A 57,167-nucleotide genomic window follows, 5' to 3' on the forward strand; every position below is an offset into this window, starting at 1 on the left:
ACGGTCCTCGGCAACCCGCTGGCCGGTCCCCACCCGGAGGGCCTGGCCGTCGCCGACTTCGGCCTGGGCTGCTTCTGGGGCGCCGAGCGGAAGTTCTGGCAGGCCCCCGGGGTGTGGACCACCCTCGTCGGCTACCAGGGCGGGCACACCCCGAACCCGAGCTACGAAGAGGTCTGCAGCGGCCTGACCGGCCACACCGAGGCGGTCCGCGTGGTCTTCGACCCGTCCGTGACCTCCTACGGCGCCCTGCTGAAGGTCTTCTGGGAGGCCCACGACCCCACCCAGGGCTTCCGCCAGGGCAACGACGTCGGCACCCAGTACCGCTCCGCGGTCTACACCCACGGCCCCGATCACCAGCGCGAGGCGGAGGCGTCCCGCGCGGCCTACCAGACCGTCCTCCGACAGTCCGGCTACGGCGACATCACCACCGAGATCCTCCCCGCCGGCCCCTTCTACCCGGCCGAGCCCTACCACCAGCAGTACCTGGACAAGAACCCGGCGGGCTACTGCGGCATCGGCGGCACGGGCGTCTCCTGCCCGGTCGGCGTGGCCCGCGCGGGCGACGCGTGATCCGCTGGGCGGGCGACGCGTAGCGCGCGCCCCAGGCATCGAGGGCGGTCGCGACCCCGCGGCCGCCCTCTTGTTTTGCCAAACATTACGTAATTACGTAATCTCAAAGCATGGAGCTGGAGGAGCGGGTCGCCGCACTGGAGCGCCGGCTCGCGGCGCTGGAGGAGGCTACGGGCCGGGGCACCGGCGAGGACGGGGCCGGGCGGGCGCTGGAGGAGGCGGGGGACGCCGAGTTCTGGGCGCTGGAGGGCCTCAAGGCGCAGCTCGCGCGGGAGGGCCTGCGAAGCGGGGGTGTGCTGTTCACCGGCGCGGTCCGGCTGCCGCCGGGCGAGCGATACGAGTGGCAGTACGGGCTGCCGACCGAGGCGCTGCTGGAGGAGGACTGGTCGACGGCGGCCGAGTCCTTCGCGGCCCTGGGCCACGCGGTGCGGATGCGGCTGTTGCGCGAGATCCTGGGCGGGCGCCGCACCGTGGCCGAGCTGGCCGAGCTCGACGGGCTCGGGACCACCGGGCAGATCTACCACCACCTGCGCCAACTGACCGCCGCCGGCTGGCTGCACACCACGGGCCGCGGGCGGTACGAGGTGCCCGCCGGGCGGGTGGTGCCGCTGCTGGTGGCGCTGGCCGCGGCGCGCCCCTGACGCGGGCTCCGACGGACCGGCCCACGGCGCGTCCTCGACGGCGTCGCGGGCCCGGCGCCCGCGACGCTCCCTGAGCGGTCGAGACGACCACCCGACCGCCACGACGCCCTTTCACACATGACTTCTGGGGGAACTTCCATGCGCAAGGCATGCATGGTGCTGTACCGGTGCAGCTGGATCGTCTTCATCGGCTACTGCGCGGCGGGCTTCTTCTACGACCTCCCGTACCTCTGGGGCTGGCTCCCGCTCGGGCTGGCGCTCACCCTGGCCTCCGTGATGAACCGGCGCCCCGGCGAGGGCGCGAAGCCCGCGTCCGCGGCTGCCGGTGAGGCACGCGCGACGGGGACGGACCCGGCGCCCGGGACGGAGGGCGCCGTCCGCGCCGGGAAGCCGACTCCGGTCGAGGTCGACCCGCCCGTCAGCGGCCGCTGGTCGGCCCTGAACAGCCCGGCCGACTCGGTGCCCAGCCACGGCACCCACGCCTACGGACAGACGTACGCGATCGACATCGTGGCCGAGCCGGCGGACGGCGCCCGTCCGGGCTTCGGCTGGTGGCCCCTGGTCCGCCACAACCGCGCCTTCCCGGCCTTCGGGGCCCCGCTGCTCGCCGTGGCCGACGCGACCGTCGTCCGCGCCACCGACCGGCAGCGCGACCACCTCAGCCGCAACTCGTTCCCCGCCCTGCTCTACCTGCTCGTGGAGGGGATGTTCCGCGAGATGGGCGGCCCGAGCCGGATCACCGGCAACCACCTCGTCCTCGACCTGGGCGACGGCACCTACGCCATGTACGCGCACCTGCAGCGCGGTTCGCTGACCGTCCGCGCGGGGGATCGCGTCCGCGCGGGTCAGCGACTCGCCCGCTGCGGCAACTCCGGCAACTCCAGTGAGCCGCATGTGCACTTCCAGCTGATGGACCACCCGGACCTGGACGTGGCCCGTGGAATCCCCTTCACCTGGCGGGGAGTCGGCGTCCCGCGCGGAGGCGAGGTCTTCACGGTCGCCGAGCACGCGACCGTGTGAGAGCCCGCCGACCGACGGGGCGACCGCCGCGGCTACAGTCCCCCCATGGACTGGGCGGAGCGCATACGGAACCTGCGGCAGTGGTCGCAGAACGGACGGCGCGCCCCGCACAAGCCGCTGCTCATGCTCTACGCGCTGGCGCGGTTCCAGCGCGACCCCGACGCCGCCCTGCGCTTCACCGAGGTGGAGGCCGACCTCCAGCGGCTGTTGGAGGACTTCGGCCCCAACCACCGCACCTCGCCCGCCTATCCCTTCCATCATCTGACGAGCGACGGCGTCTGGGAGGTGCGAACCCACGCCGGCCCGGGCAGCCCCGGCACCACCCTCGGGCTGCTGCGGTCCAGCGGCGCGGCGGGACGGCTGGCGCCGGGCCTGCGCACCGAGCTGTCGCGGGACCCCGCCCTGCTGGGCCGGCTGGCCCACCTGCTGCTGGAACGGCACTTCCCGTCCTCGCTGCGCGCCGACATCGTGGACGCCGTCGGCCTGGACCTGGCCGCCGCCGACAGCGCGTGGGCGCCGGCGCCCCCGACCGCCGAGGCGCGGCGGCGCGACGCGGAGATGCGGCGGCGGGTGCTGGTCGCCTACGCGTACCGCTGCGCCTTCTGCGGCTTCGACGGGGCCCTCGGCCGCTCCCCGGTCGGGCTGGAGGCGGCACATGTGCGCTGGTGGGCGTATGCCGGGCCGGACGAGGTCTCCAACGGGCTGTGCCTGTGCTCGCTGCACCACAAGCTGTTCGACTCCGGCGTGCTGGGGCTCGACGGCGGCCACCGGATCATGGTCTCTCAGCGGTTCGTCGCCCGGAGCGAGACCGGCCGTACCCAGGTGCTGGACCTCGGCGGGCGTGAGCTCATCGGCCCGCGGCCCGGCAGCGAGCCGGTCGCGGCCGCGCACATCGCCTGGCACACCGAGCAGGTCTTCCGCGGTGACGCCCAGGTGCCGGCCTAGCCGGGCCACGCCGCCGGGACCATGCGAGGCCCGGCTCTACGACGCCCGGCTATGCGGCGGCCTCGGCGGCCAGGGCCTCGCGGAACACGGCGGCCTTCTGGGCCGGGTCGTAGTTCGGCCCGACGCCGTCCACGATGACGATGTCGCCGACCACATGGTCGGTGCGCAGCGGGAGGATCTCCTGGTAGGCGGGGGACGCGTACCAGGCCTCGGCCTCGGCGCGGCCCGGGAACTCGATCATCACCACGCTTCCCCGCCACTCCCCCTCGACGACGTCGGGCGCGCCGCCGTGGACGAGGAAGCGCCCCGCGTACGGGTCGAGGGTGGCCTGGATCCTCTCCACGTAGGCGATGAGGTCGACGTGCGGCCGGCTGTCGCGGAAGTGGGCGAGGGCGTAGGCGGTCATGGCTGCTCCTGGGGCGCGGTGGCGGAGGGACGGACGGGCTTCGGCGAGTGATCGCCGCCGGGGCGGTGGCCCCGGCCGTGGCCCCGGCTGGTGTCTCCACCCTGCCGCGCGCAGCGGGTGGGGTCGATTACCTCCGACGTAAGGGCGGGGGCTCCGGCCCGAGGGCGGGAGGCTTCCCCGGGCACCCGGAACTCCCCGGCGTGGGACGGCCGTCCGCGCCAGCGGCGTTGTCGGTGGGCTGCACTAGGCGGTTTCGTTTGGATCACCGAGCGGACCAGAGGAAGATGCCCGCGATGTGGAGTCCGGCCAGGTAGATGACCGCTGTCTTCTCGTAGCGGGTGGCGATCCCTCGCCACTGCTTCAGGCGGTTGATGCACCGCTCGACGGTATTGCGCTGCTTGTACGCGTCACGGTCGAAAGCGGGTGGCCTCCCACCGTGTCTGCCGCGACGCAGCCGGTGGCCGCGCTGATCCGCCCGGGTGGGGATCACTGCCCGGATGCCGCGCTGGCGTAGATGCTCGCGGATCGCACGTGAGGAGTACGCCTTGTCGGCCAGGACGACGTCCGGCCTGGTGCGAGGTCGTCCACGTCGGCGGGGAACGCGCAGACGGGCCATGACCTCGCCGAAGGCGGGTGCATCGCCGGCCTGGCCGGCCGTGAGGACGAAGGCCAGGGGCCGGCAGTCGCCGTCGGCCGCGAGGTGGATCTTCGTGGTCAGCCCGCCGCGGGACCGGCCGATGGCGTGGTCGGCCGGTTCTCCAGCCGGGGCCCCCTTTTGCGGGCCCCGGCAGCGTGCTGGTGTGCTCGCACGATCGTGGAGTCCACAGAGACGGCCCAGTTCAGGTCCTCGTCCGCGTCGGCCTGGGCTATGAGAGCGGTGAACACTCGCTCCCAGGTGCCGTCGACGGCCCACATACGCAGCCGGTTGTAGACGCCTCGCCAGTTGCCGTACTTCTCCGGAAGGTGCACCCACTGGGTTCCGGTCTGGAACTTGAAGGCGATCGCGTCGATCACCTCCCGATGGTCCCGCCACCGACCACCGCGCCTCGGCGTCCGGTCCGGGAGCAACGGCTCGATCCGCGCCCACTGCGCGTCAGTCAACGGCACACCCAGACCAACGACCGGCTGATCCAAACGAAACTGCCTAGTCTGCCTGGCATGGGATCAGCGCCTTCGGACTCACGCGCCGACCGCGCCGATGACGTGCTCGCCCTGGCCCGGCTCGCCGCGAAACCGCGGGCCGTGCGCGCCATCCTCGGCTGGCTGACGCGCCGTACGGGCGGCGTCGTCGCGCTGATCGGCACCGACGGCTCCGTGCTGGCCACGGCGCCGGACGGCCCCCCGCCCGACCCCGGGCACGGGGACGACCACGGGCATGGGGACGACCACGGGCACCGACACGGGCCCGCCGCCCGCGACGGCGCGGCGACCGAGCGTGCGCTGGGCGCCGCCGCGACCGCCGTCGTCGATCTGCACCGGCGCGGCACGCCCTCCGCCGTGTTGGCCGGCGGCGAGACCGGCGCGGCCGGGCCGCTGCACCTGGTCGCCCTCGGCCTGGAGGGCACGCCCGGCGAGGCTCCGTATCTGGCCGTCGTGGGTCCCACCGGCACGCCGCGGCAGCTCAGCGTGGTGCTCGCCGACGCCGCCCGGACGCTCGCGCTGTGCTGGCGGCTGGAGCAGGTCGAGCTCCACCGCCGACGGGTCGAGTTGGCCGAGGGGCACAGCCGCGAGGCCGTGCTGCACCTCCTGATGGTGGGCAGTGTGCCCGCCGCCCAGCGCATCGCCGGAGCGCTCGGTTCCGAGCTGCCCCCGCTCAACCGGGTGTACGTCATCGAGTGCCCGGGCTCGCGCAGGCGGGAGATCGCCCGGTGCATCACCCGCGCCACGCGCGGCCGGACGTGGATCGTCCCCTGTCCGGTGCGCCCCAACCATCTGATCGCGCTGGTCTCCACGGAGGCGGACGCGGAACCGACCCGCCGGCCGGAGACGACCCGCTGGCCGGACGCGAGCCAGCCGGCGGACGCGTCCCGGCCGACGGGCGCCCCCGGCGGCCGGGGCACCGACGGAGCGGGCGCCGCCGGCGCCGCCGAGTCGGGCGCGCCGGACGCGCCGGACGCGCCCCTCGACCGGCTGATCATCCAGCACATACCCGGCTGCCGGGTCGGGGTCAGCGCACCGGTCGCGCTGCGGGAGACACCGGTCGGCTACGAGCAGGCGTTCCACGCCCTGGCGGTGGCGCGCGGCGCACCCGAGGGGTGCGCGAGCTTCGGCCGGCACACCGACGTCAGCGCGCTGTCCACACCCGAGGGGCGGCTGTGGGCGGCTGAGTTCCTGGCTCCCTGTCTGCGCTACGAGCCGCCGCGCCGTGCCGACCCCGGGCCCCAGGAGCTGCTGGGCACCCTGGGCTCCTGGCTCAGCTTCGGCGGAGCGGCCAGCCGCCACCTCAAGATCCACCGCAATACGCTCGCCGCCCGGGTGCGCCAGCTCGACGAGTTGCTCGGCCGCGACGTCAGCCGGCGGCTCGCCGACCAGTCGGCCGCCTGGCTGGCGCTCCAGCTGCACGCCGGCGCGCACTGGCACCTCCCCGCCGGCCGCCCCGGACCGAGCACGCTGGACGCCGTGCTGACGACCCCGGCCGCCGCCCTGTGGGCCAAGGCCCAGCTACTCCCACTGGAGCAGTCAAAGGTCACCGCCGGGCCCGAGACGGTGGGCGCCTGGCTGCGCGCCGACGCCCGCCTCCCCGCCACCGCTGCCAGCCTCGGCATCTCACTGCCCGGCACCCGCAAGAGGCTGACCAGGGCGGAGGAGGCCCTGGGGCGCTCCCTGCTGCGCGCCCCGAGCGCCAAGTACGAGCTCTGGCTGGCGATGCGGGCGCTGCGGCGCGTCTGAGCCCGCCGCCGGCCGCCCGCCGCCACCTCCTGACCGAATGCCGCCGGGGACCCGGCCGATACGCCGCCGCGGCCCCGGCCGGGACGCCGCCACGACTCTCGACCGGAACGCCGCCGCGGTCCGCCACCGGCGCTTCGGTACGGGGCGGCCCCGGCCCCGTACGCCCCCGCACCCGCTCCCACGTCCGGTGACGGCGGCGTACCACACCGGTCCCGGCGATCACCGTTCGAATGACAACCGATGGCGGGTACCACTGTGCACAGTGTTCCTCGCGGTGCGGGGCCCGGCCGCCTAGCGTCCTGGGTACGCCCCGGCGGGCCGCCGCCCGAGTCGACCTCGCAACCTCCCTTGAGGGCCGTGCTGGATGCCCCCCATTCCGCGCGGCCACGACCAGCCGGCCCGCCGGGCGTTCTGTCCCCACCACCGGTGCCCAGCGCACCCGGCCCGTGGGTCATGGACGGCCGCGCGATCACGGGGGTATCGCGCGGCGGCTCTCCCTTCCGGCCCGCCCGCCCGCTGCCCGCACGACGGGCCGCGGGCGGCGGGCCGCGGCCACCGGCGGCCGCGCCCCCGCTCCCGCTACGAACCCACGATCGTGGTCAGGAACTCACCGGTCCACGCCAGCAGTTCGCGTCCCACCACCGGCTTGCCGCCCACGCGGGCGGTGGTCGGGCGCGGCACCAGGACCTGCTGGGTTGCGGGCTTGAGGACCGAGCGCGGGTGGAGCCGCTTCAGCCGCAGCTCCTGGGACTCGCGCAACTCCACCGGGCCGAAGCGGACGTTGGAGCCCTGGAGGGTGATGTCGGTGACGCCGCAGGCGCGGGCCAGCATCCGCAGCCCCGCCACCAGCAGCAGGTTCTCCACCGGTTCGGGCAGCTTGCCGTAGCGGTCGGTGAGCTCCTCGCGGACCGCCTTGATGTCCTCCTCACTGGTCGCCGAGGCGATGGCGCGGTAGGCATGGAGGCGGAGCTGCTCGCCGGGCGCGTAGTCGTGCGGGACGTGCGCGTCGACCGGAAGCTCGATCTTGACCTCCAGCGGGGCCTCCTCGGGCTCGCCGCCGGCCTCCAGGGAGGCGCGGTAGTCGGCGACGGCCTCGCCGACCATCCGCACGTACAGGTCGAAACCGACGCCCGCGATATGACCGGACTGCTCGCCGCCGAGCAGGTTGCCGGCGCCGCGGATCTCCAGGTCCTTCATCGCCACGTACATGCCCGCGCCCATCTCGGTGTGCTGGGCGATGGTCGCCAGCCGCTCGTGGGCGGTCTCGGTCAGCGGCTTCTCGGGCGGGTAGAGGAAGTAGGCGTAGCCGCGCTCCCGGCCACGGCCCACCCGGCCGCGCAACTGGTGGAGCTGGGAGAGGCCGAAGTTGTCGCCGCGCTCGACGATCAGGGTGTTGGCGTTGGAGATGTCGATGCCGGACTCGACGATGGTCGTCGACACCAGGACGTCGAACTTCTTCTCCCAGAAGTCGACGACGACCTGCTCCAGGGCGGTCTCCGACATCTGGCCGTGCGCGGTGGCGATCCGCGCCTCGGGCACCACCTCGCGCAGCCGGGCGGCCGCCCGGTCGATGGACTCGACGCGGTTGTGGATGTAGAAGACCTGGCCCTCGCGCAGCAGCTCGCGGCGGATGGCGGCGCCGATCTGCTTCTGCTCGTACGGGCCGACGAAGGTGAGCACCGGGTGGCGCTCCTCCGGCGGGGTGGTGATCGTCGACATCTCGCGGATGCCGGTGACCGCCATCTCCAGGGTGCGCGGGATGGGCGTGGCGGACATGGTCAGCACGTCGACGTTGGCGCGCAGCTTCTTCAGCTGCTCCTTGTGCTCGACGCCGAAGCGCTGCTCCTCGTCGACGATGACCAGGCCCAGGTCCTTGAATTTTGTCTCGGAGGAGAACAGCCGGTGGGTGCCGATGACGACGTCGACGGAGCCCTCGTGCAGCCCCTCCAGCACCGCCTTGGCCTCGGTGTCGGTCTGGAACCGGGAGAGCGCCTTCACCACGACCGGGAACTGGGAGTACCGCTCCGAGAAGGTGCCGAAGTGCTGCTGCACCAGCAGGGTCGTCGGCACCAGCACGGCGACCTGCTTGCCGTCCTGCACCGCCTTGAAGGCCGCGCGGACGGCGATCTCGGTCTTGCCGTAGCCGACGTCGCCGCAGATCAGCCGGTCCATCGGAACCGACTTCTCCATGTCCTCCTTGACCTCGGCGATGGTGGTGAGCTGGTCGGGCGTCTCCACGTACGGGAAGGCGTCCTCCAGCTCGCGCTGCCAGGGGGTGTCCGGGCCGAAGGTGTGGCCGGGGGCCGCCATCCGCGCGGAGTACAGCTTGATCAGGTCGGCGGCGATCTCCTTGACCGCCTTCTTGGCGCGCGCCTTGGTCTTGGTCCAGTCGGCGCCGCCGAGCCGGTGCAGGGTGGGCGCCTCGCCACCGACGTACTTGGTGACCTGCTCCAGCTGGTCGGTGGGGATGTAGAGCCGGTCGCCGGGCTGGCCGCGCTTGGCCGGGGCGTACTCGACCAGCAGATACTCGCGGGTGGCGCCCTGGACGGTGCGCTGCACCATCTCCAGGTAGCGGCCGACGCCGTGCTGCTCGTGGACGATGAAGTCGCCCGCCTGGAGGGTGAGCGGGTCGATGGTCTTGCGGCGCCGGGCCGGCATCCGCGCCGCGTCCTTGCCGGCGGCCTTCTGCCCGGACAGATCGGTCTCGGTGAGGACGGCGATCTTGCGGGCGGGGTCGACGAAGCCGTAGTCGATCGAGCCGCAGGCGACGTGGACGACCGCCTCGGTCAGGTCCTCGGCCCGGGCGACGTCCACGTCCAGCCGGGCCGGGACGCCCTCCCCGCCGAGCACCTCGACGGTGCGGGCCGCGGGGCCGTGGCCCTCGGTGACGTACATGACCCGCCAGCCGTCGGCGAGCCAGCCCTTGGTGTCGGCGACGGCGGCGGCGGTGTCGCCGCGGTAGGTGGTGGTCGGCTGCATGCCGAGCGTGAGGGTGTCCCCCGCCTCGTCAGCGGCCGACGTGAGCGTGAGCTCGGCGTCGGCGGCGAACGGCGAGATCGACCACCACATCATGTCCAGCTCGCGGGCCCGGTCCCGGACGTCGGCGATGCCCCACAGCGAGGCCGCGCCGAGGTCGATCGGGGCCTCGCCGCCGGAGGCCGAGGCCGCCCAGGACGCCTGGAGGAACTCCTGCGAGGTGGCGACGAGGTCGGCGGCGCGGGTGCGGACCCGCTCGGGGTCGCAGACGACGGCCATCGCGCCCTTGGGGAGCACGTCCAGCAGCAGCTCCATGTCGTCGACGAGGACGGGGGCGAGGGACTCCATACCCTCCACCGCGATGCCCTCGGCGATCTTCCCCAGCAGCTCGCCGAGCTCCGGGTGCGCCTCGGCGAGCTCAGCCGCCCGCGCCCGCACGTCCTCGGTCAGCAGCAGCTCACGGCAGGGCGGCGCCCACAGCCCGTGCTCGGCCACCTCCAGCGAGCGCTGGTCGGCGACCTTGAAGTAGCGGATCTCCTCGACGTCGTCGCCCCAGAACTCGACGCGGAGGGGGTGCTCCTCGGTGGGCGGGAAGACGTCGAGGATCCCGCCCCGGACGGCGAACTCGCCGCGCTTCTCGACCAGTTCCACCCGCGCGTACGCGGCGGCCGCGAGCCCGTCCACGACCTCTTCCAGGTCGGCCGTCTGCCCGGTCCGCAGGCTCACCGGCTCCAGCTCGCCCAACCCCTTGACCTGCGGCTGGAGCACGGAGCGCACGGGCGCGACCACCACCGAGACCGGCCCCGCCGTGGGGTCGTCCGGGCTGGGGTGGGCGAGCCGGCGCAGCACGGCCAGCCGCCGGCCCACAGTGTCCGAGCGCGGCGAGAGCCGCTCGTGCGGCAGCGTCTCCCACGCCGGATACTCCACCACCTCGTCGGCCGGCAGCAGCGAGCGCAGCGCCGCCGCCAGGTCCTCGGCCTCCCGCCCGGTCGCCGTCACGGCCAGCACCGGCCGTCCGGCCTCCCGCGCGAGCGCGGCCACCGCGAAGGGCCTCGCGGCCGGCGGGCCGACCAGGTCCACCTGCGTCCGATTGCCGTCTCCGGCGGCCCGCACCGCCTCGGCGAGCGCGGGATCCTTGATGACGGCGTCGAGCAGACCGTGCAGGCTCATGAGGCAGTTTCCGTCCCGGGGTGGACAACGCGAATCACCCGACACGTCACACGGGCCGGGGTCTCCCAGACTACGACGCCGAACCGATACCCGCGGCCGCAATCGCCCCTCCACAGAACAGCGAAGAAGTGTACACTTCTGTACATGAGTGACACGCTGTCGATGACCGAGGCCCGTGCCCACTTCGGCTCCCTGGTCCGCCGGGCCGCGCACGCGCGCGAGCGCATCACCATCACGGATCACGGCCAGCCCGCCGCGGTACTCATAAATCCCCAGGAACTGGCGGAACTGGAGGACGCGCTCGCGCTTGCCCGCTACCGCGAGCGCCAGTCCAGCGGGACGTCCGTCGCGGTCCCGCATGAAGAAGTCCGCACACGCCTCGGCCTGGGGCGTGGGTGAGCTACGAAATCGTTTGGGACGAGCACGCGATCGACGCCGCGACTCGCTTCCTCAAGGACGACCCTGACGGGCTGCAGCAGCTCTTCACCGCCATCGACCTCCTATCCGACAACCCACGCCCCGCCGGCTCCGCCGAATACGGCTCAGCCGACCTGCGCCGTATGCACGTCGGCCGATACCGGGTGTTATACGAGATCACCAACGCCTCCGTCACCATCGTGATCATCCACATCGGCCGCACCGGCTGAGTCGCACGGCACCGCACGTACTGCGTCCACGACTGCCGGATCATGGCATCGGGCCCGACACCTTCCCCGCGCGCCAGGCTCGACCTTCATACCTGCCACCAACGCCAACGCACCCGGCCCGGTGCGCTCCCCCGTGGGCGCACCGGGCCGGGCCTGTTTCTCCGGCCGGTCGGTCAGTGGTGGGTGGATCAGTCCGTGGCGATGGCCTTCAGGATGTTCATCCGGCCGGCCCGGAAGGCCGGGGCCAGGGCGGCGACCAGGCCGACCACGGCGGAGCCGAGGAAGACCGTGATGATCGTCGGCCACGGGATCTCGAGGGTCTTCAGACCCTCCAGGGCCAGCAGCTTCTGGGCGGTGGCGCCCCAGGCCATGCCCAGGCCGATGCCGAGCAGGGCACCGAAGAGGGCGATGACGACCGACTCCAGGCGGATCATGCGGCGCATCTGGCGGCGGGAGAGGCCGATGGCGCGCATCAGGCCGATCTCGCGGGTCCGCTCGACCACCGACAGGGCCAGGGTGTTCACCACACCCAGGATGGCGACGATGATCGCGAGGGCCAGCAGGCCGTAGACCAGGTTGAGCATCTGCCCGATCTGGTCCTCCATGAGCTTCTTGTAGTCGGTCTGGTCACGGACGTCGATCTGCGGGTTCGTCTTGAGCGCCTTCTTGAGCGAGGCGTACGCCGCCTCCTCCTGGCCGTCCTTGGCCTGGGCGAACATCATGATGCTGGTCGGGACCAGCTCGGCCGGCAGGTAGCGCTCGACGGTGGTGATGTTGGTGTAGAGCGCGCCCTTGTTGAACGAGGTGTCGTCGGAGGTGATGACGGTGACCTTGAGCTTGGCCGTCCTGCCGCCCTTGAAGGCGACGGTCAGGGTGTCGCCCTTCTTCACCTTGTGGTCCTCGGCGAAGCCCTCGTTGACCGACATGGCGTTCGGGCCGTAGGCGTCGGAGAGCGTGCCCTCGACGACGGGGGTGCGCAGGTCCTCGGCGAACGACGGGTTGGCGGCGGCCAGGTCCTTGGTGCTGGTCTTGCCGTCCGGCGTGGTGATCTTGGCCTTCTCGATCTCCTTCAGGTTGGTGACGCTTTTCAGACCCTTAGCCTGGCGCACCGCCTTCTCGACCGCCGGCGTGATCTGCTGATTGAAGTCGCTGTGCTGGATGATGAAGTCCGCCCCCACCGACTTGTCCAGCTCGTCGCTGGCCGAGGCGACCATCGAGGAGCCGACCACCGACAGGCACGCGACCAGCGCCAGGCCGATCATCAGGGCGGAGCCGGTGGCGCCGGTGCGGCGAGGGTTGCGCAGGGCGTTGCGCTCGGCCATGCGGCCGACCGGGCCGAAGGCGCGGAGCACCACCACGGAGACCGCGCGGACCACGACCCCGGCCAGCAGCGGGCCGATGACGATGAAGCCGACGAGGGTGAGCAGAATGCCCAGACCCAGGAACATCGAGCCGTCGGCGGCCTTGTCCGCGCCCGCGGCCATCGCCAGGGCGGCGGCGCCGGCGGCCGTGACCAGCAGACCGATCGCGCCGCGGATGCGGCCGGCCTTGGCGTCGACGGGCATGCCCGCCTCACGCAGCGCGGCCATCGGCGAGATCTTCCCGGCCCGGCGGGCGGGGATGTAGGCGGCGAACACCGTGACGACGATGCCGATGGTCAGGCCGACGATCGGGGTGGTGGCCTTCACGGTCAGCTCGTCGGTGTCCAGCTCCAGACCCGCGCCGGCCATGAGCTTCATCAGGCCGACGGCCAGGCCGACGCCGCCGAGGACGCCCAGGACGGAGCCGACGACGCCGAGCAGCAGCGCCTCGACGAGCACCGAGCGGTTGATCTGCTTGCGGCTGGAGCCGATGGCGCGCATCAGCCCGATCTCCCGGGTGCGCTGGGCGACCAGCATGGAGAAGGTGTTGACGATGAGGAAGATGCCGACGAGGACGGCGATCCCGGCGAAGCCGAGCATCGCGTACTTCATGATGTCGAGGAACTCGCCGACGTCCTCACGGTTCTCGTCGGCCGTCTCCGCCTTCGTCTGCACCTTGAGGCCGGTGCCGAACTCGGCGACGACGTTCTTCTTCAGCTGCTCGTTGCTGACGCCGGGGGCGGCGGTCAGGGAGATGCTGGTGTAGGCGTCCTTGACGCCGAGCACGCGCTCCTGCGCGGTCTTGTCGTCCAGGAGGACCAGGGTGGAGCCGGGGTTGGTCACCGTGAAGGTGACGATGCCGACGATCTTGGCCTTGAAGTCGCCCGGGACGGCGATGATGCGCAGCTCGTCGCCGATCTTCAGCTTCTTCTTGTCGGCGGTGTCGGAGTCCAGCAGCACCTCGGTCGGACCGCGCGGTGCGTGACCGGAGGTCAGCTCGACAGCCCGCTGCTCCTTCTCGTCCCAGTTGGCGACGATGGTGGGGGCGCCGGAGCTCGGGCCGATCTTCTCGTCGTTCTTGTCGACGACGGTGGCGGAGGTGCTGGTGGCCTCGCCGTGGGCGGACTTCACGCCCTTGACCCGCTGGAGCTCCGCCACCTTGGCGGCGGGCAGGGTCACCGGGACGCGGGTCCGCTGGACCTCGTCCCCGCTCGGCGCGTTCTTCGGGGAGACGGTGACGTCCGGCGAGGTGGCCGCGAACAGCTTGTCGAAGGTGGCGTTGGTGGTGTCGGTGAAGACGAGCGTGCCGCACACGAACGCCACCGACAGCAGGACGGCGATGGCGGAGAGCGCCATGCGGCCCTTGTGCGCGAGGAAGTTGCGCAGCGAGGTCTTGAGGACGGTCACGACACCCGCCCGCGCGCGTCGAAGCTCTTCATGCGGTCCAGGACCTGGTCGGCGGTCGGGTGGTGCATCTCGTCGACGATCTTCCCGTCGGCCAGGTACAGCACGCGGTTGGCGTACGAGGCCGCGACCGGGTCGTGGGTCACCATGACGATGGTCTGCCCGAGCTCGTCGACCGAGCGGCGCAGGAAGCCGAGGACCTCGGCGCCGGCGCGCGAGTCCAGGTTTCCGGTCGGCTCGTCACCGAAGATGATCTCGGGGCGGGCGGCCAGGGCACGGGCCACGGCGACACGCTGCTGCTGACCGCCGGAGAGCTGGTTGGGGCGGTGCTTGAGCCGGCCGCCGAGGCCGACGGTCTCCACCACCCGGTCCAGCCAGGCGCGGTCCGGCTTGCGACCGGCGATGTCCATCGGCAGCGTGATGTTCTCGATGGCGTTGAGCGTGGGCAGCAGGTTGAACGCCTGGAAGATGAAGCCGATGCGGTCCCGGCGCAGTTGGGTGAGCTTCTTGTCCTTGAGCCCGGTGATCTCGGTCTCGTCGATGTAGATGTGCCCCGAGGTGACGGTGTCCAGGCCGGCGAGGCAGTGCATGAGCGTGGACTTGCCGGAGCCGGAGGGGCCCATGATGGCGGTGAACTGACCGCGGGCTATGTCCACGTCCACGTGGTCGAGGGCGACGACCCGGGTCTCCCCGGAGCCGTAGGCCTTCACCACCTGGCGGGCCCGGGCGGCCACAGCCGTATGTCCTCCGCTGCCCCCGGTCTTGGGAATCGATACAGCCGTCGTCACGGTCCTTCTCCTCAGTAGGTTCTGTGGCGATCGTCCTGCCGTGACGATCACCTACATCAGCGTGCGGTACGGGGGGTCGGTGCCGCGATGGGGCTTGGCTCCGTATTCACGGTGGGGCTAGCCCCACCCCCCAGGTCGTGTCTTCCGTAAGCCCTCCGTAAAGACGCAGGACCACACTAAGGAGCCGGAACCCCCCTGATCGTCCTCCGCCGGGACGAACCGCGGGTAGGAGCTGAGCCGGTGGATCCCCTAGGGGGTTACGACTTACGGCGTACCTCCGCCTCGGGGTCGACCCTGCACCCTTCCGTAACGTCAGGCGCAAGTCACCGCGGCTCCACGGCGCCGGCCGCGGCGGACGCGCTTCCCTCCACGGACCCCCGCATGGAATCGTGAGCCCTACATCAATCAGTGAAGGGGGCAGGCTCGGTGGGTGGCATCGCAGGGCGTCGGACGGATGCGGACCCGGTACCTCCGATACCCGAGGCGACCGCCTTACCCCGCTCCTCCGACCCCCGCCGCCCCGTCGTCGCGGCCCTCATGCTGGCGATGGCGCTCGTCGCGCTCGACGCCACGATCATCTCGACCGCGGTCCCCCAGATCGTCGGCGACCTCGGCGGCTTCTCCGTCTTCTCCTGGCTGTTCTCCGGCTATCTGCTCGCCGTGACCGTCACACTCCCGGTGTACGGCAAGCTCTCCGACACCTTCGGCCGCAAGCCGGTGCTCGTCTTCGGCATCGCGCTCTTCCTCGTCGGCTCGCTGCTCTGCGCCGGCGCCTGGGACATGGCCTCCCTCATCGCCTTCCGCGTCGTCCAGGGGCTCGGCGGCGGCGCCATCCAGGGCACCGTGCAGACCATCGCCGGCGACCTCTACGGCCTCAAAGGACGCCCCAAGATCCAGGCCCGGCTCTCCACCGTGTGGGCGGTGTCCTCGGTGGCGGGCCCGGCCGTCGGCGGCGCGCTGGCCGGCTACACCAGCTGGCGCTGGATCTTCCTGATCAACCTCCCGGTCGGCGCCCTCGCGCTCTGGCTGATCATGCGTCATCTGCACGAACCCGCCCGGCCGACGCGCGAGCGCCCCCGCGTCGACTGGGCCGGCGCCCTCGCCATCTTCGCCACCGGCGGACTGCTGCTGACCGCGCTGGTCCAGGGCGGGGTCGCCTGGGACTGGCTGTCGGCCCCGTCGCTGGCGATGCTCGGCGGCGCCGCGGTGTGCGCGGCGGCGACCGTGCTGATCGAACGCCGCGCCGCCGAGCCGATCATCCCGGGCTGGGTCTGGCGCCGCCGCACGATCGTGGCGGCCAACCTCGCGCTCGGCGCGCTGGGACTGGTGATCATCGCACCGAGCGTCTTCCTGCCCACCTACGCCCAGTCCGTCCTCGGCCTCGGCCCCGTCGCGGCCGGCCTGGTGCTCTCCGTCATGACGCTGAGCTGGCCGATCTCCGCGGCGCTCAGCAACCGCGTCTACAACCGGATCGGCTTCCGACGCTGCGCCATCCTCGGCATCTCGGGCGCGGCGCTGACCCTCTTCGCCTTCCCGTTCCTCCCCTACCCCGGCGCCGCCTGGCAGCCCGCGCTGCTGATGCTGGTGCTCGGCGCGGCGCTCGGCCTGTTCCAACTGCCGCTGATCGTCGGCGTGCAGTCGTCCGTCGGCTGGGAGGAGCGCGGGACGGCGACCGCCTCCATCTTCTTCTGCCGCCAGGTCGGGCAGAGCGTCGGCGCGGCGCTCTTCGGCGCCATCGCCAACGCCACCCTCACCGACCGGCTCGCCGACGCGCCCGCCGAGATCCGCCCCGGCCTCCCGGACGACCTGGACTCCGTGTCCCACGCCCTGGAGCACCCGGAAGGGCTCACCGACCAGGCCGCGGAGTATCTGCGGCGCGCGGTGGACACCGCCGTCGACCACGTGTACGTGGGCTCCGCGGCCGCCGCCGCGGCGGCGGTGCTGGTGCTCTTCTTCGTGGCCCCACGGGTCTTCCCGATCCGGGAGGACGACGAAGAAGGCGGGACAGCGGAACGGGCGCGGGACGGCGAGGCCGAGTAACCCCACACGGCGCGCGTCGCCGCGCTCGCCGGCCGCCCGGCCGCCCGGCCGCCCGGCCGCCCGGCCGCCGACAGCGGCGGAGGGGTGCTCGACGTCGTGCGCCGCCTCGACGGCTCCGACCGGAGCCGGCCGGAGCCGACCGGAGCCGGCCGCCTCGGACGCGCCCGACCTCCGCGGCCGGCGCACCCGGACCGCGACGTCCCGCGCCACCTCAGCACCATCGGCGCCGAGCCCGACGCCGAACACGACGCCGACGCGTACGACATGACCGCGGACGAGGAGACCGCGGAGGTGCACGATCCGCAACCGACCGGGCGTCCGAGCTCGTCCCGGGAGGCGGCCCGGCGCCCCTGAGCGACCGGGCCGGGCTGAGTCGCCGCGCCGGACCCGGGCCTATTCGCCCGCCCGGCCCCGGGACTGTTCGTTCGGGCCGGCCCGGCCTATTCGCCGGACGGGCCCCCGGGCCTATTCGCCGGACGGGCCGCGCTTGGCCGGGCCCGGGACCCGGCCCGTCGGAGGCGGGGTGGGCCGTTCGACCACGACGGTCTCCTCGTTGTCGGGGTCGGGGACGGCGGCGAGCTCGGGATCGGGGGTGGGCGGTCGCCCGGTGAGGGAGGCCAGGCTGTTGCGCACGTGATCCAGATGGGACTTGAGCTCGTCGCGACGCGCGGTGTGCTCGCGCAGCGCCCGCTCCGTGTCGCGCTCCACCCGCTCCTGACGGATCCGCGCCTGGGCGATCAGCTCCGCCCCGCGCGCCTCGGCCTCCTCCTGCTGATAGCGCGCCGCGTCCCCGGCCGTCGCGTGCGCCCGCTCCGCGTCGGCCAGCCGCATCCGCGCGTACTCCTCCAGCTCCGCGATCCTGGCGTCCATCGCCGCCTCCTGCCCGGCGACCTCCCGGCTCACCGCCTCCCACCGCTCGTTCAACTCCCGCTCCTGCTCGGCGAGGACCGCCGCGGAGCGCTCCCGCGCCTGCCGCAGCTCCGCCAGCGCCGCGCCACGCCACTCCTTGGCGTCCTGACGCGAGGCCACCCGCAGCTGGTGCACGATCTCCTGCGCCGCCTCCAGGGCCTGCCGCTCCCACTCCTGGGCCTCGGCCCGGAGCCGGTCGGCCTCCTCCCGCGCGGCGTCCCGGATGGCGCGGGCGGCCGCCTCGGCCGACTCCCGCGTGCGGTCCGCCACCGCCCGCGCCTGGCCCCGCAGGTCGGCGGTCTCCTGCTCGACCGTCAGCAGGATCAGCCGGGCCCGGTCCCCCAACGTCTCGTACGTCTGCGGGCCGAGCTGCGCGACGACCTCACGCAGCCGCTCCGCCTCCGCGGTCATCTCGTTGACCAGGACGGTCAGCCGCGCGGCGCGCTCCCAGGCCGCGTCGCGCACCTCCGACACTGCGGTCACATAGCGGTCGACCTGCTCGGGACGGTAGCCACGGCCCCGTCCGACGGCAGAGAACCCATGAGGTGACACCGACGGACTCATCCTTCGACCCCTTTGGTACGGCCGGCACGGCGATAGGCGGTACGGCGATAGGCGGTACGGCAGCTACAGGTACAGCAGGTACGGCGCACATCTTGGTAGATCACAGCGAACCGCTCATAACGCGACACTCCGCTTATCTCTCCGGTGTCTCTCCTCCACTCCTCCGGTCAAGGATGCGTCATTTGATGTCAGAAGTCGGAATCGGAATCCGGACGACCGACAACTGACGACCGACGGCTGACGACCGACCACTAGCGACCGGCGACCGGCGACCGATCACCGACCACGGACCACCGACGAGAGACGACGGAGGCCGGAAACGGCGAGGCGCCCGGCCGAATCCATCGGCCGAGCGCCCCGCACCCTTCACATCCGTCACATCACCGCGTCAGAGCAGGCCGTCCCACATCTGCTCCAGCAGCACCGACCACCAGTTGTCCGGCGCGGACAGCGCCGCCGGGTCGAGCGCGGCGAGCTGCGCCTGGAAGTCGACGGTCCAACGGCCCGCCTGCTCCGGCGTCAACCCGTACCGCAGCCGCCACATCCGTCCGAGCAGCCCCATGCAGCGCACGAACTCCGGCAGACCGGTGTTCACGAACTGCGGCGGCACGGGCTGACCGCCCGGGCCCGCCTCCAGCGGCACCGCCACGATGTGCGCCGTGCCGTACTGCACGCACAGCTGACGGCCGAAATCGCTCCCCATCACCAGATACGAACCGGCGTCGACCGCGGGCTGCACGCCCCGCTCCGCCGCCAACTCCGCGAGCGTGGGCACCGGGCGGCCCGGCTGCGCCTGGGCCCAGAAGAACGGGCCGAAGTCCAGCGGGAGCCCCGCCCACACCAGCGTCTGCGCGACCACGTCCGGGACCCCCATCCGGGAGACCGCCCGCTGGTCGAAGCGGAACACGCCCTGCGGACCGAACGCCTGCATCAGCTCCTGCGCCAACGCCTCCGCCGGGGCGGGAGGCACCCGCTGCACCTGGTTGGGGTGCGGCAGCGGCACCCGGTTCGGCGCCGGCCGCGCCGGCCCGTCCGCGACCTGGTGCAGCTCGCCCTGGTGCTCGATGAGATGGCGCACGCCCTGCTGCCGGGTGGCGTGGTCGCGCCCGTACGCGGCGGTGTGGCTGATCCGCACCTGCGGCCAGGTCTCACGGATCATGCGCGCGCAGTAGCCGCCGGGCAGATCGCACGACTCCAACTCCGTGTGCAGCTCCAGCACCTGCTGCGGCGGGACGTTCATCGCGCGCAGCTCGTGCAGGATCTGCCACTCCGGGTGCGGCGTGCCGGGCGCCGAACGACGGATCACCTGCTGCTCCGAGCCGTCCTGCGCGCGGTAGCGCAGCACCGCCATGTAGCCCGGCCCCACGGTCGGCAGACCGGTCGGCGCCTGCGGGTGGCCGTACGGCGGCTGCCCCGCCCCGCCCCCGGGCGGCGGGGTGGCGCCGGGACCCGGCGGGGCCATGCCCGGTACGCCCGGTCCACCGGGCCCGCCGGGAGCACCCGGAACACCGGGAGCGGCGGGCGCGCCGGGCACCCCGGAGGCTCCCGCCAGCATCGTCGCGGCGGCATGCACGCCACCGGGCGCGCCGGGCGCGCCGGGCGGCAGCGGACCCGTCGGGCCCGGGGCACCGGGGACACCGGGGCCGGCGGCACCGGGAACGCCGGGCGGCAGCGGGCCGGACGGGGCCGGGGCACCGGGAGCACCGGGCACGCCAGGCTGGCCCGGGACCCCGGGCGCGGCAGGCACCCCCGGAGCGCCGGGGGCGGCCGGCACGCCGGGCGGGCCCGCGAGCATGGTGGCGGCCGCGTGGACGACCCCCGGCGCGCCGGGAGCGGCCGGCGCGGGAACGCCAGGGGCGGCGGGGACACCGGGACCGCCGGGGGCACCGGGCTGACCGGGCGGCAGCGGCCCCGGCTGACCGGGCACACCGGGCGGCGGGACGCCGGGGCCGGCGGCACCGGGCACGCCCGGGGCGCCCGGCGCACCGGGCTGGCCCGGGGCGCCGGGAGCGCCCGGACCACCGGCGCCCTCCGGGCCGAGCGCCGAGACGAGCTGCGTCGGCACATAACCGCCCCCGGGGGCACCCGGCGCACCCGGGCCCGACGGCGGGGGCACGGGCGCCGCCGACGGCCCCGGCACACCCGGCGGCGGGGGCGGGAGCGGAGGCGGGGTCGGCGCGCCCCCGACGGGCGCCGTACCGGCCGCGGAGCCGGCGAGGTCGCCGGCGCCCTGCAGCGACAGGTCGAGCGCGGGCGCGACGGTGGTGGGCGGCAGCGCGCTGCCGCTGGACATCAGCTCGGTCTTGGCTTCGGGCCGGACGCCCGGCGGCGGGGTGTCCTCGTCGTCGGAGCCCGCCAGCGGCGGCGCGAAGACCGTGGCCGGCGGCACCACCGAGAACGCGACGTCGTCCGCGACCGAGTTCGCCTGCGCCCACGGCATCCCGCCGGACGACGGCGCCGCGGCGGCCGCCCCCGGTGCGCCGCCCGGCGCGGACGGCCCGCCCGGCGCCTCGTACGGAGCCGGCGCGGGCGTGGCCCAGGGGCCACCCGCGGGCTGACCGGAGGCGGGCTGAGCGCTCGGGGACGGCGGGCCGGCCGGGCCGACGCCCGGCTGACCGGACCGTCCGTCGGTGCCCTGCGCGGGCGCCGCCCACACGTCGGCCCCCGCGGACTGACCGGTGCCGGCACCCGCGTCGGCGGGGACGGCGTCCGCCGGCGCCGCCACGGCACCGGACACCGGCCCCGAGCCCGCCGGAGCGGCCGAGCTCGCCCCGCCCGACGTGCTCCCCGACCGCCGGTCCGGAATGCCCATCGCGTCGGCCGCGTCCTGGAGCCACTGCGGCGGGGTCAGCAGGAAGGAGGTGGCGTTGAGGTCGACGCGCTGCGGCGGGGTCTCGGCGGGAGCCGGCTCGGCCTCGTCCGCCGTGCCGTACTCCTCCTCGTAGCGCCGGATGACCTCGCCCACCGGCAGCGCCGGCCACAGCGTGGTCTCACCGCTGTCGCGGGCGATGACCAACCGGACGCCGTCGGAACCGGAGTCGGAGACCGGCCCGCCCTCACGGTCCTCGGCCCAGGCGACGAAGCCCAGGTCGAACTCGCGGACCCGCACCTCACGTTGCTGGTAACCGGGCACCTCGCCGTTGATCCACAGCTCGGCGCGCTCCTGCGCCTGCGCGAACGTCACCATCGCGGTCACCCCTCCACCGGAACGGCGTACGCGAAGCCGCCGTCCACCATCAGATGCGCCACGGTCTCCAGCTCCGGCGGATTGCCGGCGAGCCGCAGCAGGAAGGCGTCGAAGTCGTCCCCGCAGGGCAGCAGCAGCCGCTCCACGCGGTCCTGCACCGTCCAGCCGTCCTGGTCACGCGCGTCGTCGTACGCGCAGAACCACACCGAGCCGATCGCGTCACCCTTCACCTTGACCGCGATCACCCCGCCCTGGACGAAGCAGACGCCCAGGAAGTCCTTGGTGAAGTGGTCGCGCAGACACTTGTTGACGTAGACCAGGTCGTTGACGGCCGCCTCGTCGCGGACGGTGAAGAACGGCTGGTCCACCAGCAGCCCCAACTCGGGGTCGAGCGCGGCGCCGACGGGCGCGCAGCCGCCGGCCGCCTTGAGGAAGGCGCGATAGGGCGCGGGCAGCCGGTAGCCGAGGTCCTCCTCGACGCCCAGCACCTGCTCCTCGGTGACCGACAACCCGCGCTTGGGCAGCCCGAAGTGGACCGGGCGGGTCTCCTGGAGCGGGCGGGTGCCCCGCTTGTCCTGGTCCACGGTGGCGGTCGCGAGCCCGCCATGGTGCCGCAGCAGCGCCTTGATCTCGACCGGAACCAGCTCCAGCCGGCGGGTGCCGGCGACGTGGTGCCAGGTCCAGCCGTGCGGGGTGGCCACGGAGGACAGCCCGTCCCAGAGTTCGTGGCCGGCGGCGTGCAGCGCGGCGTTGGCCGAGACGAAGTCGGTCAGCCGCAACTCGTCGACGCCGAACCCCTCGGGCGGTTCGGCGATTTCGGCCGCTGCCCGAGCATAGGGCGAGAAGTCCGGAAAGCCGTTTTCGTCCACCCGGACCCCTCTGGGGTGACGGGCGGCCCGCACCGGGTCCGGGAAGTGCACGACCTGCCCGGCGTAGGCCGTGTTCGGTGGCGCGGCATGCTGCCCGAGCCGACCTGTCGTCATGGCGGTTGCCCCCTGCTGCTGCTGGCTACTACGGACAGACTATGCGGTGCCGTCCACGGGGAGCCCGGGCCGGTCACCGGCCCGCGCCGCCCGCACACCGCCGCTGAGCACCGGGCACCCACCCTCACCACGCCCCGCGCGAAGACGCGCACGAGACCCACCCGACTTCCACACCGCCCGTCCCATTTGGCAGTCTGACCCCCTCAACAGGGGGATTGCGCGTGGATCGCGTGGATCGCGCGGGGAGGGAACACAACAGCATGGGCATCACGGAGGGTCGCGGCACCGAGGCCGTACCCACGGCGGCCGTCGAGACGGCCCCGGGGGCCGCGCCGGGCCGGGGCGGCACCCCGGTCAGACGGACCGCCACCACGGGACCCGCACGGCCCGTCCCTCCGGGGCGCACGCCCACACCCGCCGCACCGCCACCGGCCACCGCGCCACCCGCCCCCGGATCCGGCGACCCCCGGCTCGCCTGGGGCGGCGGAACCGACCTCGTCACCGGAGTCCCACCCCTGCGGCACCGCCGCGACGGCATCCTGCCCGCCGTCGGCGCCGCACTCTCCGTCCGCGGCGAGACCCTCACCTGCACCGCCGGCAAGTCCGACCAGCCACCCACCCTGCACCCGCTCGTCCAGGACTTCTTCGACACCCTGCCGACCGGGCAGCGCGAGCGCTTCACCGGACGCTGCCCCGAGGCGATCCTGCTCTCCCGCCACCTGACGACGGCCGAGGGCTCCCGCAGTAAACGCGCCTCCCGAAAACCGCTCTCCCCCAACGAGGCGCGCCGCTCGCTCAAACACGCGAAGATCACCGCCCGCCACATCCGCGAGGACGGCGACCCCAGGCACGGCAGCTACGCTCCCCCTTGCCGCTCCTGCACGGCGCTGCTGGCCCACTTCGGTGTCCGCGTCATCGCCGGTCCGGCCGCCGCGTCCGACCACGGCAGCGGCGACGGCAACGGCACGGACAGGGGCTGATCCATGCGAGCGTTCGACCGTACGGCGGCCACCCGCTTCCCCGCCCCCGTCGACGCCGCCCTGCGCGAGGCGGGCTGGCAACCGGGACGCTGGGACATACGACAGGCCGAGGTGTGGGCCGACGCACTCCGCGCGCACACCTCACCGGCCGGACACCGACACACCGTCTTCCCTGCGGCCGTCGAGGCCTGGGCGGAGTTCGGGGCCCTGCGCGTCCAGCCACCGACCGGCGGCCGACAGATCGCGCCCACCCCCTTCCTGATCGACCCCCTCACCGGCCTGCACCTCGCCCGCACCCTCAGCGACCTGGGGCGGGCCCTGGGCACCGAGATGTGCCCCCTGGGCGAGGAAGCGGACGGACAGGCCCTGCTCGCCATCGACGCCGAAGGCCGCGTCTACAGCCTCGACCACAGCGGCGACTGGTTCCTGGGCCCGGACCTCGACACCGCCCTGGCGACCCTGATCACCGGCGTCCAGCCACCCCGACTGCCCCGCGGATAACCCCCGCGCGGGACCGGGCACGCCCCGGCGCCCCCACCCGACCACCGGCCCCGCACCCCACCCGCACCACCGGAGACCGGCCGCGCCCCTCCCGACACCGCGCGCCCCGACACAGGCACACCAGGGTGACCGCCGGCCCGGAAAGGCCGGCCGGCGGTACGGCCCCGCGCCGACCGACCGCGCCGCACCGGACTCCGCCGCATCACCGACACACCGCCCAGCGCGGCGACGACGCGGGAACGCGCGGCCAATCGCACCGTCGACACACCGTTCGGCGCCCCGGCGGGGAGACGGCGAGGACGCGACCCGGCGACGGCGCGACCCGGCGAGGACGCGACCCGGCGAGGACGCCAGGACGCGACGGCGCGGGCGACAGCCCGGCCGTCGCACCGTGCCCGCGCTACACCGACCTCGCCTCGTCCGGCTCCGCCACCCGCTCCGCGGACGGGGCACGCTCCGCGCGGGCCGCACGGTCGGGAATCACGGCCGAGACCCGGAAGCCGCCGGCGTCCGTGGGGCCGGAGACGAAGCCACCACCCAGCGTGGTGACACGTTCCTTCATGCCGACCAGCCCATTGCCGCCGCTGGGGAGACCCGCGTCGGCGGCCGCGCGGTCCGAGGGACCGTTCTCGACCAGGACGGCGACCTCCGAGACCCGACGGGCGAGCCGCACCCGCGCCTCGGCGCCCGGAGCGTGCTTGTGCACGTTGGTGAGCGCCTCCTGAACCACCCGGTAGGCCGTCTGCTCGACCCGCGGCGCGTACTGCCGCTCATCGCCCTCCAGAGACAGCTCGACGACCATCCCCGCCATCCGGGACTGCCCGACCAACGCCTCCACCCCGTCCAACCGGGGCCCGCCAGCAGCCTCCTCGGCGGCGGCCGAGGCGGCCGCCGCCACCGAGGCCAGCGGGGCCGGCTCGTCCCGGCGAGCGGCCGAGGACTCGGCCGGCCCCTCGTCGGCACGCAGCACCCCGAGCATCGTGCGCAGCTCCGTGAGGGCCTGCCGACCCATGTCGCCGACGAGCGCGGCGTTCCTCGACGCCTTCTCGGGATCCTTGAGGGCCACCGCCTGGAGGGCCGCGGCGTGCACCACCATCAGGCTGACCCGGTGCGCCACCACGTCGTGCATCTCACGCGCGATGCGGGTGCGCTCCTCCTTGCGGGCCCACTCCGCGCGCTCCGCCGCGCGGTCCGCCAGCAGCGACAGCTCGCGCTCCAGGCCGTCGGCCCGCTCCCGCAGGCTCTCCACCAGCCGGCGCCGGGCGCCCACGTACAGGCCCAGCAGCACCGGTGGGGCGGTCAGGCCCACCGCCATGAGGACGGAGACCAGCGGGGGCACCCACATCGGCGGGGCGTAGTCCTCGCGCGCCATGTCCCGCTGGAAGCCGACCATCGTGATGATCAGCGTGCCCGTCACGGACATACCGGCCAGCACCGCCGTGATCTTGCGCGGCACCTCCGAGGCGGCCAGCGTGTACAGGCCCACCACCCCGAGGACGAAGCCCATCTCCACGGGGGTGATGGCGATGGAGATCAGCACGATCGCTATCGGCCAGCGCCGGCGCAGCACCAACGTCGAGCCGATGACCAGACCGAGCAGGGCGCCCAGCGCGGCCGGCAGCCGGACCTCGTCCGCGAAGGAGGCGCCTTCGATGGCGCACTCGACCGCCGATATCAGGGCCAACGCGACATCGAGGACCACGCTCCGCCGCCGCGACCACCACCACAATCCCCCGGGCGCGCCCCGCGCGTCCGACTCGACGGTTTCCCCCGTTGCGCTCATAGCCACCAGCGTACGGGGGGTCGCCACCGGTTTTCCGGTGCGCGCGCCCGGGTGTGACGGGTGCCGACGCGAGCGAAACCCGAGCCTTCACTCGAACTGGTGAATGGGTCAGGTTTTCGAGAGGGGCACACACCCGGACGACCAGACTGCCGTCATGGTTCAGGCCAAAACAGAGATGCGCGCCCGCGCCCGGGAGCTGCGACGGGCGGGCAGGACCTACGACGAGATCGTCGCGGAGCTGGGCGTGGCGAAGAGCTCGGTGTCGCTGTGGGTGCGCGACCTGCCGAAGCCGCAGAAGACCGCGGAGCAGATGCACACCATGCGCGAGGCCCGCTGGGCACCGCACCGACGAACCCAGGCGATCAAGCGCGCCCGGACGAAGCTGTCGGCGGCGAACGAGATCGGCGCGATGACGGACCGGGAGCTGTTCCTGGTCGGGGTGGGGCTCTACTGGTCGGAGGGCGGGAAGAGCAAGCCGTACCGGACGACGGAATGCGTCGCCTTCGTCAACAGCGATCCGAGCATGATCCAGGTGTACCTGGCCTGGCTCGCACTGCTCGACGTCGGATGTGAACGCCTGCGCTTCCGAGTGATGATCCACGAGTCGGCCGATGTCGCCGCCGCGGAGCGCTATTGGGCGGATCTGGTCGGCATCAAGGTCTCCGCCCTCGACAAGACGACCCTCAAGAGGCACAACCCGAAAACGGTCCGGAAGAACGTCGGGGAGGGCTACCACGGCTGTCTGGTGGTGCGGGTTCTCGGCAGCGCGGACCTGTACCGTCGCATCGAAGGCTGGTGGTACGGCATAGTGGTGGGAGCTCAGTCGACTACCTGATCAGGTGTCCGGTTTGGGCTACTTTGCAATCCGCCGTGGTGTAATAGGCAGCACTGGGTCTTTTGGTGTCCTCAGTCCGGGTTCGAGTCCTGGCGGCGGAGCTCAAAGTTCGAATGCACGGGTCCTGACCACCCAGGTCAGGACCCGCCCGCGTTCCCTCTTCGATACCTGTCGGTATCCTGCGGGTGTCCACCCCCGAAGCCGAAGGGCACACCCGTGAGCGCCAACCGCCCGGCAGCCGTCGTCGTCCTCGCAGCGGGTGAGGGCACCCGCATGAAGTCGTCGACCCCCAAGGTCCTGCACGCCATCTGCGGCCGGTCTCTCGTCGGTCATGTGGTCGCCGCCGCCCGGGCGCTCGACCCCGAGCACCTCGTCGTGGTCGTCGGTCACGCCCGCGAGCAGGTCGCCGGCCACCTCGCCGAGACCGAGGCGGATGTGCGCACCGCCGTCCAGCACGAGCAGAACGGCACCGGTCACGCGGTCCGTATGGGCCTGGAGGAGCTGGGTCGGGACGGCGTCGCCCTCGACGGCACCGTGATCGTCGTCTGCGGCGACACCCCGCTGCTGACCGGCGAGACCCTCACCGCCCTGGCCGCCACGCACGCCACCGACGGCAACGCCGTGACCGTGCTGACCGCCGAGGTCCCCGACGCCACCGGCTACGGGCGCATCGTCCGGGCCGCCGACGGCGCGGTCACCGCGATCGTGGAGCACAAGGACGCCACCGACGCGCAGCGCGCCATCCGTGAGATCAACTCCGGGGTCTTCGCCTTCGACGGCCAGCTGCTGGTCGACGCCCTCGGCAAGGTGCGCACCGACAACAGCCAGGGTGAGGAGTACCTCACCGATGTGCTGGGCATCCTGCGTGAGGCCGGGCACCGGGTGGGTGCCTCGGTCGCCGCGGACCACCGCGAGATCGCCGGTATCAACAACCGGGTGCAGCTGGCCGAGGCCCGTCGGATGCTGAACGAGCGGCTGCTGCGGCGGGCCATGCTCGACGGCGTGACCGTGGTGGATCCGGCGACCACCTGGGTGGATGTCACCGTCACCTTCGAGCCGGACGCGCTGATCCAGCCGGGCACCCAGCTGCTGGGGGCCACCCATGTCGCCGCTCGTGCCGAGGTGGGCCCGAACTCCCGGCTGACCGACACGACGGTCGGCGAGGGGGCCACGGTCGGTTTCTCGGTCACCGACGGGGCCGAGGTGGGCCCGGGCGCGAGTGTCGGTCCGTACGCCTATCTGCGGCCCGGGACGAGGCTCGGCAGCAAGTCCAAGGCCGGCACCTTCGTGGAGATGAAGAAGGCCGATCTCGGCGCCGGCTCCAAGGTGCCGCACCTGTCGTATGTGGGTGACGCGACCATCGGCGAGCAGAGCAACATCGGTGCCGCCAGCGTCTTCGTGAACTACGACGGGGTGGCCAAGCACCACACCACCATCGGCAGTCACTGCCGTACCGGCTCGGACAACATGTTTGTGGCTCCGGTCACGATCGGGGATGGCGCCTACACCGCCGCCGGCTCGGTCATCACCAAGGACGTGCCCCCGGGTTCGCTCGCTGTCGCCCGCGGCCAGCAGCGGAATATCGAGGGCTGGGTGGCTCGCAAGCGTCCCGGCAGCGCCGCCGCCGAGGCCGCTCAGGCCGCCCTTCAGGAGGACGAAGGCGACAAGTGACATGTGCGCGGACACTCCGAGCGGGGCGTACCGTTAAGAGGCGCGTCAAGCACGCATCGATAGCACATGCAGTGAAATCCAAGGAGACTGTGCTGTGACCGGGATCAAGACGACCGGCGAGAAGAAGCTGATGCTCTTCTCCGGCCGCGCCCACCCCGAGCTGGCCGAGGAGGTCGCGCACGAGTTGGGCGTCCACCTGGTCCCGACCAAGGTGTTCGACTTCGCCAACGGCGAGATCTACGTCCGTTACCAGGAGTCGGCGCGTGGCGCGGACTGCTTCCTGATCCAGAGCCACACCACTCCGATCAACAAGTGGATCATGGAGCAGCTGATCATGATCGATGCTCTGAAGCGGGCCTCGGCCCGGAGCATCACCGTGGTCATCCCCTCCTATGGCTACGCCCGTCAGGACAAGAAGCACCGTGGCCGTGAGCCGATCTCGGCGCGTCTGATCGCCGATCTCCTGAAGACCGCGGGTGCGGACCGGATCGTCACCGTCGATCTGCACACCGACCAGATCCAGGGCTTCTTCGACGGTCCGGTGGACCACCTGTTCGCGCTGCCGGTGCTGGCCGACTACGTGGGTTCGAAGGTCGACCGCTCCAAGCTCACCGTGGTGTCTCCGGACGCGGGCCGGGTGCGGGTCGCCGACCGCTGGTGCGACCGTCTGGACGCTCCGCTGGCGATCGTGCACAAGCGTCGCGACAAGGACGTGGCCAACCAGGTGACCGTCCACGAGGTGGTCGGTGACGTGAAGGGCCGCGTCTGCGTCCTGGTCGACGACATGATCGACACCGGTGGCACCATCTGCGCCGCCGCCGAGGCGCTGTTCGAGAACGGTGCCGCGGATGTGATCGTGACCGCCACGCACGGCATCCTCTCCGGGCCGGCCGCGGACCGGCTGAAGAACTCCAAGGTGAGCGAGTTCGTGTTCACCAACACCCTGCCGACGCCGGGTGAGCTGGAGCTGGACAAGATCACCGTGCTGTCGATCGCGCCGACCATCGCCCGCGCGGTGCGCGAGGTCTTCGAGGACGGCTCGGTCACCAGCCTGTTCGACGACTGAGGTCGCCCGCGTGTCCGGTTTACGGATCGCCGCTCGTCTCCCGCTGAGGCCACCCCGGACACGGGGTGGCCTCAGCCGTTTTCGGTGGAGGGGCGGCCTTCGGGGGCTCGAATTGGTCCTTCTCCGGTTGGACGGTAGAATCGCTGAGTTGCTCGGCGAGGGAGGCCGTGGCGGTTGATCCGCTCGGCTGGTCCGTTATCGACGCGCTCTTCGTAGAGGTAGTGGTCTGTCGGGGTCGGGTGACGGCCACTGTTCCAGCTACTACGAGGAGTGCATCATGGCCGAGGTCAAGATCTCCGCTGAGCTGCGCAAGGAGTTCGGCAAGGGCGCTGCCCGCCGCATCCGTCGCGCCAACAACATCCCGGGTGTCATCTACGGTCACGGCTCCGAGCCGATCCACGTGACGATGCCGGGCCACGCGCTGTTCCTGGCGCTGAAGACCCCGAACGTTCTCATCGGCCTCGACATCGAGGGCAAGAACGAGCTCGTCATCCCCAAGGCCGTGCAGCGCGACCCGCTGAAGGGCTTCATCGAGCACGTTGACCTGCTGCTGGTCAAGCGCGGCGAGAAGGTCACCGTCGAGGTTCCGGTGCAGACCGAGGGCGAGCTGGCCCCGGGCGGCAACCTGCTGGAGCACGTCCTCAACGCGCTGCCGGTCGAGGCCGAGGCCACCCACATCCCGGAGTCGGTCACCGTCTCCATCGCGGGTCTGGACGCCGGTCACTCGATCCTCGCCAAGGACGTCGAGCTGCCGAACGGCACCGTCCTGGCCATCGAGGAGGACGCTGTCGTGCTGCAGGTCGTCGCCGCGCAGGCCGAGGCCCCGGTTGAGGGTGCCGCCGAGGCCGAGGGCGCCGAGGGCTGATCCCTCCCCTTGTGACACCGCTGGCTGCCGCCCCGCTCCGTTGGAGTGGGGCGGCAGTCGTGTATGCCTGGTAAAAACCCCCATCGAGAGGCAAGAGATGGACGACGCAGCGAGCCCCTGGCTCATCGTGGGACTCGGCAACCCGGGTCCCGAGTACGCCGGGAACCGGCACAACGTGGGCTTCATGGTGGCCGATCTGCTCGCCGAGCGCATGGGCGGCCGCTTCAAGGCGCACAAGTCGCGTGCGCAGGTGGTGGAGGGGCGGGTGGGTCCGCCGGGTCCGGCGGGCTGTCGGGTGGTGGTCGCCAAGCCGATGTCCTTCATGAACCTCTCGGGTGGGCCGACCACGGCGCTGCGCGACTTCTACAAGGTGCCGGTGGAGCGGGTGGTCGCGGTCCATGACGAGTTGGATGTCGACTACGGGGCGTTGCGGTTGAAGCTGGGTGGTGGCGACAACGGTCACAACGGTCTGAAGTCGATCACCAAGTCGATGGGGCGGGAGTACTACCGGGTGCGCTTCGGTATCGGGCGTCCGCCGGGGCGGATGGATGTGGCGGCGTTCGTGTTGAAGGACTTCTCCGCCGCGGAGCGGAAGGAGTTGGACTACCTGGTGGATCGGGCCGCGGACGCGGTGGAGGCGCTGGTGTTGGAGGGGCTGGAGCGGGCGCAGGGCACGTACAACTCCTGACGGACGTCGAGCAGACGGCAAAACTAGAACACCAGCATGGGAAGCTCACATTCACCGGATCGTTACCGCCGGTAATTGGGACGCTGTCTCCCTTTCTGGGGCACATGGGGCGCAAAGACCGTTGACGGTCTGCCGGGGGCACAGGAAAGTGGGCTGGCCCACCCCCCGACTTCCCCACGAGTCAATCCGGAGCTGGTATCCCATGCAGATCATCATCGCCGTCGCCGCCGCCATCGTCCTGGTGGGCGGCATCCTCATCGTCCGTCGGATGTCCCGCGGCTGAGACCGGCTCCCCCACGGCACTCCGCGTCGCCGGAAAAAACCCGTCCCCCGGCGGAGCCGCTCCCTGAGCGCGGCTCCGCCGGGGGACGTCGTGCGTCACCGGCCGCGGGTCAGCCGGTGTTGCGCAGCCCGGCCGCCACACCGTTGACGGTGAGCAGCAGCGCCCGGCCCAGCAGCGGGTCCGCCTCCTCGCCGCGCTCGCGGGCGACGCGCTGGCGGTGCAGCAGGGCGACCTGGAGGTAGGAGATGGGGTCCAGGTAGGCGTCGCGGACGTGGAAGGTCTGCTGGAGCACCGGGCTGGCGTCCAGCAGCTCGGCCTCGCCGGTGACCCGCAGCACCTCGCGCACGGTGAGCTCGTGCTCGGCCCGGATGGTGTCGAAGACGTGCTTCAGCTCGTCCGGCACCAGGGTGTCCACGTAGTGCTGGGCGATCCGCAGGTCCGTCTTGGCGAGCGTCATCTCGACGTTGGACAGGAAGTTGCGGAAGAAGTGCCAGTGCTGGTGCATCTCGTCCAGGACGGTGTCCAGGCCGGCCTCGCGGGCCGCCTTGAGCCCGGAGCCGACGCCGAACCAGCCGGGCACGATCTGCCGCGACTGGGTCCAGCCGAAGACCCAGGGGATGGCGCGGAGCCCGTCCAGCCCGGCGCCGGAGTCCGGGCGGCGGGAGGGCCGGGAGCCCAGGTGCAGGTCGGCGAGCTGGTCGACCGGGGTCGAGGCGAAGAAGTAGGCCGGCAGGTCGGGGTCGTCCACCAGTCGCCGGTACGCCGCGTGGGCGGCGTCCGAGACGGTGTCCATGGCCGCGTCCCAGCGGGCCAGGGCCTCCACGGACTGGCGCGGGGCGGTGTGCAGGGCCGAGGCCTGGAGGGTGGCGGCGACCGTCAGCTCCAGGTTCTCCCGGGCCAGCGAGGGCACCAGGTACTTGTCGGAGATGACCTCACCCTGCTCGGTCACCTTGATCTCGCCCTCCAGGGTGCCCCAGGGCTGGGCGAGGATCGCGTCGTGGGTGGGGCCGCCGCCGCGGCCGACGGTGCCGCCGCGGCCGTGGAAGAGCCGCAGCCGCACGCCGTGCCGGTGGGCGACGTCGCGCAGCAGCCGCTGGGCGCGGTGGATCTCCCACTGGCTGGTGGTGATGCCGCCGAACTTGGAGGAGTCGGAGTAGCCGAGCATGACCTCCTGGACGTCGCCGCGGAGGGCGACCAGCCGGCGGTAGGAGGGGTCGGAGAGCATCTCGTCGAGCAGCTGGTCGGCGATCCGCAGCTCGTCGGTGGTCTCCAGCAGCGGCACGATGCCGATCTTCGCCCAGCCGGCGTGCAGGTCGATCAGCCCGGCCTCGCGGGCCAGCACCGCGGCGGCGAAGACGTCGTCCGAGCCCTGGCACATGGAGATGATGTACGACTCCATGACCTCGGGGCCGAAGCGTTCGAACGCCTCGCGGATGGTGTGGAACACGCCGAGGGTCTTGGCGCCGGCGGCGTCCAGCGGGGCCGGGGTGGGGGCCAGCGGCCGGCGGGAGCGCAGTTCCTTGGCGAGCAGCTTGGCGCGGTACTCGCGGGGCATGTCCGCGTACCGCCAGGACTCCTCGCCGAGGCGGTCGAAGAGCTGGCCGAGGGCGTGGTGGTGGGCGTCGGCGTGCTCGCGCACGTCCATGGTGGCGAGCTGGAGGCCGAAGGTGCCCAGGGTGCGGATGGTGCGCTCCAGCTGTCCGTCGGCGATCAGCTGGCCGCGGTGGGCGCGCAGCGACTCCTGGATGAGCTGGAGGTCGGTGACGAGCTCGGCGGTGCCGAGGTAGTCGCGGCCCTCCTGGTGGGGGGTGCCGGCGGCGAGCCGCTCCCGGGTGTTGAGGAGCTTCTGCCGGACGCAGGTGGCCTTGAGGCGGTAGGGCTCTTCGGCGTTGAGGCGCTTGTAGCGGGGGCTGATCTCGGGCAGCAGTTCCAGGTCGCGCTGGAGGGAGGCGAGGAGCTCCTCGGTGGCGCCGCTGTTGCGGATGGAGTTGGAGAGCGCCTTGCGCAGGTCGTCGACGGCGTCGAGGGCGTCGGTGATGCCGTGCTCGTGCTGGAGGATCAGCACCTCCCAGGTCACCTCGGGGGTGACGTTGGGGTTGCCGTCGCGGTCGCCGCCGATCCAGGTGCCGAAGGTGAGGGGGCGGGTGCCGGTGGGGAGCGGGGCGCCGACCCGGTCCAGTTCGGCGATCAGGTCTTCGAGGACGTCGCCGACGGCGCCGGCGTGCAGCTCGTCCAGGTAGTAGATGGCGTTGCGCGCCTCGTCGGCGGGCTCGGGGCGGGCCACCCGCAGCTCGTCGGTCTGCCACAGCAGGTCGATGTTCTCGGCCAGGCGCAGTGCGGTGCGGCGGGTGTCGCCGTTTCCGGCGTGGGCGTCGAGCAGCTCGGCGACGCGGCGCAGCTTGTTCAGCACGCTGCGGCGGGCGGCCTCGGTGGGGTGGGCGGTGAAGACCGGGCGGACGTTGAGGCGCTCGACGGTCTGCCGCAGGTGCTCGGGGTCGGCTTCCTTGAGCTGGTCGGCGGTGCGGGCGAGGATCGAGCCCTCGGCGTCCCGCTTGGCGCGCAGCTCGCGGCCGCGGTGCACCTGCTCGGTGACGTTGGCCAGGTGGAAGTAGGTGGAGAAGGCCCGTACCAGCTTGGCGGCGGTGGGCAGGTCGGTGGAGCGCAGCAGTTCGGCCGCGGCTTCGCCGTCGCTGCGGGTCAGCGCGCGGACGCGCTCGACCAGTTCGAGGAGTTCGGGGCCCTCCTGGCGGACCAGCGTCTCTCCGAGAAGGTCTCCGAGACGGCGGATGTCGGCACGCAGGGCGGCATTGGTGTGGTCGGCACTGCTCACAGGTGTCGGCTCCTTGCGATGAATGAGCACGTCTGGCGGGGTGCGGACCGCGCTGTCCGACGCCACCCAGGATAGGCGGCGGACGGCGCGCTGGGTCTCCAGCCCTGTTGCCGCGCTTCCGCGCCCTGCCATACTTACGAAGCCGTAGGTTACGGATCCGTAGCCTCGGCCCGCAGAACCCCCGTCCCCCGAACCCCCGCGAGGGAACTCCATGACTGCAAGCCCCGACGTGGTCGAAGACGCGCCGAAGGCCCAGGAAACCCCGCTGTCCTCCGCCACCCTGGGCGGGGACAGCAAGCGGTCCATCGAGCAGATCACCCTGCTGCTCTTCATCACCGTGCCCTTCGTGGCCCTGCTCGCGGCGATCCCGCTGGCCTGGGGCTGGGGCGTCAGCTGGCTCGACCTCGGTCTGATGGTGGCGATGTACTACATCGGCTGCCATGGCATCACGATCGGCTTCCACCGCTACTTCACGCACGGTTCCTTCAAGGCCAAGCGCCCGTTGCGGATCGCGTTGGCGATCGCCGGTTCGCTGGCGGTGGAGGGGCCGCTGGTGCGGTGGGTCGCCGACCATCGCAAGCACCACAAGTTCTCCGACGCCGAGGGGGACCCGCACTCCCCGTGGCGGTACGGGGAGACGGTGCCGGCGCTGATGAAGGGCCTGTGGTGGGCGCACATCGGCTGGATGTTCGACCAGGAGCAGACTCCGCAGCAGAAGTACGCGCCGGATCTGGTCAAGGACGACGTCGTCCGGACGATCTCCCGCCAGTTCGTGCTGTGGACCACGGTCTCGCTGCTGATCCCGCCGCTGGTCGGCGGCCTGGTGACCTGGTCCTGGCAGGGCGCGCTGACCGCGTTCTTCTGGGGATCGCTCGTCCGGGTCGCGCTGCTGCACCATGTGACCTGGTCGATCAACTCGATCTGCCACGCGGTCGGCAAGCGCCCGTTCAAGTCGCGGGACCGCTCCGGCAACGTGTGGTGGCTGGCGGTGCTGTCCTGCGGCGAGTCCTGGCACAACCTGCACCACGCCGACCCGACCTCCGCCCGGCACGGGGTGCTCCGGGGCCAGCTGGACTCCAGCGCCCGGATCATCCGCTGGTTCGAGAAGGCCGGCTGGGCGTATGACGTGCGCTGGCCGAGCGAGTCGCGGATCGACGCCCGCCGCACGGAAGGTGCCCGAGGCAAGGAAGGCTCCGCGAAGGCGGCATGATTGACGACGTGGCGATCGACAGCAACACCAGCAACAACAAGAACCGGCCCACGGGCTCGGGCCGGCGCGCCCGCCGCGTCCGGATGACCGGCAAGGAGCGCCGGGAGCAGCTGCTGGACATCGGTCGCACGCTCTTCGCGCAGCGCGGCTTCGAGGGCACCTCGGTGGAGGAGATCGCGGCCAAGGCCGGGGTCTCCAAGCCGGTGGTGTACGAGCACTTCGGCGGTAAGGAGGGGCTGTACGCGGTGGTGGTCGACCGCGAGATGCGCCAGCTGCTGGACATGGTGACGGGCGCGCTGACCGCGGGCCATCCGCGTGAGCTGCTGGAGCAGGCCGCCTTCGCGCTGCTGGACTACATCGACCAGTACACCGACGGCTTCCGGATCCTGGTGCGGGACTCTCCGGTGGCCCAGTCCACGGGCACGTTCGCCTCGCTGATCAGCGATATCGCCACTCAGGTGGAGGACATCCTGGGCCTGGAGTTCAAGGCCCGGGGCTTCGACCCGAAGCTGGCCCCGCTGTACGCGCAGGCGCTGGTGGGCATGGTGGCGCTGACCGGTCAGTGGTGGCTGGACGTGCGCAAGCCCAAGAAGGCCGAGGTGGCGGCGCATCTGGTGAATCTGGCCTGGCACGGGCTGGACGGCCTGGAGCCGAAGCCGCGGCTGATAGGTCACCGCAAGAACTGACGGGAAGCAGCCGCCTGGCTGGGGCCCGCCCCGGGCGCGGGGCGGGCCCCAGCGCGTATGCCGGTCATCCCGCGTCCGCGGGGCTGTCGTACGCGCTCAGCCTGCGGGCGTTGACGAAGATCCGCCGGTGGGGGAACGGCGTCCCGTAGGGCCCGGGCGGATAGGCCTTGCGCAGCAGGTCCCGGTACTGGGCGAGGAACTCCTCGGATGCCTCCGGGTCGTCGTGCAGTTCGGTCAGCACGGGCCGCAGGGCCGTGCCCTTGACCCATTCGAGCACCGGGTCCGGGCCGTCCAGCATCGGCACGTAGACGGTCTCCCAGGCGTCCACGGCGCAGCCGAGGCCGGTGAGCCGCTCCAGGTAGTCGACCGGGTCCAGGATGTGGATGAAGCGGCGTCCGAAGCCCTCCAGGCGCTCTCGCCACTGCGGGGCGTCGCAGAGCTCGCCCAGCAGGGCGTGGCTGGGCGAGGTGAAGTTGCCGGGCACCTGGAAGGCGAGGGTGCCGCCCGGGGCGAGGGAGTCGACCCAGCGTTCGAAGGAGCGGGCGTGGTTGGGCACCCACTGGAGTGCCGCGCTGGAGACGATCAGGTCGTAGGTCTCGCCGGGCTCCCAGTCGGCGGCGTCGGCGGACCGGAAGTCGAGGTGGCCGCCGCCGGGGGTCTCGCCGGCGTGGCGCCGGGCCTCCGCGAGCATCTCGGCGGAGTTGTCGTAGCCGGTGATGTGCGCGGTCGGCCAGCGGTCGGCGAGCAGCGCGGTGACGTTTCCGGGGCCGCACCCGAGGTCGGCGATCCGGATGGGGCGCCCCGAGGCGGCCGGCGGCTCCGCGATGCGGGCGAGCAGGTCGAGGAAGGGACGCGTCCTCAGGCTGGCGTGCCGGAGGTACTGCCGCGGATCCCAGGTTGGAGCGACGTGCATGTTCGAGCCCCCTAGCAGGAACGGATGACGCTGAAGCGGAACGGTCCGCTTACCCGCCATTCGATGCCCAGCCGCCCCGCAGAGTATCTCTTGACGTCAAGAGACTTCATGTCGACAGACCAACTACACTGATCGCCATGGAGGACGAGGTCGATCGGCTGGTCGCGGCGTGGCGCCGGGAGCGCCCTGACCTCGACGTGGAACCGTTGGAGGTGCTCAGCCGGGTGAGCAGGCTGGCCCGCCACCTCGACCGGGCGCGCCGGCTGGCCTTCGCCGAGCACCAGCTGGAGCCGTGGGAGTTCGACGTCCTGACCTCGCTGCGCCGGGCGGGCGCCCCGTACCAGCTCTCACCTGGGCAGTTGCTCACGCAGACGCTGGTGACCTCGGGGACCATGACCAATCGCATCGACAGATTGGCCAAGAAGGGCCTTGTCGAGCGGCTGCCCGACCCCAGCGATCGTCGCGGGGTGCTGGTGCGGCTCACCCGGGAGGGGCGGGACCGGGCGGACCAGGCCCTGGCCGGGCTGCTCGCCCAGGAGCGGGCGATCCTCGCCGAGCTCTCCCGTCAGCAGCGGGGCGAACTGGCCGGGCTGCTACGCCAGCTGACCGCCCCGTTCGACAACATCCCCAGCTAGGTCGACGGGGCCCACGCCCGCCCGGCGGGCCAGCGCGACGGCCGCCAGGGTGGAGTGCACCCCGAGCTTGCCCAGCACGTTCTGCATGTGCGTGCGGACGGTGTGCGGGGAGAGGAAGAGCCGCTCGGCGACCGCCTTGCGGCCCAGCCCCGCCACCATGCAGCGCAGCACCTCGCGCTCGCGCGGGGTCAGCGACTCCACCAGCCGCTCGCTCTCGGTGCGGTGTTTGCGGGCGGCGGTCAGCTCCCGGAGCACGCCGGTGAGCAGCGCCGGCGGCAGATGCGTCTCGTCCCGCAGCACTCCGCGGATGACCGCGAGCAGCCGGGACAGCGAGCAGTCCTTGGCGACCCAGCCGGAGGACCCGGCCTGCAGCGCCGCGGCCGCGCGGCGCGGGTCGTCGCGCTCGGCGAGCACCACGGTGCGGACGGCGGGGTGCGCGGTGCGCACGGCGCCGACCAGGGAGATCCCGTCCACGCCCGGCCGGCCGCCGACCGCCCGGCCGTTGGTCCCCGCCGGGCCGGCGTCGCCCGCCATGGACGCGGCCGCGTACGCGGGCTGCGCGAGGTCGGCGGTCGCGGTGCCCAGGTCGGAGTCGACCAGCATCACGTCGAAGCGGCGCCCCTCGGTCGCCCCGCGCTCCAGGCAGCGCAGCGCCGCCGGCCCGCTGCCCGCCGCCGCCACGTCCACGTCCTGCTCCGCGGCCAGGGCAGCGGCCAGCGACTCGGCGAAGATTCGGTGATCGTCCACTACGAGAACCCGGATGCGTGCCACAGCCCCACCCCCCATGTCGCCGGATGCGATGAGCCAGTGCGGGTACGGCGCCCGGTGCCGGATCGCTCGACCACACGGCCGCCGCCGTGCGGTGATCGCCACCCCACCCCGGGCGTCGTACCTGCCTGTCTCGCCCCCTGATGAGCGTCGGCCCCCACCGACGCCTAGCTCAGCGTACGGCTGGGATCCGACATCGGAGGCGAAACCGCAAAACTGCCTGGCGCCCCCGTTCACGATGGGGTGAGTGTTCCGCAAAGTGGCGGAAGTCAACCGCCAATGACGAAAAATGATCGCCCCAATGCGAGCTCGCCGCCGGCCACCGCAGGCGCATCGCAGATCATCACCCCGCCCCGCGGCGGTCTCGCTCAGGCCAACCGTCGCGCCCCCGGCGAGGGCAGCGTCGGGAAGACTCGCGGGGCCCGGTAGCCGGCGGCGGCGAAGGCGTCCCGCACCACCTGGCCGATCCGCTCCGCGTCCGCCTCCGTGACCAGCACGATCGCCGAACCGCCGAAGCCGGCTCCGGTCATCCGGGCGCCCAGCGCGCCCGCCGCGTTGGCCGACTCGACCACCAGGTCCAGCTCCGGGCAGGAGACCTCGAAGTCGTCGCGGCAGGAGGCGTGGCCCGCGGTCAGCAGCGGGCCGACGGCGCGGACCTCGCCAACGTCCAGCAGCGCGACCGCCTCCTCCACCCGTCGGTTCTCGGTCACCACATGGCGGACACGGCGCCGCAGTCTGTCGTCCTCGCCCAGGTCCGCGAGGGCCGATTTCAGTTGCACGTAGGGGATGTCACGCAGGGCACGCACCCCGAGCGCCCGCGCGGCCGTCTCACAGGAGGCGCGCCGATTCGCGTACGCGCCGTCTGCCAGCTCGTGTCTGACCCGGGTGTCGACCACCAGAAGACGCAGTCCCTGGGCCGCCAAATCGAACGGTACTTGCCGCCGGGTCAGCAAGCGGGTGTCCAGGAAGAGCGCGTGCCCCTCGGTGCAGCAGGCGGACGCGGTCTGGTCCATGATCCCGCAGGGGACGCCCACGAACGCGTTCTCCGCCCGCTGGCACAGCCGGGCCAGGCGCTGCGGCGCGAGCCCCAGCTCGTACAGGTCGTTGAGCGCGGCCGCGGTCGCCACCTCCAGCGCGGCCGACGAGGACAGCCCCGCCCCCGTCGGCACCGTGCTGTCGAGGTGCAGGTCCGCGCCGCCCACGGCCAGGCCGGCCTCCCGCATCGCCCAGGCCACCCCCGCCGGGTAGGTCGCCCAACGGGCCGCCGCCCCGCGCGGCGCGGCGGTCGGCGCCAGCTCCGCGATCCGCAGCTCGATCACGCCGGCCTCGGGCACGCCCCCGGAGTGCAGCCGCAGGCGCCCGTCGGCGCGCGGCGCGGCCGCGGCCAGCGTGGTGTGCGGCAGCGCCAGCGGCATCACGAAGCCGTCGTTGTAGTCGGTGTGTTCGCCGATCAGGTTGACCCGGCCCGGCGCCGCCCACACCCCGGCCGGCGGGCCGCCGTAGACCGCCGCGAAGGCCGCGGCCGTGCGCTCCGGACCGTGGCCGGCGCCGTACGGATCGCTCATGCGCTCTCACCGCGCCGGGCGAACTCCCAGGCGTCCGCGACGATGCCGGCGAGGTCCGCGCGGCGCGGGCGCCAGCCGAGGCGGTCCCGGGCGCGCTCGGCGGAGGCGACCAGGACGGCCGGGTCGCCGCCGCGGCGGGGCGCGACGACCTCGGGGACGGGGTGGCCGGTGACCCGGCGCACGGTCTCGACGACCTCGCGCACCGAGAAGCCGTTGCCGTTGCCGAGGTTGCAGATCAGGTGCTCGCCGGGGCTCACCCGGCGGTCCGCGGCGCCCTCGCGGGCCGCGTCCAGCGCCAGCAGATGGGCGTCGGCGAGGTCGGCGACGTGGATGTAGTCGCGGACGCAGGTGCCGTCGGGGGTCGGGTAGTCGTCGCCGAAGACGGAGATCGCCTCCCGGCGGCCCTGGGCCACCTGGAGGACGAGCGGGATCAGGTGCGACTCCGGGTCGTGACGCTCGCCGTAGACGACGCCGTCGGCCGCGCGGTAGGCACCGGCCACGTTGAAGTAGCGCAGCGACACCGCGGCCAGGCCGTGGGCCGCGCACTCGCCGCTGATCATGTGGTCGACGGCGAGCTTGGTGGCGCCGTACGGGTTGGTCGGCGCGGTCGCGGCGTCCTCGGTGATGGGGGTGGTGGCGGGCTCGCCGTAGGTCGCGGCCGTGGAGGAGAAGACCAGGGTGCGCACGTCCGCGTCACGCATCGCGGCGAGCAGCGCGGCGGTGCCGCCGACGTTGTTGAGCCAGTACTTCTCGGGGTCCACGACCGACTCCCCGACCTGGGAGAAGGCGGCGAAGTGCAGCACCGCGGCGTAGGAGCGGTCCAGCCACTTGGCGACGTCCTGGACGCGCCCCTCGACGAACTCGGCGCCCGCGGGCACGCCGGCCCGGTGTCCGGTGGAGAGGTCGTCGACCACGGTGACCTGGTGGCCCGCCTCCAGCAGATGCGCGGCGACGACGCTGCCCACATAGCCCGCGCCGCCCGTCACCAGGTACTTGTTGGTCATGTGCTCGCTACCTCTCGCAGTCGCTGCGCCGCGGCCTCCGGCGGCACGTCGTTGATGAACACACTCATGCCGGATTCGGAACCAGCGAGGAACTTGAGCTTGCCGGCAGTGCGGCGAACGGTGAAGAGCTCGAGGTGGAGCGCGAACCGGTCGCGGTCGGCCGCCCGGAACGGCGCCTGGTGCCAGCCGGCGACGTACGGCGTAGGGGGCTCGGCGTCGCCGAAGATCCGGTCGAACCGCCTGAGGAGTTCCAGGTACACCGCCGGGAACTCCGCGCGGGCCGCCTCGTCCAGCGCCCGCAGGTCCGGCACCCGGCTCTTCGGGTAGAGATGCACCTCGTACGGCCAGTGCGCGGCATACGGCACGAAGGCCAGCCAGTGCTCGCCGTCGAGGACGATCCGTCGGCCGTCCGCCCGCTCGTCGGCCAGCACGTCGTCGAAGAGGTTGCGCCCGCCGGTGCGCTCGCGGTGCGCGGCGAGTGAGCGCAGCATCGCCTCGGTGCGGGGGGTGGCGAAGGGATAGCCGTAGATCTGGCCGTGCGGATGGCCGAGGGTCACGCCGATCTCCGCGCCCCGGTTCTCGAAGCAGAAGACCTGCTCGATCGCCGGGAGTTGGGCCAGTTCGGCGGTGCGGTCGGTCCAGGCCGCGAGCACCAGCGCGGCCTGGCGCGGGGTGAGGTCGGCGAAGGAGGCGTCGTGCTCGGCGGTGAAGCAGACCACCTCGCACCGCCCGCCGTCGCCGACCAGCGACGGGAAGCGGTTCTCGAAGACGACGACCTCGTAGTCGGCGGCCGGGATCTCGCTGGGGCGGCCCGGGCGGGACGGGCACAGCGGGCACTGGTCGGCGGGCGGGTGGTAGGTGCGGCCCTGGCGGTGCGAGGCGATCGCCACCCGGTCGCCGAGCAGCGGGTCGAGGCGGATCTCGGAGGTGGTCGCGGTGGGTTCGAGCGGCCGCCGGTCGACGGCGTCGCGCACCGCGTCGCGGCGTGAGTCGTAGTAGATCAACTCACGCCCGTCCGCCAGCCGGACCGCCGTCTTCTGCACCGGGGCTCCTCGCCACTCCCTCAACTACTCAACACAAACAAACACAATGAACCACGACTCAACAGCGGCGTCAATGCGCCCTCGATTCCCGGACATACCGAGATGATTCGGCTACGTTCATCACGATCCAACAAAGAGACTCAACATAACTGTTCAGAAACTGAACAGAGAAGCGTACGTTCCTGTGCGTTCCCGTGCTGGCAGCGGACTCGAAAAGAGTGATTCGATGCAGTACTTGGCTGACGGGCTGCGACTCCCCACCAACGGGCTCGACTACACGATCCTGGGCATCTACTTCGTCGTCGTCCTGGGCATCGGCTACTTCGCCCGGCGCAGCGTCAAGACCAGCCTGGACTTCTTCCTCTCCGGGAGGTCGCTGCCGGCCTGGGTCACCGGCCTGGCCTTCGTCGCCGCCAATCTCGGCGCCACCGAGATCCTCGGCATGGCCGCCAACGGCGCGCAGTACGGCGCCTACACCGTGCACTGGTACTGGATCGGCGCCATCCCCGCCATGGTCTTCCTGGGCCTGGTGATGATGCCCTTCTACTACGGCTCCAAGGTCAGGTCCGTCCCCGAGTTCCTGCTGCACCGCTTCGGGCCGTCCTCGCACCTGCTCAGCTCCCTGATCTTCGCCGTCTCCTCGGTGCTGATCGCCGGCGTCAACCTCTACGCGATGGCGATCGTGCTGGAGGCGCTGATCGGCTGGCCCCAGTGGGTCGCGATCGTGGTCGCCGGCTTCTTCGTGCTCGCCTACATCACGCTCGGCGGCCTGTCCTCCGCCATCTACAACGAGGTACTGCAGTTCTTCGTCATCCTCGCCGCGCTGATCCCGCTGACCGTCGTCGGTCTCAAGCGGGTCGGCGGCTGGGACGGACTGTCGGACACCCTCACCGGCAGCCACGGCGACGACTTCCTGTCCGCCTGGGGCGGCACCGGCATCGGCGAACCCAACCCGCTGGGCGCCAACTGGCTGACCATCGTGCTCGGCCTCGGCTTCGTGATGAGCTTCGGCTACTGGACCACCAACTTCGCCGAGGTGCAGCGCGCCCTGTCGGCGCGCAACCTGTCGGCCGCCCAGCGCACCCCGCTGATCGCCGCCTACCCCAAGATCCTCATCCCCATGGTGGTGGTCGTCCCCGGGCTGATCGCCCTGGCCATGGAGCCGACGCTGGGCAAGGAGGGCAGCGACCTCCAGTACAACGACGCCATTCCGCTGCTCATGCGCGACCTGCTCCCCAACGGCGTCCTGGGCATCGCGGTCACCGGCCTGCTCGCCGCGTTCATGGCCGGCATGGCGGCCAACGTCTCGTCCTTCAACACCGTCTTCACCAACGACATCTGGGCCGCGTACGTGGTCAAGGGGCGGGAGGACCGCTACTACCTGGCGACCGGCCGGGTGGTGACCGCGATCGGCGTGCTGATGGGCATGGGCACGGCCTTCATCGCCTCGTCCTTCAGCAACATCATGAACTATCTGCAGACGCTGTTCTCGTTCTTCAACGTGCCGCTGTTCTGCGTCTTCATCATCGGCATGTTCTGGAAGCGGTCGACGGCCGCGGCCGGCTTCTGGGGGCTGCTGTCCGGCACGGTCGCCGCGATGGTCAACTACTTCTGGTTCTACAAGCAGGGCGTCGTGGACATCCCCAGCGACCAGGGCGCCAACTTCGTCTCCTCGATCGTGGCCTTCGTGGTCGGCGGCGTGGTGATGGTGGCGGTCTCGGCGTTCACCCGACCCAAGCCGATCGAGCAGCTGGCGGGCCTGGTCTACGGCACCCGCTCCCCCGGCATGGCCGAGCCGCCGGCCGCCGGCGACGACGCCTGGTACCGCAAGCCGGCGCTGCTGGGCTGGGGCGCGATCGTCCTGGCGGCCGCCTGCTACATCCCGTTCTCCATCTGACGCTTCTCCCCCGGACGCCGAGGTGTACCCATCATGAGCGAGTACGAGTACCAGCACGACGTCGAGGAACTGGAGCGCAAGTCGGCCACCGCGGCCCGCCTCTTCGACATCCGCCGCATCATCGGCGGTCTCTTCGTCGTCTACGGCATCATCGTCACCATCGCCGGCCTCACCGCCTCCGACGCGGACCTGAAGAAGGCCCAGGACATCAACATCAACCTCTGGACGGGCATCGGCATGCTCGCCCTCGGCACGTTCTTCCTGGTCTGGGCGTGGCTCCGGCCGGTCGTCCACGCCCCGCCCCTCCCGGAGCCGGAGGAGACCCCGGACACCCCCGCGGAGTGATCAGGGGCACCTCTCCCGCCGCGACGGCGCGGACCCCCGACGACCGGCGCGGCGGCGCCGAACCCACCGCCACCGCCGGAACACACGCCGCGGCCGAGGCCGACCGGAGGGGGAACGCCTACCGCACCGCGCGCCCCGCACCCGAGGTGCCGCCCACGCCTCCGGCCCGGTCGAGGAGTCCCGTGCGGGCCGCCAGCGCGGCGGCCTCCAGTCGGGAGCCGACGCCGAGCTTCATCAGAACGCGCTGGACATGGGTGCGGGCGGTGCTGGGCGCGATGCCCATGCCGGCGGCGATGAGGCGGGTGTCCTCGCCCTCGGCGACCCGCACCAGCACCTCGACCTCGCGCGGCGTGAGCATCTGGAGCAGCCGGGCGCCCTCGTCGTCCGGCTGCGCGGCCGGATTGAGCAGCTCCGTGAAGGCGCCCTGGAGCAGTTGCGGGGCCACCGCCGCCTCGCCCGCCCTCGCCTTGACCATGGCCCGCTCCACGCCGTCGATGCGCTCGTCGTGCCGCACATAGCCGGAGGCGCCGGCGGCGAAGGCGGCGGCGATACCGCGCGGGCTCGGGACCGGCCCGAGCACCACCACCGCGACCTGCGGCCGCTCCCGTTTGATCCGCACCACCGGTTCGAAGGCACCGGGTTCGGCCGGTGTCGACGTGCCCAGCAGGCACACCTCCGGCGCCCGGCTGACCACCAGTTCGGCGGCCCCGGCGCTCGGCGCCGCCGCCGCGAGCACCCGGTGCCCGCGCAGCTTCAGCGCCGAGGCGAGCGCCTCAGCGAGCAGCCGGTGGTCGTCGACCACCATGAGTCGCACACCCATGAGCTCCCCCCCATTCGCCCAGGGAGACGAGTCCCCGGGCCCTTGTGGCCCCCTTGCTCTGCCGTTCGCGCTAACGATAACGACCCCGCATCGTCACAGCCCGTGAGCCCTTTGTTCCGGGAAGCTACACGGTTGTTCGACCTCGCGCGCCCCTTACCGGGAAGAAGCCCCCCGGAATGCCGAAATCCCGGCCAATGGCGCCTACTTGACATCACGTCAGCGTCCGAAAGGGATCGTTCCGCTACCGTCGAGCGACCCCTTTATACGGCAGCGGCCCCGCCGGCACAGCAGTGCGGGCGGGGCCACGGCGATCACGGCCGGCGGCGCGAGATCAGCTGGAGGCGCCGAAGACCATGGCGAGCGGGTCGTCCTTGTCGTACTTGCTGGACGGCTTGTCCGCGTAGACGGCCCCCAGATACAGACGACCGTTCCCGTAGACCACCCATTCGTGGTTCGGGGCGAAGTCACCCTCCAGCTCGGCGCTGGCATCGGGGTTGCGCAGCAGCTGCGTCTTCTCGTACTTCGTCGGGTGGATCCGCCAGACGCCGCCGCCCTTGGAGTAGCTGCTCTCCTGGTAGACGATGACGTAGCCGTCCTTGTCCAGGCCCAGCGGCACCAGGGTGGCCTCCGCGACGCCGTCGGCCTTGCCGACCGCCTTGCCCGTCTTCAGGCTGAAGGCGACGATCTCGTTCTGCGCCCCGGAGTTGGAGCTGGGGCGCTCCTCCGTGGCCATGAACAGCGCGTCGGCCTCCTTGCTGACGGCGAGCTGGCCGCAGCCCTCCACGTTGACCGACTCGCACTGGGCGGTGTACTGGCCGTTCAGCGTGGCGATCTTGCTGCGCAGCTTGCCGGCCTTCGCGCTGTCGTCGATGACGAGGAAGTCGGAGACCGCCGCGCCCGTGGAGTCACCGGCGTCGAAGCCGATGATCAGCGGGTCGGTGGAGGCGACGTGGACGTACTCGATGCCCGACGGCACCGTGTAGGAGGACTTCACCGAACCGGAGGTCGGGTCGACGGTCTGCACCTCGATGCGCGGGTTGCTGTACTCGCCGCACTGGTGGACCGCGACCAGCTTGTCACTGCCGCCGGCGTAGCCCTGGTCGGCGCAGTCGTCGCCCTCCGTGGGCTTCCACAGCTCCTTGCCGGCCAGCGACCAGGCGGCGCCACCGCGGGATCCGCCCGCGGCGACGGTGCCGCCGCCGATGGTCACCTCGTCGAAGCGGACGCGGTCACCGCTCTCGGCGATGTGCTTCTGCCACACCATCTTGCCGGCGTCGAGGTCGATGAGGCCGACCTCGGAGCAGCTCGCGTAGTCGTCCTTGTTCTTGGGCTTGTGGTCCTCGAAGAGCACGGCGGTCTTGCCGTCCTCGGTGACATGGGCCGAGGACCAGCAGATCTCGCCGTCCAGCGGGATCTTCCACTTGCTGCTGCGGCCGTCCGGCGAGAAGCCGAGGATCTCGTTGACGCCGGCCTTGGCGAAGACCTTGTCGGTCGCCCAGACGCCGGGGACGTTGAACAGGTCCTTGACCTTGGGCATGGGCACCTTGGCGAGCAGCTCGGCGTCGACCGTCTCCCCGGCGGGGACGTCCTTGAAGGGGTCCTTGCCGCCGTTCTGGCCGCCCTCGCCGCCCTCGGTCCCACCCTCGCTGCCGCTCGCGGTGGGGCCGGGCTTGGGCTTGGGCTCGGGGTCGTCCTTGGTGGCGAAGAATATGCCGACGCCGGCGGCGAGCGCGACCGCGACCACCGCGCTGACGATGACCATCATCCGCTGCTTGGACTTGCCGCTCCCGCCCGGGGTGCCGGGCACCGCGGGATAGCCGCCGGAGGGGTACGCGCCCGGGGGCGCGGCCTGCGGCGGATAGCCGTACTGCTGCTGTCCACCGGTGGCGAACGGGGAGGGCATGCCCACCTGGGTGGGCTGTGCGTGCACCGGCTGGCCCGGGATGCCCGGCGGCGGCGTCTGCGGCGCCGACGCGGGCGCCTGCGGGTAGCCGTAACCACCGGCGTTCTGCGGCGGCGTCTGGGGCGGCTGCCCCGGGAAGCCGCCCGGCGGCGGGGTCTGCGGCGCCGACGGGGGAGCCAGCGGGTAGCCGTAGCCGCCCGCGTTCTGCGGCGGCGTCTGCGGCGGCTGACCCGGCGCCTGAGCGGGGGCCTGCGGCGGATAGCCGTAACCGCCCGCGTTCTGCGGCGGGGTCTGCGGCGGCTGACCCGGCGCCTGGCCGGGGGCCTGCGGCGGGTACCCGTAGCCGCCCGCGTTCTGCGGGGGCTGGCCGGGCGGAGGGGTCTGCGGTGCGCCGAAGCCGCCCCCGGGCGAGCCAGGGGGAGGCTGGTTGGGCGGCTGGGGCGGCTGTGACATCGGGTATTTCCTTCTCGCGCGGGCTCAGCGGCCGATCGGTCTCCCCCGCGATCCCGAGGGGCACCTCCCGGCGACAGCTGGGAGAGGATCAAAACCCCTCGGGAAGGAGCGAATCGGACATGAAACCCGCCAGTCAACGGCTGGCAAGCGGGAGTTCTTTGTATCACCCGACCCGTGCGCCCCACGGGCTGGTCTCACCGGGACCGCCGGCCGAGACCCGCCCGTGATGAGGTTGTTGCAGGTGCGGCACCGCACCTCCACGCCCCCCTCACACCTCGTCGGCCAGCTCCAGCCAGCGCAGTTCGAGCTCCTCCCGCTCGCCCGCCAGCTCGCGCAGCTGGGCGTCGAGGCCCGCGACCTTCGCGAAGTCCGTGGCGTGCTCGGCGATCTGCTCGTGCAGCTTCGTCTCCTGCTCGCTGATGCGGTCCAGGCGGCGCTCGATGCGCTGGAGTTCCTTCTTCGCGGCCCGGGTGTCGCCGCCGCCCTTGGGCTTGGCGGGCGCGGCGCCGCCGCCCGAGGCCCCGGCCCCGGGCACCGCGGCCGCGTTGGCGGCAGCGGCGGCCGCCTCGCGCCGCTCCAGGTACTCGTCGATGCCGCGCGGCAGCATCCGCAGCGTGGCGTCGCCCAGCAGCGCCAGCACCCGGTCCGTGGTGCGCTCGACGAAGTAGCGGTCGTGGCTGATGACCACCAGCGAGCCGGGCCAGCCGTCGAGCAGGTCCTCCAGCTGGGTGAGCGTCTCGATGTCGAGGTCGTTGGTGGGCTCGTCCAGGAACAGCACGTTCGGCTCGTCCATCAGCAGCCGCAGGATCTGCAGCCGGCGCCGCTCACCACCGGAGAGGTCGCCCACCGGCGTCCACTGCTTCTCCTTGGTGAAGCCGAACTTCTCGCACAGCTGGCCCGCCGTCATCTCCCGGCCCTTGCCCAGGTCGACGCGGTCCCGCACCTGCTGGACGGCCTCCAGCACCCGCTTGTCCGGGTCGAGTTCGGCGACGTCCTGGGAGAGGTAGGCGAGCCGCACGGTCTTGCCGACCACGATCCGGCCCGCCGCGGGCTGCTCCTCGCCCTCGGTGCGGGCGGCCTCGGCCAGGGCCCGCAGCAGCGAGGTCTTGCCGGCGCCGTTGACACCGACCAGACCGATGCGGTCGCCGGGGCCGAGCTGCCAGGTCAGGTGCTTCAGCAGGACCTTCGGGCCGGCCTGGACGGTCACGCCCTCCAGGTCGAAGACGGTCTTGCCCAGGCGCGAGCCGGCGAAGCGCATCAGCTCGGAGGAGTCGCGCGGCGGCGGCACGTCCGCGATCAGCTCGTTGGCCGCCTCGATGCGGAAGCGCGGCTTGCTGGTGCGGGCCGGGGCGCCGCGGCGCAGCCAGGCCAGCTCCTTGCGCATGAGGTTCTGCCGCTTGGCCTCCTCGGTGGCGGCGATGCGCTCCCGCTCGGCCCGGGCGAAGACGTAGTCGCTGTAGCCGCCCTCGTACTCGTGGACGACGCCGCGCTGCACATCCCACATGCGGGTGCAGACCTGGTCCAGGAACCACCGGTCGTGGGTGACGCACACCAGCGCCGAGCGGCGGGCGCTCAGGTGCCGGGCGAGCCAGGAGATGCCCTCCACGTCCAGGTGGTTGGTGGGCTCGTCCAGCACGATCAGGTCCTGCTCGGCGATGAGCAGCTTGGCCAGCGCGATCCGGCGCCGCTCGCCGCCGGAGAGCGGGCCGATCACCGTGTCCAGACCCTGCGGGAAGGAGGGCAGGTCGAGCCCGCCGAACAGCCCGGTGAGCACGTCACGGATCTTGGCGTTGCCGGCCCACTCGTGGTCGGCCAGGTCGCCGATCACCTCGTGCCGGATGGTGGCCGCCGGGTCGAGGGAGTCGTGCTGGGTGAGCACGGCCAGCCGCAGCCCGCCGGCGTGGGTGACGCGGCCGCTGTCGGCCTCCTCCAGCCGGGCCAGCATCCGGATCAGGGTGGTCTTGCCGTCTCCGTTGCGGCCGACGACGCCGATCCGGTCGCCCTCGTTGACGCCGAGGGAGACGCCGTCGAGCAGCGCACGGGTGCCGTACACCTTGCCGACGGCTTCCAGATTGACGAGGTTGGTGGCCATCTCACTCCTGCTGGTGCGGTTCGATCGGGCTTCCGACCGGCATCCCAGGGTAGTCGCCGCGCGCGGTGTGCCGAGTACGGCGGCGGAGCCGGCCCGGCGCCGGGTCTGAGTAGCTCTCCGGGCCACGGGTCTGAGTAGCTCTACGGATGCCGCCCGTCGCCGGGCCCGCCTAGCGTCGCGGCATGGACCGCCTCGTCACGGTGGCGCGCCTGCTCGGCCTGATCCTGCTGTGGGCCTTCGCGGCGCTCACCTTCTGCCTCACGCCGTGGATCGCGATGTCCGGCGACAGCTGCCACGACGGCGACCCGCGCTTCGTGTGCACGGCCGTCGGCCGGCAGGCAGCTGTCTACCTCCCGGTGTACACCTCGGTGGGCGCCGCCCTGGTCGGCACCTGGGGCGCCGGCTCCCGCCGCCCCCGTGCCGCGCTCGGCTGGGTGCTGTCGATGGCCGCGCTGGCGGCCGTCTGGGCGGTGCAGCCGGTGTTCGTGTCCTGACGCGGCGAGACGGCGACCGGCTCAGCCCGCGACCAACCGGGCCCCCTCGGCCGGGCCGGTGGCCACCCGGGCCGCACGGCAGCTTCCGGAGGCGAGCAGGGCGGCGGCCACGGCCTCGGCGTCCTGGCCGTCCTTCACCAGGAACGCGCAGGTCGGGCCGGAGCCGGAGACCAGGGAGGCCAGCGCGCCGGCCTCGGTGCCCGCCCGGAGCGTCTCGGCGAGGGAGGGGCGCAGCGAGACGGCGGCGGCCTGGAGGTCGTTGTCGACGGCGGCGGCCAGCGCGGCCGCGTCGCCGGTGCGCAGCGCCTCCAGCAGGGCGGGGGACGGCTCGGGGTCGGGGACGGGGGCGTCGCCGCGCAGCCGGTCGCACTCGCGGTAGACCGCGGGCGTGGACAGGCCGCCGTCGGCGACGGCGAAGACCCAGTGGAAGGCGCCGCCGACCTCCAGCGGGGTGAGCAGCTCGCCCCGGCCGCGGCCCAGCGCCGCCCCGCCGATCAGGCTGAACGGCACGTCGCTGCCCAACTCGGCGCAGATCTCCAGGAGTTCCTCGCGGGAGGCGCCGGTGCCCCACAGCGCGTCGCAGCCGACCAGGGCGGCCGCCCCGTCGGCGCTGCCGCCGGCCATGCCGCCGGCCACCGGGATGTCCTTGGCGATGTGCAGGTGCACGCGCGCCTCGCGCCCGTGCCGCTCGGCGAGGGCGAGCGCGGCGCGCGCGGCCAGGTTGGTCCGGTCGGTCGGGACCTGGTGCGCGTCGGGCCCGGAGACGGTGATCCGGAGCTCGTCCGCGGGCGTGACGGTGACCTCGTCGTAGAGCCCCACGGCGAGGAAGACGTTGGCCAGGTCGTGGAAGCCGTCGGGGCGCGGGCCGCCGACCGCCAGCTGCACGTTGACCTTGGCCGGGACCCGTACGGTCACGGAGTCGGACGCGCTCACCGCGCGGCTCCCTTCTGCGCCGCGCTCGGGCACGGCCGCGTTCCGGGCCGCGCTCAGGGCGCGGCTTCCCTCTGCGCCGCGCTCACGCGCGGGCATCTGTGACGAACGCCGGCGCCGCGCTCAGGACGCGGCGTTCTTCTGTTCGGCGATCGCCGCGAACTCCTCGACTGTAAGGGACTCGCCGCGCGCCTGGGGCGAGATGCCGGCGGCGACCAGGGCCGCCTCGGCCGCGGCGGCGGAGCCCGCCCAGCCGGCGAGGGCGGCGCGCAGCGTCTTGCGACGCTGGGCGAAGGCGGCGTCGACGACCGCGAAGACCTCGTCCCGGGTGGCGCTGGTGGCGAGCGGGGCGGTGCGGCGGACGAGCGAGACCAGGCCGGAGTCGACGTTGGGGGCGGGCCAGAAGACGTTGCGGCCGATGGCGCCGGCCCGCTTCACCTCGGCGTACCAGTTGGCCTTCACCGACGGGACGCCGTAGACCTTGGAGCCGGGGCGGGCGGCGAGCCGGTCGGCGACCTCGGCCTGGACCATGACCAGGGTGCGGTCGATGGTCGGGAAGGTGGCCAGCATGTGCAGCAGCACCGGCACCGCGACGTTGTACGGCAGGTTGGCGACGAGCGCCGTCGGCGCCGGGCCGGGCAGCTCGGTGACCCGCATCGCGTCGCAGTGCACCAGCGCGAAGCGGTCGGCGCGGCCGGGCAGCCGGGCCGCGACCGTGCTCGGCAGCGCGGCGGCGAGCACGTCGTCGATCTCCACCGCCGTCACCCGGTCCGCGACCTCCAGCAGCGCCAGGGTCAGCGAGCCGAGGCCGGGGCCGACCTCCACGACCACGTCGTCGGGGCGGACGTCGGCGGTGCGGACGATCCGACGGACGGTGTTGGCGTCGATGACGAAGTTCTGGCCGCGCTGCTTGGTCGGGCGCACGCCCAGCACGGCGGCCAGCTCCCGGATGTCGGCGGGCCCGAGCAGGGCGTCGGCGCCGTCGGCGTCGGGCACCCCGGCGGGGGCGTGGCCGGCGCTGGGACCGGTGCTGTCGGCGGGCTCGGGGAGGCCGGCGGGATCGGCGGGATCGGTGGAACTCACTGGTGAAGTCTACGGCCGCAGTGCGGCCAGGCACTCGCGCCCCGTTGCACGTACAGCCGCTTGGCGCGGTAGGTCTGCTCGGCGGCCGGGGCGTCCTGCGGGCGGCCGCGGCCGCCCAGCGACCGCCAGGTGGGCTCGTCGAACTGGTACAGCCCGCCGTAGGTCCCGGAGGCGTCCACCGCGTTCGGCCGGCCGCCGGACTCGCAGACGGCCATCGCCCGCCAGTTGAGCCCGTCCGCGGCGCCGACCGAGGCCGGGATCGGCTTGGTGCCCACCCGGACGATCTGCGCCACCGCCTCCCGCACCGTCTCGGCGCGCATCTGCCGCGGCCGCTGCGGCACGCCGTTGACCGTGCGCACCGCGTAGGTGATCCGCCGCACGCCCGGCCGCCCCAGCCGCTCCACGATCTCGGTGCCGCGGAAGACCGTCGGGTCCTCCCGTCGCACGGTCAGGAAGGGGATCGTCACCTCACGGGTCTCCTGCCCCGCGGTGATCCGCATGACCGAGATCGTCTGGCCGTCGCGGGGGAAGGCGTCGAGCGGCACGGAGGTGGTGTCCTCGCCGTGCAGCGCCAGGCCCGCCTCCCACACCGCCTCGCGGACGGTCGCGGCGTTGGTGCGGACGGTGTGCTCGCGGCCGTCGGCCACGAAGGTCACGGTGCGTTCGGTGCGCACGTCCAGGGTGAGGCCGCGGCGCGAGATGGCGGCGGACCGGGAGGCGGACAGGTAGGCCCCCTCGGCCCGCACCCCGAGCTGGCGCAGCGCGCCGTCGACGGTGCGGGCGGTGGTCCACACCTCGCGGTGCTCGCCGTCCAGGGTGAGGGCGACCGGTCGGCCGTAGCGGACGGCGACCTGGTCGCCGGTGCTGAGCGGCCGGTTCGGGGCGGGCGCCACCAGGTCGTGGCGGCCCACCGCCACCCCCTCTTCGGCCAGCAGCTCCCCGACGTCGTCCGCGAAGGTGTGCAGGCTGCGCGGGGCGCCGTCGACGCTGAGCAGGACGGCCTTGTCCTCGGAGACGAAGGCCGAGGTGCCGCCGGCGAGCGCGGCGACGACCAGCGCCTGCGGCAGCAGCCGGCTCATGGGGGCGGGGCGGTCGACGGCGCGCCTGCGGCGGGTGGCGCGGTGGCTGTGGTGCGCATGGCTCACTGCGGGCACTCCACGTTTCCTGGCGGGCGGGTCCGGTGCGGGTCCCGGACCTTAGCGGAGCGACCGTGACTGTCCCAAGCGACACCACTACGCGGCGTGGCCGCCGCCGCGTCACCCCAACGGGTAGCCGAAGGCGCGCGCCGTATTGGCCCCGACGGCCGCGGCCAGGTCGTCCTCGGGCATTCCCTTGACCGCCGCCATGGCGCGCAGGGTCACGGGGACGAGGTACGGCGCGTTGGGCCGCCCGCGGTACGGGGCGGGGGTCAGGAACGGCGCGTCGGTCTCCACCAGGACCAGCTCGGCGGGGGTGACGGCGAGCGCGTCGCGCAGCGGCTGGGCGTTCTTGAAGGTGACGTTGCCGGCGAAGGACAGGTAGTAGCCCTTGTCGGCGCAGACCTTCGCCATCTCGGCGTCTCCGGAGTAGCAGTGGAAGACGACGGTGTCGGGCGCGCCCTCCTCGTCCAGGACCCGCAGCACGTCCTCATGCGCCTCCCGGTCGTGGATGACCAGGGCCTTGCCGTGCCGCTTGGCGATGTCGATGTGGCGGCGGAAGGACAGCTGCTGGGCGGCGACGCCCTCCGGGCCGGTGCGGAAGTAGTCCAGGCCGGTCTCGCCGACCGCCCGCACCTGGTCCAGCGCGGCCAGCGCGTCGATCTCGGCGAGGGCGGCGTCGAGCCCGGCTGCGCCGCCGGGCTGGCGCGCGCCCTGCCGTGACCAGCCGTCCGGGTCCCCGTGCACGATCCGGGGCGCCTCGTTGGGGTGCAGCGCGACCGCCGCCCAGACGCCGGGGTGGGCGGCGGCCGTCTCGGCCGCCCAGCGGGACCCCGCGATGTCGCAGCCCACCTGGACCACGGTCGTCACCCCTACGGAGGCAGCCTTGGCCAAAGCCTCCTCGACGGTGCCGTCCTGCATGTCCAGATGGGTGTGCGAATCGGCGACCGGCACCCGGAGGGGCTCCGGGAGCGGCGGCGCGGCGTCCTTGGCCGCGCCGGAGGGGTCCTGCTTGGTGCTGGGGCTCATGCCCGCGATCCTACGAAGCCGGCCGGGGCCCGGACCAACGGCTTACGGGGCGGCCCGCTCGGGGAGCGGCCACGCTCGGGGAGCGGCCGCCTCCACCCCGGCGTTCGACCGAGCTACTTCCCCTCGCGGTGGTGCTGGAAGGGGTGGAGCAGGTCGGACAGGTGCCAGCCGCGCGCGGCCGCCTCGCCCGGCGCGTCCACGTGCACCGGACCGGGCGGCTCGTGCCGGACCGGCTCGGGGGCGCGGTGCAGCTCCTCGATGCTGGCGGCGACGGACGAGACCTGACCGGAGCGCATGATGCGGACGACGTGGGCGCCACAGTTCGCGCAGGTCGGACGGGTCAACGGGGAGGGGACGCGCTCACCGTCCGCCTTGTAGACGACGAAGGGGTGTCCCTCGGCGTCGATGTGGTGCTCTATCTCGTACGCCTGCTCCCAGCCGTGGCCGCACTTCATACAGGCGAAGGCGTACGCCTCGTGGGCGATCTCCCCGGTCATCGCCGGGCCGGTGGGGTGGGCTGGGGCGTGGGCCGTGGTGTGCGCACCACTCGAAGTGCCCGCGATCTCGCTCATGGCAGCTCCTCTTGTCCGCTGGACAAGTCGTTCCGGGATCGGTCATCCGGTCCCGGTATCCAGTGGACGCCCTCCGAGGCCGGACCGCAGCATCCCTTCCACCTCTTGGGGCAGATTTGGCGGGGCGATGCCATTCCGCCCCGCGGGTGCGGTCCAGGCTTTGCCTTTCACAATAGCCCTTTACCTGATGGTGGGCTTTTCGGCCGCACGGCAGGGATATTCCAGCCGCGCCCCGGTCCTTCCCGCCACGCCCGAGCGGGCCTTTCGGCCATGGCCCAGCGTCGTGGGCCGCTCAGCCGCGCGCGTCCCCGGCGCCCGTGCGCTTGGCGCCCGCGTCCCCGGCGCCCGCGTTCTTCTTCGCGGCCACCACCGCGTCGAACACCTCGCGCTTGGGCACCCCGACCTCGACGGCGACCGCCGCGATGGCCTCCTTGCGGCGCTCGCCGGCCTCCTCCCGCACGGCGACCAGCCGGGCCAGCTCGGCGGCGTCCAGCTCTCGGGGCGCGCGCTCGGCGGCCCCCTCGACCACGACGGTGATCTCGCCGCGCACCCCTTCGGCCGCCCACGTGGCCAGCTCCGCCAGCGGGCCGCGCCGGACTTCCTCGTAGGTCTTGGTCAGCTCCCGGCAGACGGCCGCGCGCCGGTCGGCGCCGAAGACCTCGACCATCGCGGCGAGGGTCGCGTCCAGCCGGTGCGGCGCCTCGAAGTACACGAGCGTGCGCCGCTCCTCGGCGACCTCGCGCAGCCGGCCCAGCCGCTCGCCCGGCTTGCGCGGCAGGAAGCCCTCGAAGCAGAACCGGTCCACGGGCAGCCCGGACACGGCCAGCGCGGTGAGCACCGCGGACGGCCCGGGGACGGCCGTGACCTTGACGCCCTGCTCCACGGCCGCCGCCACCAGCCGGTAGCCCGGGTCGGACACCGACGGCATGCCCGCGTCGGTCACCAGCAGCACCCGGGCACCCCCGGTCAGCGCCTCCACCAGCTCGGGGGTGCGCGCCGCCTCGTTCCCCTCGAAGTACGACACGACCCGGCCGGTCGGCTGCACCTCCAACGCCTGCGTGAGCCGCCGCAGTCGCCGGGTGTCCTCCGCCGCGATCACATCCGCCGCCGCCAGCTCCGCCGCCAGTCGTGGCGGCGCGTCCGCGGTGTCGCCGATGGGGGTCCCTGCGAGTACGAGTGTTCCGGTCACGCCACCATCCTCCCAGGCCCCACGGGTCTCTCGCGGCGGCGGTGCCGGGCCGCCCACCCGGACCGACGCCCTCCGGCCCTCCCCCACGGCGGCGGTTCCGGCCACGGAACGGGGCTGGGACAGGGGCTGGGACAGGGGCGGGTGGGCGGGAAGAGGCGGACACCGGCGGGAGGAATCCGCACACAGCGGACCCCGCACAGGCCCGTTCCCTACGATGGCGCGGTGACGAGTGACACCGCGACCATGGCCCAACGCGGCCGCGCCGCAGCTCCGCAGCCCAGCTGGCAGCGCCGGCTGCGCCGCTTCGGGTACGCCGGGCGGCCGCACTCCGACGTCCGGGACCGGCTGGTGCCGCCGTACCCGGAGCCGGACACGCGGCTGTGGGCGACGCTGGGCGCGAGCCCGGCGGCCGCCGACCGGCTGGCGCGGTGGACCGGCTGGGCCGGCCCGCTGCTGGTGGCGCTCTTCGCCGGGCTGCTGCGCTTCTGGAACCTGAGCAGCCCGAACAAGGTCATATTCGACGAGACGTACTACGCCAAGGACGCCTGGTCGCTGCTTGAACTGGGTTACGAGGGCACCTGGCCGGCCAAGGGCGCCAACGAGCAGATCCTGGCGGACCCGCAGCGCATCCCGCTCAGCGACGCCGCCGGATACGTGGTCCACCCGCCCGTCGGCAAGTGGGCCATCGCCGTCGGCGAGCAGCTGTTCGGCCTGACCCCGTTCGGCTGGCGGTTCATGGTCGCGCTGCTCGGCACCCTCTCGGTGCTGATGATCTGTCGCATCGGCCGCCGGCTGTTCCGCTCCACCTTCCTCGGTTGCCTGGCCGGCACGTTGCTCGCCGTCGACGGCCTGCACTTCGTGATGAGCCGCACCGCCCTGCTCGACCTGGTGCTGATGTTCTTCATCCTGGCGGCCTTCGGCTGTCTGCTGGTGGACCGGGACGCGGCGCGGGCCCGGCTGGCGGCCGCGCTGCCGGTCGGCCCGGACGGGGTGGCGCGCCCGGACGCGGAGATCGCCGCGCGGTTGAAGCTGGGGCTGCGGCCGTGGCGGATCGCGGCCGGGGTGTGCCTGGGCCTGGCCTGCGGCACCAAGTGGAGCGGGCTGTACGTACTGGCCGTGTTCGGCCTGATGACGTGGTTGTGGGACGTCGGCGCCCGGCGCACCGCCGGCGCCCGGTCCGGCTACCTCGCCGCCGGACGGCGCGACCTGCCGTGGGCCTTCCTGTCCCTGGTGCCGGTGGCGATCGGCACCTATGTCGCCTCCTGGGCCGGCTGGTTCGCCAACAGCGGGACGTACAGCGAGAAGACGGGCTGGCAGCACAGCGGCTACTTCCGCCACTGGGCGGAGTCCCCGAAGCCCGGCGGGGGTGGCTACAGCGACGACGGCGCCTTCTCCTGG

The 57,167-nt window shown here is 72.8% G+C and carries 47 protein-coding genes and 1 tRNA gene (2 of these 48 running past the window's edge); 24 read left to right on the forward strand and 24 right to left on the reverse strand.

Annotation, left to right across the window (positions count from 1 at the left end):
* The 4 genes from msrA to LRS74_RS12010 form a co-directional block, all read left to right on the forward strand.
* On the forward strand, positions 1-570 hold the 3' portion of the coding sequence (msrA, locus tag LRS74_RS11995) for a peptide-methionine (S)-S-oxide reductase MsrA (RefSeq protein WP_277740997.1). 93 nt of this gene lie to the left of the window's left edge; 570 of the gene's 663 nt are visible here — the last part of the coding sequence; its start codon lies beyond the left edge, outside the window; it ends in the stop codon at positions 568-570.
* A gap of 110 nt (positions 571-680) precedes the next feature.
* The gene (locus LRS74_RS12000) at positions 681-1,211 is read left to right on the forward strand and encodes a winged helix-turn-helix domain-containing protein (RefSeq protein WP_277740998.1); all 531 of its coding nucleotides are present in this window, start codon (positions 681-683) and stop codon (positions 1,209-1,211) included.
* Positions 1,212-1,349: 138 nt separating this feature from the next.
* The gene (locus LRS74_RS12005; RefSeq protein WP_277740999.1) at positions 1,350-2,231 is read left to right on the forward strand and encodes a M23 family metallopeptidase; all 882 of its coding nucleotides are present in this window, start codon (positions 1,350-1,352) and stop codon (positions 2,229-2,231) included.
* 45 nt (positions 2,232-2,276) lie between these two features.
* Positions 2,277-3,176 carry a phosphorothioated DNA-binding restriction endonuclease gene (locus tag LRS74_RS12010; RefSeq protein WP_277741000.1) on the forward strand — a complete coding sequence of 300 codons (900 nt, stop codon included), beginning with the start codon at positions 2,277-2,279 and terminating at the stop codon, positions 3,174-3,176.
* Positions 3,177-3,225: 49 nt separating this feature from the next.
* Here LRS74_RS12010 and LRS74_RS12015 read toward each other — a convergent pair whose 3' ends face one another.
* Together LRS74_RS12015 and LRS74_RS12020 are read right to left on the reverse strand one after the other, a co-directional pair.
* Positions 3,226-3,582: a DUF1330 domain-containing protein gene (locus LRS74_RS12015; RefSeq protein WP_277741001.1), complete on the reverse strand. Its 357-nt coding sequence runs from the start codon at positions 3,580-3,582 to the stop codon at positions 3,226-3,228.
* 262 nt (positions 3,583-3,844) lie between these two features.
* Positions 3,845-4,716 (reverse strand): IS5 family transposase gene (locus LRS74_RS12020; RefSeq protein ID WP_277738995.1). Its coding sequence is split into 2 segments (ribosomal slippage): positions 3,845-4,356 and positions 4,356-4,716, totalling 873 coding nucleotides; the frame shifts between segments, so codons are not numbered across the junction.
* Between the two features lie 24 nt (positions 4,717-4,740).
* Here LRS74_RS12020 and LRS74_RS12025 point away from each other — a divergent pair.
* Positions 4,741-6,471 carry a helix-turn-helix domain-containing protein gene (locus tag LRS74_RS12025; RefSeq protein ID WP_277741002.1) on the forward strand — a complete coding sequence of 577 codons (1,731 nt, stop codon included), beginning with the start codon at positions 4,741-4,743 and terminating at the stop codon, positions 6,469-6,471.
* A 579-nt stretch (positions 6,472-7,050) separates the two neighbouring features.
* Here the strand turns inward: LRS74_RS12025 and mfd are convergent.
* Positions 7,051-10,617 (reverse strand): transcription-repair coupling factor, encoded by a 3,567-nt coding sequence (mfd, locus tag LRS74_RS12030; protein WP_277741003.1) that lies wholly within the window; start codon positions 10,615-10,617, stop codon positions 7,051-7,053.
* Between the two features lie 144 nt (positions 10,618-10,761).
* On the opposite strand from mfd, the gene LRS74_RS12035 reads away from it, so the two are divergent.
* Entirely contained in the window at positions 10,762-11,016 is a 255-nt protein-coding gene (locus LRS74_RS12035; RefSeq protein ID WP_277741004.1) for a type II toxin-antitoxin system Phd/YefM family antitoxin, read from the forward strand.
* The gene (locus LRS74_RS12040) at positions 11,013-11,264 is read left to right on the forward strand and encodes a type II toxin-antitoxin system RelE/ParE family toxin (RefSeq protein ID WP_277741005.1); all 252 of its coding nucleotides are present in this window, start codon (positions 11,013-11,015) and stop codon (positions 11,262-11,264) included. The genes LRS74_RS12035 and LRS74_RS12040 overlap by 4 nt, the downstream gene beginning before the upstream one ends.
* Positions 11,265-11,452: 188 nt before the next feature.
* On the opposite strand, the gene LRS74_RS12045 is transcribed toward LRS74_RS12040, so the two are convergent.
* The gene (locus tag LRS74_RS12045; protein WP_277741006.1) at positions 11,453-14,032 is read right to left on the reverse strand and encodes an ABC transporter permease; all 2,580 of its coding nucleotides are present in this window, start codon (positions 14,030-14,032) and stop codon (positions 11,453-11,455) included.
* Positions 14,029-14,817 (reverse strand): ABC transporter ATP-binding protein, encoded by a 789-nt coding sequence (locus LRS74_RS12050; RefSeq protein ID WP_277741007.1) that lies wholly within the window; start codon positions 14,815-14,817, stop codon positions 14,029-14,031. The genes LRS74_RS12045 and LRS74_RS12050 overlap by 4 nt, the downstream gene beginning before the upstream one ends.
* 474 nt (positions 14,818-15,291) lie before the next feature.
* On the opposite strand from LRS74_RS12050, the gene LRS74_RS12055 reads away from it, so the two are divergent.
* Both LRS74_RS12055 and LRS74_RS12060 read left to right on the forward strand, forming a co-directional pair.
* Positions 15,292-16,857: an MDR family MFS transporter gene (locus tag LRS74_RS12055; protein ID WP_277744718.1), complete on the forward strand. Its 1,566-nt coding sequence runs from the start codon at positions 15,292-15,294 to the stop codon at positions 16,855-16,857.
* An 84-nt stretch (positions 16,858-16,941) separates the two neighbouring features.
* Entirely contained in the window at positions 16,942-17,211 is a 270-nt protein-coding gene (locus LRS74_RS12060; RefSeq protein WP_277741008.1) for a hypothetical protein, read from the forward strand.
* A 111-nt stretch (positions 17,212-17,322) separates the two neighbouring features.
* Here the strand turns inward: LRS74_RS12060 and LRS74_RS12065 are convergent, their stop codons facing one another.
* The 3 genes from LRS74_RS12065 to LRS74_RS12075 all read right to left on the reverse strand — a co-directional run bounded on the left by LRS74_RS12065 (position 17,323) and on the right by LRS74_RS12075 (position 22,500).
* Positions 17,323-18,318 carry a cellulose-binding protein gene (locus LRS74_RS12065; RefSeq protein WP_347178126.1) on the reverse strand — a complete coding sequence of 332 codons (996 nt, stop codon included), beginning with the start codon at positions 18,316-18,318 and terminating at the stop codon, positions 17,323-17,325.
* Between the two features lie 400 nt (positions 18,319-18,718).
* Positions 18,719-21,517, reverse strand: coding sequence for an SUKH-4 family immunity protein (locus LRS74_RS12070; RefSeq protein WP_277741010.1), 2,799 nt, complete (start codon positions 21,515-21,517; stop codon positions 18,719-18,721).
* Positions 21,518-21,522: 5 nt separating this feature from the next.
* Positions 21,523-22,500, reverse strand: a complete 978-nt coding sequence (locus LRS74_RS12075; protein ID WP_277741011.1) for an SMI1/KNR4 family protein — start codon at positions 22,498-22,500, stop codon at positions 21,523-21,525.
* A 260-nt stretch (positions 22,501-22,760) separates the two neighbouring features.
* Between LRS74_RS12075 and LRS74_RS12080 the strand changes: the two genes are divergently transcribed.
* Together LRS74_RS12080 and LRS74_RS12085 are read left to right on the forward strand one after the other, a co-directional pair.
* Entirely contained in the window at positions 22,761-23,480 is a 720-nt protein-coding gene (locus LRS74_RS12080; protein WP_277741012.1) for a YwqJ-related putative deaminase, read from the forward strand.
* Between the two features lie 3 nt (positions 23,481-23,483).
* A complete protein-coding gene (locus LRS74_RS12085) occupies positions 23,484-23,981 on the forward strand; it encodes an SUKH-3 domain-containing protein (protein ID WP_277741013.1) in 498 nt (165 codons plus the stop codon).
* Positions 23,982-24,381: 400 nt separating this feature from the next.
* Here the strand turns inward: LRS74_RS12085 and LRS74_RS12090 are convergent, their stop codons facing one another.
* On the reverse strand, positions 24,382-25,764 hold the full coding sequence (locus tag LRS74_RS12090) for a histidine kinase (protein ID WP_277741014.1): 1,383 nt from the start codon (positions 25,762-25,764) through the stop codon (positions 24,382-24,384).
* 154 nt (positions 25,765-25,918) lie between these two features.
* Here LRS74_RS12090 and LRS74_RS12095 point away from each other — a divergent pair, with 154 nt between their 5' ends.
* The 6 genes from LRS74_RS12095 (at position 25,919) to pth (ending at position 30,889) form a co-directional block, all read left to right on the forward strand.
* Positions 25,919-26,599 carry a hypothetical protein gene (locus tag LRS74_RS12095; RefSeq protein ID WP_277741015.1) on the forward strand — a complete coding sequence of 227 codons (681 nt, stop codon included), beginning with the start codon at positions 25,919-25,921 and terminating at the stop codon, positions 26,597-26,599.
* Positions 26,600-26,628: 29 nt separating this feature from the next.
* Positions 26,629-26,700, forward strand: a tRNA-Gln gene (locus LRS74_RS12100).
* A 115-nt stretch (positions 26,701-26,815) separates the two neighbouring features.
* Complete coding sequence (gene glmU / locus LRS74_RS12105; RefSeq protein ID WP_277741016.1) at positions 26,816-28,270, forward strand: bifunctional UDP-N-acetylglucosamine diphosphorylase/glucosamine-1-phosphate N-acetyltransferase GlmU; 1,455 nt, start codon at positions 26,816-26,818, stop codon at positions 28,268-28,270.
* A 94-nt stretch (positions 28,271-28,364) separates the two neighbouring features.
* Positions 28,365-29,336, forward strand: coding sequence for a ribose-phosphate diphosphokinase (locus LRS74_RS12110; protein WP_144381224.1), 972 nt, complete (start codon positions 28,365-28,367; stop codon positions 29,334-29,336).
* A gap of 277 nt (positions 29,337-29,613) precedes the next feature.
* Entirely contained in the window at positions 29,614-30,201 is a 588-nt protein-coding gene (locus LRS74_RS12115; protein WP_277741017.1) for a 50S ribosomal protein L25/general stress protein Ctc, read from the forward strand.
* 97 nt (positions 30,202-30,298) lie between these two features.
* Positions 30,299-30,889 carry an aminoacyl-tRNA hydrolase gene (gene pth, locus LRS74_RS12120; protein ID WP_277741018.1) on the forward strand — a complete coding sequence of 197 codons (591 nt, stop codon included), beginning with the start codon at positions 30,299-30,301 and terminating at the stop codon, positions 30,887-30,889.
* A gap of 392 nt (positions 30,890-31,281) precedes the next feature.
* Here the strand turns inward: pth and ppc are convergent, their stop codons facing one another.
* Positions 31,282-34,002 (reverse strand): phosphoenolpyruvate carboxylase, encoded by a 2,721-nt coding sequence (ppc, locus tag LRS74_RS12125; protein ID WP_277741019.1) that lies wholly within the window; start codon positions 34,000-34,002, stop codon positions 31,282-31,284.
* Between the two features lie 211 nt (positions 34,003-34,213).
* Between ppc and LRS74_RS12130 the strand changes: the two genes are divergently transcribed.
* Entirely contained in the window at positions 34,214-35,212 is a 999-nt protein-coding gene (locus tag LRS74_RS12130; protein ID WP_277741020.1) for a fatty acid desaturase, read from the forward strand.
* Positions 35,209-35,898 carry a TetR/AcrR family transcriptional regulator gene (locus LRS74_RS12135; RefSeq protein WP_277741021.1) on the forward strand — a complete coding sequence of 230 codons (690 nt, stop codon included), beginning with the start codon at positions 35,209-35,211 and terminating at the stop codon, positions 35,896-35,898. Before LRS74_RS12130 ends, LRS74_RS12135 begins: the two co-directional genes overlap by 4 nt.
* Positions 35,899-35,962: 64 nt before the next feature.
* Here the strand turns inward: LRS74_RS12135 and LRS74_RS12140 are convergent, their stop codons facing one another.
* Positions 35,963-36,811 carry a trans-aconitate 2-methyltransferase gene (locus LRS74_RS12140; protein WP_277741022.1) on the reverse strand — a complete coding sequence of 283 codons (849 nt, stop codon included), beginning with the start codon at positions 36,809-36,811 and terminating at the stop codon, positions 35,963-35,965.
* Positions 36,812-36,948: 137 nt separating this feature from the next.
* Between LRS74_RS12140 and LRS74_RS12145 the strand changes: the two genes are divergently transcribed.
* Positions 36,949-37,446 carry a MarR family transcriptional regulator gene (locus LRS74_RS12145; protein WP_277741023.1) on the forward strand — a complete coding sequence of 166 codons (498 nt, stop codon included), beginning with the start codon at positions 36,949-36,951 and terminating at the stop codon, positions 37,444-37,446.
* Here the strand turns inward: LRS74_RS12145 and LRS74_RS12150 are convergent.
* From LRS74_RS12150 to galT, 4 genes are all read right to left on the reverse strand, one after another.
* Positions 37,405-38,217, reverse strand: coding sequence for a response regulator transcription factor (locus tag LRS74_RS12150; protein ID WP_277741024.1), 813 nt, complete (start codon positions 38,215-38,217; stop codon positions 37,405-37,407). The two genes, LRS74_RS12145 and LRS74_RS12150, sit on opposite strands and share 42 nt — an antisense overlap.
* A 365-nt stretch (positions 38,218-38,582) precedes the next feature.
* Entirely contained in the window at positions 38,583-39,779 is a 1,197-nt protein-coding gene (gene galK, locus LRS74_RS12155; protein ID WP_277741025.1) for a galactokinase, read from the reverse strand.
* Positions 39,776-40,783, reverse strand: a complete 1,008-nt coding sequence (gene galE / locus LRS74_RS12160) for a UDP-glucose 4-epimerase GalE (protein ID WP_277741026.1) — start codon at positions 40,781-40,783, stop codon at positions 39,776-39,778. Before galE ends, galK begins: the two co-directional genes overlap by 4 nt.
* Positions 40,780-41,826: a galactose-1-phosphate uridylyltransferase gene (gene galT, locus LRS74_RS12165; RefSeq protein ID WP_277741027.1), complete on the reverse strand. Its 1,047-nt coding sequence runs from the start codon at positions 41,824-41,826 to the stop codon at positions 40,780-40,782. Before galT ends, galE begins: the two co-directional genes overlap by 4 nt.
* 226 nt (positions 41,827-42,052) lie before the next feature.
* Here galT and LRS74_RS12170 point away from each other — a divergent pair, with 226 nt between their 5' ends.
* Positions 42,053-43,723, forward strand: a complete 1,671-nt coding sequence (locus LRS74_RS12170; RefSeq protein WP_277741028.1) for a sodium:solute symporter family protein — start codon at positions 42,053-42,055, stop codon at positions 43,721-43,723.
* 33 nt (positions 43,724-43,756) lie between these two features.
* Positions 43,757-44,068: a hypothetical protein gene (locus LRS74_RS12175; protein ID WP_277741029.1), complete on the forward strand. Its 312-nt coding sequence runs from the start codon at positions 43,757-43,759 to the stop codon at positions 44,066-44,068.
* 118 nt (positions 44,069-44,186) lie between these two features.
* Here LRS74_RS12175 and LRS74_RS12180 read toward each other — a convergent pair whose 3' ends face one another.
* From LRS74_RS12180 to LRS74_RS12190, 3 genes are all read right to left on the reverse strand, one after another.
* On the reverse strand, positions 44,187-44,888 hold the full coding sequence (locus tag LRS74_RS12180) for a LuxR C-terminal-related transcriptional regulator (protein ID WP_277741030.1): 702 nt from the start codon (positions 44,886-44,888) through the stop codon (positions 44,187-44,189).
* Positions 44,889-45,219: 331 nt separating this feature from the next.
* Complete coding sequence (locus LRS74_RS12185) at positions 45,220-47,244, reverse strand: hypothetical protein (RefSeq protein ID WP_277741031.1); 2,025 nt, start codon at positions 47,242-47,244, stop codon at positions 45,220-45,222.
* A gap of 268 nt (positions 47,245-47,512) precedes the next feature.
* Positions 47,513-49,336, reverse strand: coding sequence for an ABC-F family ATP-binding cassette domain-containing protein (locus LRS74_RS12190; protein ID WP_277741032.1), 1,824 nt, complete (start codon positions 49,334-49,336; stop codon positions 47,513-47,515).
* A gap of 182 nt (positions 49,337-49,518) precedes the next feature.
* Between LRS74_RS12190 and LRS74_RS12195 the strand changes: the two genes are divergently transcribed.
* Positions 49,519-49,830 (forward strand): hypothetical protein, encoded by a 312-nt coding sequence (locus tag LRS74_RS12195; RefSeq protein WP_277741033.1) that lies wholly within the window; start codon positions 49,519-49,521, stop codon positions 49,828-49,830.
* 21 nt (positions 49,831-49,851) lie between these two features.
* Here the strand turns inward: LRS74_RS12195 and LRS74_RS12200 are convergent, their stop codons facing one another.
* The 6 genes from LRS74_RS12200 to rsmI form a co-directional block, all read right to left on the reverse strand.
* The gene (locus LRS74_RS12200; RefSeq protein WP_277741034.1) at positions 49,852-50,763 is read right to left on the reverse strand and encodes a 4-(cytidine 5'-diphospho)-2-C-methyl-D-erythritol kinase; all 912 of its coding nucleotides are present in this window, start codon (positions 50,761-50,763) and stop codon (positions 49,852-49,854) included.
* A gap of 120 nt (positions 50,764-50,883) precedes the next feature.
* Complete coding sequence (rsmA, locus tag LRS74_RS12205) at positions 50,884-51,756, reverse strand: 16S rRNA (adenine(1518)-N(6)/adenine(1519)-N(6))-dimethyltransferase RsmA (RefSeq protein ID WP_277744719.1); 873 nt, start codon at positions 51,754-51,756, stop codon at positions 50,884-50,886.
* An 83-nt stretch (positions 51,757-51,839) separates the two neighbouring features.
* Positions 51,840-52,988, reverse strand: coding sequence for a resuscitation-promoting factor (locus LRS74_RS12210; protein WP_277741035.1), 1,149 nt, complete (start codon positions 52,986-52,988; stop codon positions 51,840-51,842).
* 111 nt (positions 52,989-53,099) lie between these two features.
* Positions 53,100-54,008 carry a TatD family hydrolase gene (locus LRS74_RS12215; RefSeq protein WP_277741036.1) on the reverse strand — a complete coding sequence of 303 codons (909 nt, stop codon included), beginning with the start codon at positions 54,006-54,008 and terminating at the stop codon, positions 53,100-53,102.
* Between the two features lie 113 nt (positions 54,009-54,121).
* Positions 54,122-54,580: a hypothetical protein gene (locus LRS74_RS12220; protein WP_277741037.1), complete on the reverse strand. Its 459-nt coding sequence runs from the start codon at positions 54,578-54,580 to the stop codon at positions 54,122-54,124.
* Between the two features lie 292 nt (positions 54,581-54,872).
* On the reverse strand, positions 54,873-55,769 hold the full coding sequence (rsmI, locus tag LRS74_RS12225; protein WP_277741038.1) for a 16S rRNA (cytidine(1402)-2'-O)-methyltransferase: 897 nt from the start codon (positions 55,767-55,769) through the stop codon (positions 54,873-54,875).
* A 243-nt stretch (positions 55,770-56,012) separates the two neighbouring features.
* On the opposite strand from rsmI, the gene LRS74_RS12230 reads away from it, so the two are divergent.
* On the forward strand, positions 56,013-57,167 hold the 5' portion of the coding sequence (locus tag LRS74_RS12230) for a phospholipid carrier-dependent glycosyltransferase (protein WP_277744720.1). 603 nt of this gene lie beyond the right edge of the window; the window shows 1,155 of its 1,758 coding nt (coding positions 1-1,155); it begins with the start codon at positions 56,013-56,015; its stop codon lies off the right edge, out of view.

This window comes from Streptomyces sp. LX-29 (genome assembly GCF_029541745.1).
In the GTDB taxonomy this organism is placed as follows: Bacteria; Actinomycetota; Actinomycetes; order Streptomycetales; family Streptomycetaceae; genus Streptomyces.

What these genes read in the sequence shown, in the direction of transcription:
- LRS74_RS12000 (WP_277740998.1), top strand. Translation starts at nt 681, where the DNA reads ATGGAGCTGGAGGAGCGGGTCGCCGCACTGGAGCGCCGGCTCGCGGCG.
- LRS74_RS12005 (WP_277740999.1), top strand. Translation starts at nt 1,350, where the DNA reads ATGCGCAAGGCATGCATGGTGCTGTACCGGTGCAGCTGGATCGTCTTC.
- LRS74_RS12010 (WP_277741000.1), top strand. Translation starts at nt 2,277, where the DNA reads ATGGACTGGGCGGAGCGCATACGGAACCTGCGGCAGTGGTCGCAGAAC.
- LRS74_RS12015 (WP_277741001.1), bottom strand. Translation starts at nt 3,582, where the DNA reads ATGACCGCCTACGCCCTCGCCCACTTCCGCGACAGCCGGCCGCACGTC.
- LRS74_RS12025 (WP_277741002.1), top strand. Translation starts at nt 4,741, where the DNA reads ATGGGATCAGCGCCTTCGGACTCACGCGCCGACCGCGCCGATGACGTG.
- mfd (WP_277741003.1), bottom strand. Translation starts at nt 10,617, where the DNA reads ATGAGCCTGCACGGTCTGCTCGACGCCGTCATCAAGGATCCCGCGCTC.
- LRS74_RS12035 (WP_277741004.1), top strand. Translation starts at nt 10,762, where the DNA reads ATGAGTGACACGCTGTCGATGACCGAGGCCCGTGCCCACTTCGGCTCC.
- LRS74_RS12070 (WP_277741010.1), bottom strand. Translation starts at nt 21,517, where the DNA reads ATGGTGACGTTCGCGCAGGCGCAGGAGCGCGCCGAGCTGTGGATCAAC.
- LRS74_RS12075 (WP_277741011.1), bottom strand. Translation starts at nt 22,500, where the DNA reads ATGACGACAGGTCGGCTCGGGCAGCATGCCGCGCCACCGAACACGGCC.
- LRS74_RS12080 (WP_277741012.1), top strand. Translation starts at nt 22,761, where the DNA reads ATGGGCATCACGGAGGGTCGCGGCACCGAGGCCGTACCCACGGCGGCC.
- LRS74_RS12085 (WP_277741013.1), top strand. Translation starts at nt 23,484, where the DNA reads ATGCGAGCGTTCGACCGTACGGCGGCCACCCGCTTCCCCGCCCCCGTC.
- LRS74_RS12090 (WP_277741014.1), bottom strand. Translation starts at nt 25,764, where the DNA reads ATGAGCGCAACGGGGGAAACCGTCGAGTCGGACGCGCGGGGCGCGCCC.
- LRS74_RS12095 (WP_277741015.1), top strand. Translation starts at nt 25,919, where the DNA reads ATGGTTCAGGCCAAAACAGAGATGCGCGCCCGCGCCCGGGAGCTGCGA.
- LRS74_RS12115 (WP_277741017.1), top strand. Translation starts at nt 29,614, where the DNA reads ATGGCCGAGGTCAAGATCTCCGCTGAGCTGCGCAAGGAGTTCGGCAAG.
- pth (WP_277741018.1), top strand. Translation starts at nt 30,299, where the DNA reads ATGGACGACGCAGCGAGCCCCTGGCTCATCGTGGGACTCGGCAACCCG.
- LRS74_RS12130 (WP_277741020.1), top strand. Translation starts at nt 34,214, where the DNA reads ATGACTGCAAGCCCCGACGTGGTCGAAGACGCGCCGAAGGCCCAGGAA.
- LRS74_RS12135 (WP_277741021.1), top strand. Translation starts at nt 35,209, where the DNA reads ATGATTGACGACGTGGCGATCGACAGCAACACCAGCAACAACAAGAAC.
- LRS74_RS12140 (WP_277741022.1), bottom strand. Translation starts at nt 36,811, where the DNA reads ATGCACGTCGCTCCAACCTGGGATCCGCGGCAGTACCTCCGGCACGCC.
- LRS74_RS12145 (WP_277741023.1), top strand. Translation starts at nt 36,949, where the DNA reads ATGGAGGACGAGGTCGATCGGCTGGTCGCGGCGTGGCGCCGGGAGCGC.
- galK (WP_277741025.1), bottom strand. Translation starts at nt 39,779, where the DNA reads ATGAGCGATCCGTACGGCGCCGGCCACGGTCCGGAGCGCACGGCCGCG.
- galE (WP_277741026.1), bottom strand. Translation starts at nt 40,783, where the DNA reads ATGACCAACAAGTACCTGGTGACGGGCGGCGCGGGCTATGTGGGCAGC.
- LRS74_RS12170 (WP_277741028.1), top strand. Translation starts at nt 42,053, where the DNA reads ATGCAGTACTTGGCTGACGGGCTGCGACTCCCCACCAACGGGCTCGAC.
- LRS74_RS12175 (WP_277741029.1), top strand. Translation starts at nt 43,757, where the DNA reads ATGAGCGAGTACGAGTACCAGCACGACGTCGAGGAACTGGAGCGCAAG.
- LRS74_RS12180 (WP_277741030.1), bottom strand. Translation starts at nt 44,888, where the DNA reads ATGGGTGTGCGACTCATGGTGGTCGACGACCACCGGCTGCTCGCTGAG.
- LRS74_RS12185 (WP_277741031.1), bottom strand. Translation starts at nt 47,244, where the DNA reads ATGTCACAGCCGCCCCAGCCGCCCAACCAGCCTCCCCCTGGCTCGCCC.
- LRS74_RS12190 (WP_277741032.1), bottom strand. Translation starts at nt 49,336, where the DNA reads ATGGCCACCAACCTCGTCAATCTGGAAGCCGTCGGCAAGGTGTACGGC.
- LRS74_RS12195 (WP_277741033.1), top strand. Translation starts at nt 49,519, where the DNA reads ATGGACCGCCTCGTCACGGTGGCGCGCCTGCTCGGCCTGATCCTGCTG.
- LRS74_RS12215 (WP_277741036.1), bottom strand. Translation starts at nt 54,008, where the DNA reads ATGAGCCCCAGCACCAAGCAGGACCCCTCCGGCGCGGCCAAGGACGCC.
- LRS74_RS12220 (WP_277741037.1), bottom strand. Translation starts at nt 54,580, where the DNA reads ATGAGCGAGATCGCGGGCACTTCGAGTGGTGCGCACACCACGGCCCAC.